The following is a 56,528-nucleotide window of genomic DNA, read 5'->3' on the forward strand; positions in this document are numbered from 1 at the left end:
CTCGGCTGGTTCAACGACCCGATCCTCAGCAGCATGCTGCGCTGGGGCGACCAACGCCTGGCCGAGACCATCTTCCACGAGCTGGCGCACCAGAAGTTCTACCTGCCGGGCGACACCGCCTTCAACGAATCCTTCGCCTCCTTCGTCGAGGCCGAGGGTGGCCGCCGCTGGCGTGCCGCGCGTGGTCTGGCGGACGAGTCGCCGCAACTGGAAGCGCAGCGCAAGCGCTTCACCCAGCTGGTGCTCGATACCCGCAAGCGCCTGCACACGCTCTACGCCAGCCCGCGCAGCGACGCCGAGAAGCGCGCCGGCAAGGCGGCGGAATTCGAGCGCCTGCGCCACGAGTACCGCGAGCTGTGTGATCACGAATGGGGCGGCAAGGCGCCATTCGACAACTGGGTCAACGGCCCGCTGAACAACGCCAAGCTGCTGCCCTTTGGGCTCTACGACCAGTGGGTGCCCGCCTTCGCCGCGCTGTTCGCCCAGGTGGGCGGCAACTGGCCGGCGTTCTATGCGCGGGTGGAAAAGCTCGGGGCGATGCCGCCGGCGCAGCGCACGGCAGCGCTGGAGAGGCTGCTGGCGGGGCAGCGGGTGGCGTTCTGACGCCGCCGCCGCTTTTCGTAGGAGCGAGCTCGCTCGCGAACGGACTGCCCGGCAGCTCCAGTGTTGGGCGGTTCGCGAGCAAGCTCGCTCCTACAGGCCGCCGCCGGCGTCGATTTCGGTCATCGTTCCCACGGAGTCACTCCGCCCGATCGGGACTGTGCAGCGGCAAATCCAGCTGCACCCGTCGACGCAGCCAGGGGCTGGGCCGGTAGCGCGCTTCGCCGTAGCAGGCCTGCAGACCCTGGAGGATGGTGAGGATGCGCGCCGCGCCGTAGTGTTCGCCGAAGGCCAGCGGGCCGAAGGGATAACCCAGCGCCAGTTGCACCGCGCGGTCCAGCGTCACCGGCGTGGCGATGCCGCGCTGGGCAATCTCGCAGCCCAGGTTGACGATGCTGGCGACCACCCGCTGGCTGATGAAACCGGGTGAATCATTGATCACTTCCACCGGCACGCCGTCGCTGCCCAGCGCCTGCCGGGCCTGGATCTCCAGTTTCGGATCGAGGGCGGGCTGGCGCATCAGTACGCGGCGGCGGTCCAGGTCGGTGAAGGTTTCCAGCGCCAGGCTGCGCTCGGGCGGCAGGCCCAGGGCGTCGATGCAGGTGGCGGCGTCCGTCCCCAGCGGGGTGACCAGGCAGATGGCCCGGGACGAAGGCGCTTCACTGGTTTCCAGTACCACGCCGCCGAGGGTGAGGATCGCGGCGATGCGGTGGCGCAGCTCCGGGTCTTGGCTGTCGAGCCAGTACGGACGGTTCAGCAGCACCGGCTCGGGTTGTACCTCCACCTCGTGCAGCGGCTGGCCATCGCGGTAGCGGTAGAAGCCCTCGCCGGTCTTGCGCCCGAGCAGTCCGCCGGCCACGCGCTGGGCCGCCAGCGGTGACGGCGTGTAGCGCGGGTCCTGGTAGAACTGCTGGTACAGCGACTCCATCACCGCATGGGAGATATCCAGGCCGGTCAGGTCGAACAGCTCGAACGGACCCATGCGGAAACCCGCGCCGTCGCGCAGGATGCGGTCGACCTGCGCCGGGGTGGCGATGCCTTCGCCGAGGATGCGCAGCGCCTCGGTGCTGAAGGCGCGGCCGGCGTGGTTGACGATGAAGCCGGGGCTGTCCGGCGACACCGCCGGGAAGTGCCCGGCCTGCTCGGCCAGGCGGCTCAGGCGGCGCACCACGGACTCCTGGGTGCGCTGGCCGCGAACCACTTCGACGATGCGCATCAAAGGCACCGGGTTGAAGAAGTGGAAGCCGGCGACCCGTTCCGGATGCTGGCAGCGGGCGGCGATGCGGGTGACCGACAGCGACGAGGTGTTGCTCGCCAGCACGGCGTCGGGCGCCACGCGTTTTTCCAGTTCGGCGAGCAGCGCCTGCTTGGCGCCAAGGTCCTCGATGATGGCTTCGATCAGCAGGTCGCAGTCGGCCAGCTCGTCCAGGCTGTGGGTCGGCAACAGGCGCTGCAGGGTCCCGGCCAGCGCCTCGGGGCTGAGCTTGCCCTTGGCTACCGAGCGTTCCAGCAGCTCGCGGTTGAAGGCCAGCGCCTGCTCCACGGTCTGCGGATTGCTGTCGTACAGGCGCACCGGCAGGCCGGCCGTGGCGAACAGTTGGGCGATGCCACGGCCCATGGCGCCAGCGCCGATCACGCCGATGCGGTTGAAGGACTCGGTCATGCTGCGAATCTCGTCGTGCGAACCTGCTTCAACCATAGACGCTTCGGTCATGCGTTGGTCCCTTTGGCCAGTTCGAGATCGCGCAATTGGCGGCGTAGCAGTTTGCCGACGCTGGTCTTGGGCAGCTCGTCGAGCACCTCGACGAAGCTCGGCACCTTGTAGCCGGTGAGGTGCTCGCGGCAGTGGGCGATGATCGCTGCCGTATCCAGCGCGGGGTCGCGCAGGCTGACGAACAGCTTCACCGCCTCGCCCTTGCGCTCGTCCGGCACGCCGATGGCCACGCACTCGCGCACGCCGGGGTGGCGCATCACCGCGTCTTCCACTTCGTTGGGAAACACGTTGAAGCCCGAGACCAGGATCATGTCCTTCTTGCGGTCGACGATCTTCAGCATGCCGTTGGCGTCCACTTCGGCGATGTCGCCGGTTTTCAGCCAGCCATCCTCGGTCAGCACCTGGGCGCTCTCCTCCGGGCGCCGCCAGTAGCCCTGCATTACCTGCGGGCCGCGTAGCCACAGCTCGCCGGGCTGGTCGGGGCCGGTGTCGGCTCCCTCCTCGTCCACGGTGCGCAGCTCGGTGTCCACCAGCGCCTGGCCGACGTAGCCCTCGCGATACGGGCTCAGCAAGGTGCCGGTGGAGACCACCGGCGAGGCCTCGGTCAGTCCGAAGCCTTCACGCACCGGCGCGCCGGTCAGCGCTTCCCAGCGCCGGCCCACTTCGCGGTTCAGCGGCGCGCCGCCGGAGGTCACCCATTTCAGGTGGCTGAAGTCGATGCCGGCGAAATCCGGGTGGTTCATCAGGCCGACGAACAGGGTGTTGATCCCGCTCATCAGGGTGAAGGGATAGCGGCGCATGGCGGTGAGGATTTCATCCAGGTTGCGGCCATCGCGGATGAACACCGTGTGCAGGCCCATGCCCACCGAGGACAGGCAATTCGTGGCGAAGGCCATGATGTGGTAGAGCGGCAGCGGCGCGATGCGCACGTCGCTGGCCGGGTCCAGCAGACCCGGTCGCATGAACAGTTCGAGGGTCTGGATGACGTTGGCGATCAGGCTGCGATGACTGAGCATCGCGCCCTTGGAGACACCCGTGGTGCCGCCGGTGTATTGCAGCAGCGCGAGGCGGTCGAGGCCCGGCTCGGCGTCTACCGGCGGCGCCCCGGCGCCCAGGCGCAGGGCCTGCTGGAAGCGCACGCAGTCGGCGTCTTCGCAATCGAATTGCGGGCGCTCGATGTCGTCGATCGAGGTCAGTAGAACCTGCCGCACCTCACTGTGCGCCTGCACGCCGCGCAACAGTGGTAGCAGGCGATCGAGCAGCAGGATGGCGCTGGCGCCGGAGTCGGCCAGTTGGTGGCGCAACTCGCCGGCGGTGTACTGCGGATTGGTGTTCACCAGCACCACGCCGGCCTTCAGCGCGCCGAAGGTGGCGATGGGGTACTGCAGGGAGTTGGGCAGCATCAGCGCCAGACGCTCGCCTGGTTGCAGGCCGGCGTGGTGGCGCAGGTAACGGGCGAAGGCGTCGGCCTGGCGCTCCAGCTCGGCGAAGCTCAGGTGGCTGTCGCCGCAGGAGAACGCGGAGCGTTCGGGGAAATCGCGACAGGCATCGCGCAACAGGTCGTGGAGATTCTGGTAACCGTGGCGGGCAATCTCGTTGGCCACGTATCCGGTTGCAATGGCAGGCATCGACTTCTCCGTTTCTTCGCTTCGATTGGCTCTGAGCTTTGAATTGTTGTTCTGCACAGCGAAACATCGTGTCGAAATCGATGGTATGCGATAGGCTTCCCCGGTGCAACGAGCACATTCGGACCGCTGCGGGGCGAGGGGCCGATCTGCTATCGTTCGCCCGCGCCGCCAGCGGCGCCCGTCATCCAGATTCCCCCGCCGAGGCCCCATGAGCGACGACGTCGAAGTCAGCAGCAACCCCAAGGACCGCAAGTTCGTCGAGGCCCTCGCCCGCGGGCTGGACGTGCTGCGCGCCTTCACCCACGGCTCGGTGGTGCTCGGCAACCAGGAAATCGCGCGGATCACCGGGCTGCCCAAGCCCACCGTGTCGCGCATGACCTACACCCTGACCAAGCTCGGCTACCTCTGCTACTCGCAGCAGCACGAGAAGTACCAGCTGGATTCCGGCGTGCTGGCGCTGGGGTATGCCTACGTTTCCAACCTGCGCGTGCGCCAGCTGGCCAAGCCGTACATGGATGCCTTTGCGCGACGCACCAACACCACGGTCGGCCTGACCTGCCGCGACTGGCTGTCGATGATCTACGTGGAGAACTGCCGCCCGCCGGAGGCGACTTCCCTGCGCATGGACGCTGGCGTGCGTCTGCCGCTGGCGACCACTGCCGCGGGTCGCGCCTACCTGGCGGCGACGCCGGAGCAGGAGCGCGAGCATCTGCTGTCGGCCTTGCAGGAGCGCCATGAAGGCGACTGGTCTGCAATGCGTGCTTCGCTGGAGGCGTCCTTCGAGGAATACCGCGAGCATGGGTTCTGCCTGTCCCTGGGCGACTGGGACCGGAATGTGCGCGCCGCTGGCGTGCCGCTGCGCCTGGCCGACGGTGGGCTGATGGCGCTGACTTGCGGGGCGCCGTCGTTCCAGTTGAGCGAAGAGACCCTGCGTGGGTCGCTGGCCCATGAGCTGGAGATGCTGGCGCGGGATATCGAGAGCCTCGGGGCCTGATTTTCTCCACGATGCTTTTCGTGTAGGAGTCTCTGCGCCGCTTCGACGTGTGCAGAGAGATTGTATTTCGCCCCCTCGGGCGACCTCCTTTGGCAAACGACCCAAAGGAGGCAAAGGTCTTGCCCCTTCATCCGGTTTTTCGCTTATGCGAAAAATTCCCTCGTCGAAGCAAAGTTTCAGGGGCACGCCACGACGGGCCATCCCTGGCCCATCATGGCTCTCGCGACATCCATGTCGCTCAACCCCTGAAACTCCACTTCAACGAGGCCTCCTGAAAGGGGCGGTCCGGAGTGCGCGCATGTTTCTCTGGAAGCCTTCCAGAGCACGGGCCAGAACCCGAACCGAGGCGCAGGGCATGCTTTCCTGTAGGAGCGAGCTTGCTCGCGAACCACCCCAGTGCCCAAGTCGCCAGCAGATATGTTCGCGAGCAAGCTCGCTCCTACAAGGGCAGGTGGATGCGTTACGCCACCTCCATCAACCCCGCATACACCTTCAAATGATGATCATCGTCACCCAGCTGATGGCTGAGCATCACCAGCCGCTTGGCATGGTGCGCGAGCACATATTCCCAGGTCATGCCGATGCCGCCGTGCAGCTGGATCGCCTGCTCGGCCACGTAGCGCGCCGCGCGGGTGACGATGAATTTGGCGGCTGCCAGGGTGCGGCTGCGCTCGGCGCTGTCGGGTTGGTCGGCGACGCAGGCGGCGAGGATGGCCATGCTGGTGGCCTGTTCCAGCTCGCTGCGCATGTCCACCATGCGGTGCTGCAGCACCTGGAACTTGCCGATCGGAATGCCGAACTGCTTGCGCGTCTTCAGGTAGTCCAGGGTCAGTGCGCAGGCTTCCTGCAGGCTGCCGAGGGCTTCGGCGCACTGCGCGGCGATGGCGCGGCCCTGTTGGTAACGCAGCGCCGGCAGCGCTTCGCCGGGTGTGCCGACGGCTTCACCAACGGCACCGTCGAGGAACAGCTCGCAGGCGCGCTGGCCGTCCACCGTCGGGTAGTCGCGGCGACTGACGCCGGTCTGCTGCGGGTCGACCAGGAACAGGCCGATGCCTGCTTCGTCCCGCGCATTGCCGGCGACTCGCGCCGAAACGAGGATCGCCGTGGCGCTCTGCCCGCCGATCACCACTGCCTTGCGGCCGCTCAGTTTCCAGCCGTCGCCGGCCTGCTCCGCGCGGGTCTGCACGTCGTGCAGCTGGTAGTGGCTCTGCGGCTCTTCCAGGGCCACCGCCAGCTGCGCCTCGGCGCTGGCGATGCGCGGCAGCCAGTGGTCCTTCTGCACGTCGCTGCCCAACTGGGCGATCAGGCCCCCAGCGTGCACCACCGATTGCAGGTAGGGCTCCAGGCACAGACCGCGGCCCAGTTCGGTGAGCACCAGCAGGCTTTCCACGCCGCCGCCGAAGCCACCGTGGCTTTCCGGCAGCGACACCGAGGTCAGCCCCAGCTCGCCGAGCTGGCGCCAGAACTCGGCGCTATAGCCCAGCTCGCTCTTGCTGAACCCCTCACGCTTGTCGAACGGGTAGGCGTCGCGGACCAGGCGGGCCGCGGTGTCCTGCAGCATCTGCTGCTCTTCGCTCAATTTGAAGTCCATGGTCAGCCCCTCACAGCTCGAGAATCATCTTGGAGACGATGTTCTTCTGGATTTCGTTGGAGCCGCCGAAGATCGACAGCTTGCGCAGGTTGAAGTACTGGCTGGCCGGTGCCGCCGAGTAGTCCGCGTGCAACGGCTCGGCGCCCAGCTCGAATTCGTCCTCGATGAAGGGCAGCGCATAGGGGCCGAGGACCTTGCGCAGCAGGTGGCTGACGGCCTGGCGTATCTCGGTGCCCTTCACCTTAAGGATCGAGCTCTCCGCGCCCGGCACGCCGCCTTCGCGGGCGGCGGCGAGGATGCGCAGCGTGCTCATCTCGATGGCCATCAGCTGCATTTCCACTTCCGCTACCTGGGCGCGGAACAGCGGGTCTTCGAGCATCGGCTTGCCCTCGCATAGCTCTCGGCCGGCCACGCGTTTCAGGTGCGCGAGCACCGCCTTGGACGCGCCGATGCCGGCGAGGCCCGTGCGCTCATAGGTCAGCAGGTACTTGGCGCAGGTCCAGCCTTCGTTCTCGCGGCCCACCAGGTTTTCCACCGGTACGCGCACGTTGTCGAAGAACACCTCGTTGACTTCGTGCTCGCCGTCCAGGGTGATGATCGGGCGCACGGTGATGCCCGGCGTCTGCATGTCGATCAGCAGGAAGCTGATGCCGCGCTGCTGCTGCGCCTCGGGGTCGGTGCGCACCAGGCAGAAGATCCAGTCGGCGTGCTGGCCGAGGGTGGTCCAGGTCTTCTGGCCGTTCACCACGTAGTGGTCGCCGTCGCGCACGGCGCGGGTCTTCAGGCTGGCGAGGTCGGAGCCGGCGCCCGGCTCGGAGTAGCCCTGGCACCACCAGTCGGTGCCGTCGAGGATGCGCGGCAGGTAGTGCGCCTGCTGCGCGGGCGTGCCGAACCTGATGATCACCGGGGCGACCATGTTGACGCCGAAGGGGATGGTGCGCGGCGCGCCGAAGGCGGCGCATTCCTCTTCGAAGATGTGCTTCTGCACGGCGTTCCAGCCGGTGCCGCCGAACTCCTCCGGCCAGTGCGTGGCGTACCAGCCCTGCTCGGCGAGCACGCGCTGCCAGCGCTGGTGGTCGCCCTTGTTCAGGTGTTTGCCCAGGCGCACCTTGGTGGCGATGTCCTGAGGCAATTTGCTTTCGAGGAAGGCGCGGACTTCGTCGCGGAACGCCAGCTCGTCGGGGGTGAAATGGATGTCCATGGCGGGTCCTCTACAGATCGGCGAAGCGGCGGCCTTCGGCCACCAGACGTTCGAGCAGTGGCGCGGGTTGCCACCAGGCGCCGAGGCGCTGGTGGAACTCGCGGATTCGTTCGAGTACACGGGCAAGGCCGACGCTGTCGGCGTAGAACAGCGGGCCGCCGCGCCAGGCGGGGAAGCCGTAGCCGTTGAGGAAGATCACGTCGACATCGCTGGCGCGCTGGGCGATGCCTTCGTCGAGGATGTTGGCGGCCTCGTTGATCAGCGAGTAGATGCAGCGCTCGACGATCTCCTCATCCTCTACCGGCGCGCGGGTGATGCCGCGATCGGCGGCAGCCTGCTCCAGCATGGCCGGCAGCGCCGGGTTGTCCTGCGGGGCGCGCCCGCCTTCGCCGTAGAGATAGAAGCCGGCACCGGTCTTCTGCCCGAGCATGCCGGCGGCGATCAGGTGGTCGAGCACGGTGGGCAGCGTCTGGCCGGGCTTGAGGTTCGGTCGCTGCCGTGCGCGGATCGCGTGGCTGATGTCCAGGCCGGACAGATCGCGCACCGCCAGCGGCCCCATGGCCATGCCGAAGGCGCGCAGCGCGCGGTCCACCTGCGCCGGTGTGGCGCCCTCCTCCAGCAGGAATTCGGCCTGACGGCCGTACTGGAAGATCATGCGGTTGCCGACGAAGCCATCGCACACACCGACCACCACCGAGACCTTCTTCAGGCGCTTGCCCAGTTGCATGACGGTGGCCAGCACGGCATCGCTGGTGGCCTTGCCGCGCACGACTTCGAGCAGGCGCATGACGTTGGCCGGGCTGAAGAAGTGCAGGCCGACCACGTCCTGCGGACGCTGGGTGAAGGCGGCGATTTCATCGAGGTCCAGCGAGGATGTGTTGCTGGCGAGAATCGCGCCGGGTTTGCAGGCGACGTCCAACTGGTCGAAGACCTGGCGCTTCACGTCCAGGCTTTCGAACACCGCTTCGACCACCACGTCCGCATCGCCCAGCGCAGCGTAATCGAGCACGCCGCTGATCAGGCCCATGCGCCGCTCCATCTCCTCGGCGCCCAGGCTGCCACGCGCCACGCTGGCGGCGTAGGTGCTGCGGGCGCGGTCGAGGCCGCGTTGCAGGGCTTCGTCGTTCACCTCCAGCAGCTTGACCGGAATGCCGGCGTTGGCGAAGCACAGGACGATGCCGACGCCCATGGTGCCGCCACCAATCACGGCGGCGTTGTGCACCTCGCGCGGCTGGATGCCGGCCGCCAGGCCTTCGACCTTGGCTGCCTCGCGCTCGGCGAAGAAGGCGTGGATCAGCGCGGCGCGTTGCGGCGACTCCATGCATTGCTGGAACAGCGCACGCTCGCGCACCAGGCCTTCGCGCAGCGGCAATTGGCTGGCGGCTTCCACGGCGTCGATGCAGCGCTGCGGCGCAAACTGGCCGGGCAGGCGCTTCTGCACCTCGCCGCGCTTGTGGGCGATCAGCGCGGCCACGCCGGCTTGCTGCACGCGTTCATTGCGCTCGCCGGTGCGGCGCGGGCCCTTGCCGTCTGCCAGCAGGCGCTGGGCGAAGGCGAGGCCGGCTTCGATGAGGTCGCCGTCGAACAGTTCATCGAGGATGGCGTTTTCCAAGGCTTGCGGCGCGCGGATCGGCGCGCCGCTGACGATCATGTCCAAAGCCTTCTCAATGCCGGTCAGGCGCGGCAGACGCTGGGTGCCGCCCGCGCCAGGAAGCAGACCGAGCTTCACTTCCGGCAGGCCGACCTGGGCGTCGCGGCGGGCGATGCGGTAATGGCAGGACAGCGCGACTTCCAGCCCGCCACCCAGCGCGGTGCCATGGATCACGGCAACGCTGGGTTTGGTCGAACCTTCGATGATCTCGACCACTTCCGGCAGGGAAGGCGCTTGCGGCGGCTTGCCGAATTCGCGGATATCGGCGCCGGCCATGAAGGTGCGCCCGGCGCAGACCAGCACCACCGCGCGCACCTGCGGATCGGCCTCGGCCTGCTGGAAGGCGGCGAGCAGGCCCGCGCGGACGGCATGTCCGAGGGCGTTCACCGGTGGGTTGTCGACCGTGACCAGGGCAATCTCGCCCCGGCGTTCGAGCTGTACCGCTTCTGACATGCTGTGCTCCGTTTAGAGTTGTTTTAACGGAATTATGTTTCGCTGTGCAGAATACGATGCAGTTTTTTATCGATTGATTGCAAGGCTTTTCGTAGGAGCGAGCTTGCTCGCGAACGAACCCGCTGCAAGGCGATTCGCGAGCAAGCTCGCTCCTACAGGGATCTCCGTCAGGGCCTCTGCGTGCTTCCAGCGACCAGCAGGTCGCCGTGCAACTCGCAGTAGCACTCGTCGTTCCAGCCATAGTGAGGATCGCGGCAGATCGAATGTCGGACAGGGCCGGCATTGCCGGGTTTGCGCGTTTTCAAGTTGTCGCGCAAGGCCGCGTAGATCGAGCCAGGCTGCGGCCAGTCGGTGCGCACGGGGCCTTCGCCGAGCTGGTTGCCGGCGCGCAGTTCGGCCCTCAGGATGGCATCGAGTTCCGGGCAGAGCTGGGCGGTGGGTTGGCGTCTCATGGGAGTCCTTCCTGGAGAGAATCTATTGTGGCGCCGGACATTATCCGCCCTTTCCCGCACTGCATCGCCGAGTGGAAAGGTCCCTCCATTCGCCTGGTGAATAGGGTTCGGCCGGCACTCCGGACTTGGCATAGTGAAGCTCACCCTCTGCAGGAGCGCGCGCCATGAACGAGTTCGAACACCAGCTGCTGGCGGTCAACGGCATCCTGCTCAGCCTGTACAGCGCCGGCCCGGCGGATGGCAAACCGGTGTGGCTGCTGCACGGCTTTCCCGAGTCCTGGCATTCCTGGCAGCACCCGATGCGCGCCCTCGCCTCCTCCGGTTATCGCGTGTTCGTCCCGGAGATGCGCGGCTATGGCCAGACCAGCGCGCCGGATGCGGTGGACGCTTACGATCTACTGACCCTCTGCGCAGACATCCAGGGCGCGATGGATGCGCTGGGGCATTCGCGGGTGGCGATGGTCGGGCATGACTGGGGCGCGCCGGTGGCCTGGCACCTGGCGCTGTTGGAGCCGCAGCGGGTGGAGGTTCTGGCGACCCTGTCAGTACCCTTCGCCGGCCGCGCCAAGCGTCCGCCGGTGGAGATCATGCGGGAGGTGTTCGCCGGTAGGTTCTTCTACATCCTCTACTTCCAGGAGCCGGGCCGCGCCGAGGCTGAGCTGGATGCGAACATCGCCCTGAGCCTGCGCCACTTCCTCGGCGACAACGTGCACCTGGCGCCGGACCAGTCCCCCGATGGCCGCCTGTTCGATGGCCTGCCACCGCCACCGGCGCATCCCGCCTGGTGCAGCGCCGAGGATTTCCAGTACTACGTGCGCACCTTCGAGGGACGCGGCTTCCACGGCGCGTTGAACTGGTACCGCAACTTCGAGCGCAGCTGGCAACTCACCGCGCCGCTGGCGGGGCGCAAGGTCGAGCAGCCGACGCTATTCCTGATCGGCGACCGCGACCCGGTCCGCCGCTTCGAGGCGTATACCCTGCAGCGCATGCCCGAGCATGTGCCGAAGCTGGAACAGCATGTGCTGGAAAACTGCGGCCACTGGATCCAGAACCAGCAGCCGGCGCGGGTCAATGCGCTGCTGGGCGACTTCCTCGCCCGGCATTACCCAGCCTGAATCAGGCGCTGCGGCGCATGCCGATGTGCGGGATATCGTCTTCCAGGTAGACCTCGGTGACCGGAGCAAAGCCGTAGCGGCCGTAGTAGCCCTGCAGGTGCGCCTGCGCCGAGAGATAGATCGGCAGCCCCGGCCAGCGCTGGGCGATAGCCTGCAGCGCCTGCTCCATCAGTTCGTGCCCCAGGCCCTGGCCACGGCCCTGCGGGGCGATCACCACGCGGCCGATGACCACGTCGCCCTCGTGACGCTCGGGGTCCAGCAGGCGCAGGTAGCCGAGCAGTTGACCACCCTCCTCCACCATCAGGTGGCAGGTGTCGCCGATGAGGTCGAGGCCATCGACTTCCTGGTAGGGGCATTTCTGCTCGACCACGAAGACTTCGGTGCGCAGGCTGAGGATGGCGTACAGCTCTTCCTTGCTCAGGTCGCTGTGGTGCTTGCAGGTCCAGTTCCGGGCCATGCTGGGTACTCCTGTCGATGGGGGCGTCATGGTAGCGCGTCGCTCAGACCGGCGCCTGGAAGCGCAGGCGCGACGAGCCGCCGAGGTGACGGCGCAGCGCCTCGATGGCGACCTTGACCTTGGCCGGCTGCGCGTCGCGTCGCGGCGTGACCGCGTAGATGCCGAACGGCGGCAGCGTCCAGTCCGGCAGCAGGCGTTGCAGCCTGCCCTCCTCCAGCGCCTCGCACACTTCCGGTTCGGGCTGCGCGGAAACGCCCAGGCCGTCGAGGGTGAACTGGCGCAGGGCGATCATGCTGTTGGCAGCCACGCGCGGCTCCAGGCGCAGCTTGCAGAGCTCCCCGCCCGGGCCGCTGAAGTTCAGGTAGCTCTGGTGCGCCACGGTATTGAGGGCCAGCCAGTCGACGCCCTGCAGTTGCTGCGGATGGTCGATCGGCGGCAGGCGTCGCAGGTAGGACGGCGCGGCGCAGATGACGTTGTTCCACTCGGCCAGGTGACGCGCCACCAGGCTGGAGTCGGACAGGCTGCCGACGCGGATGGCGAGGTCGATGCGCTGCTCGATCAGGTCGATCTGCTCATCGTGGAAGAACAGCTGCAGGCGCAGTTGGCGGTGGTTTTCCAGCAGCGGACGCAGGGCCTCGGTGATCAGCTGGCCGGAGAAGCCCACCGGGGCGGCCAGGCGCAGTTCGCCGACCGGCGCCTCGCGCCATTCGCCCAGGCGTTGTTCGGCTTCCTCGGCGATTGCCAGCATCTGCGCGCAACTGCGGTAGAAGGCCTCACCCGCCTCGGTCAGGGTCAGCTTGCGGGTGGTGCGGTGCAGCAGCGTCACTTGGGCGTGGGCTTCGAGCTTGCGGATCTGCTGGCTGACCGCCGAGGGCGTCATGCCCAGGCTTTCGGCGGCGGCGGCCATGGAGCCGCGGGCCACCACGGTGGCGAAGACCGCCATGCCCTTGAGGTTGTCCATTGTGAAGCTCCGCTTAAGAGTGAAAGGCAAATTAGCCGGTTTTTCCCTGGATTTCCTTCGCCTAGCATGACAACTCCCGAAAAAGGAGAAGAGAACGATGCCGCTAAGCCGTGCCACTGTCGCCACCCCTGACGCCGCGCGCTACCTCAAGCGCCTGTGCAACCACTTCGCCCACAAGTTGCCGGTCGAGCTGACCGATGATCGCGGCGTGCTGCGTTTCGATTTCGGCACCTGCCGCCTGCACGCCACGCCTGACGCCTTGCTGATGGACGCCGAGGCTGCCGATGCGCAGGCGCTGGAGCGCCTGCAGAACGTGGTGGTCAGCCACCTCGATCGTTTCGCCTGGAAAGAAGGGCAATTACCGGTCGATTGGCAGGCTGCCTGACCCGCTTTCGAAAAAAGTCCGCAAAAACGAAAAAACCCGGCCTTGGCCGGGTTTTTTGTTGCCTGGAAAAAGTCAGTCGTCGCTCAGCGTGAATGACTAGCTCAGTCTTATTTGTTTGTATTTTGTTCATATCGTTTAGAAGTGAACATTAAATGACCAATTATGCATCTTACGGTTATTTGTATGATTTTCGATCAAATCGAAAAGTCAATACTTTGAAATATTTTGTAACCGTGTGGCCACTTTTACCCCAAGTTATCCACACGGTCGATGCGCAAAATCTGTACAGAACGCCCCTTTACCCGGTAGGCGGCCTGGTAGGGCCAGCGCTCGACCGGCAATTCCCGGACGCCGGGCACTTCGCTGGGCACGCCGCTGCTGCTCAGGTCGAGGTTCGCCAGCGGACGAACCTGCTCGACGATGTCCTGGATGGCCCGCAGCGCCTTCTCCGGGCCGATCAGCACGACGTAGTGGTCATAGATGGCGTCCAGGTCGCCCGCCGCCTTGTGCGTCCACTTCAGGCTCATGCCAGCCCCCACTTGGCTTCGATGACGGCGTGTTCCAGCAGGTGGCCGGCATCGGCGTCTGCCACGCCTTCATCGATGGCCGCGACGTGCCAGCTCTGGCGCTCCAGGTACTGCGCCAGGGCCTGGCGCAGGTGATACGGCCGGTCCCGGTGGGTGGCGCGGGCCAGCTGGTCCAGGGCCTGGACGAGGGCGTCATCGGCGCGGAAGGAGACAACGGTGGTCACTTTTCGTACAGTTCCGTTTACGCTGTATACAGTGTTTACAACGATAACATACGTATACGAATCAAGCACTTGGCGGGGTAGAAGTTTTTTCCCGACGGGAGCCGGAGGAGGGGGCAAAGCCCCGTCTGGCAAGGGCTGACGGGGCACTTTCGCGGCAGCGAAAGTTGGCTTCAGGCTTTGGGGATTTGCCGGGAGGAGGTGGCGGATCAGGCTTTTCCGGGCAACGGCCTGCGTCCCACACAACTACAACAGGAGCCTCCCGCCATGTTGCTCGATTACCTGATCATGCTGGTCTACGCCCTGGGCATGCTCGCCCTGGGCTGGTACGGAATGCGCAAGGCGCGCAACCAGACCGACTTCCTCGTGGCGGGGCGCCGCCTCGGCCCCGGTCTCTACCTGGGCACCATGGCGGCCGTGGTGCTGGGCGGCGCGTCCACCATCGGTACGGTGAAGCTCGGCTACCTCTACGGGCTGTCCGGCCTGTGGCTGGTGTTCATGCTGGGCCTGGGGATCATCCTCCTCAGCCTGGTGTTCTCGCGGCAGATTGCCAGGCTGAAGGTCTACACCGTCACGCAGATCCTGGAGCAGCGCTACCAGGCGTCCTCGCGACTGATCGGTGGCATCGTCATGGTGGCTTACGACCTGATGGTGGCGGTCACCGCGACCATCGCCATCGGCTCGGTGACCGAGGTGGTCTTCGAGATCCCGCGCATCCCGGCGATCCTCTGCGGTGGTGGCATCGTCATCGTCTATTCGGTGATCGGTGGCATGTGGTCGCTGACCCTCACCGACATCATCCAGTTCGTGATCAAGACCCTCGGCATCTTCGCCGTGCTGCTGCCGCTGTCGATCCACGAGGCGGGCGGCCTGTCACGCATGCAGGAAGTGCTGCCGGCGGGCTTCTTCGACCTCGGGCACATTGGCCTGGACACCATCCTCACCTACTTCCTGCTGTACTTCTTCGGCGCGCTGATCGGCCAGGACATCTGGCAGCGCGTGTTCACCGCGCGCAGCGAGAAGGTGGTGCGCTACGCCGGCCTCGGCGCTGGCATCTACTGCATGCTCTACGGCCTGGCCTGCGCGTTGATCGGGGCCGCCGCCCACGTGCTGATTCCCAACCTCGCGGTACCGGAGAACGCCTACGCCGAGATTACCCGCCAGGTGCTCGAACCCGGCCTGCGTGGATTGGTGGTCGCGGCGGCGCTGTCGGCCATCATGTCCACCGCATCGGGCTGCCTGCTGGCCGCCGCCACGGTGTTGCAGGAGGACGTCTACGCGCGCTTCCTGCGTCCCGGCGCGCCCAACGGCCTGCGCGAGAGCCGCCTGTTCACCCTCCTGATGGGCGTGGTGATGCTGGCCCTGGCGTGCCTGGTCAACGACGTCATCGGCGCCCTGAGCATTGCCTACAACCTGCTGGTCGGCGGGCTGCTGGTGCCGATCCTCGGTGCGCTGCTGTGGCGCCGCGCCTCGGCGCGCGGAGCGATCGCCAGCATCGTGGTCGGCAGCCTGGTGGTGGTCCTGTTCATGGCCATCGACGGCGTGCTCGCCAACACCCCCATCGCCTATGGCCTGCTCGCCAGCCTGGTCACCTTCGTGGTGGTCAGCCTCGCCGGCGAGCCGGCCGCCAGCCTGCAGGCACAGGCCGACTGACCCCTTCACCCATCAGGAGACCCGACATGTCCCATGACTTCCCGCAACCCCTGGACGCCGCCGAGATTCCCCGCTTCGCCGGCATCCCCAGCTTCATGCGCCTGCCGATCTTCGAGGACCCGGCACAGTTGGACATCGCGCTGCTCGGCGTGCCCTGGGATGGCGGCACCACCAACCGCGCCGGCGCCCGTCATGGTCCGCGCGAGGTGCGCAACCAGTCGAGCCTGATGCGCAAGGTGCACCACGTCAGCCACATTGCGCCCTACGACCTGGTGCGCGTCGGCGACATCGGCGATGCGCCGGTGAATCCCATCGACCTGCTGGATTCGCTCAAGCGCATCGAGGGCTTCTACCGGCGTATCCATGCCGCGGGGGCCATCCCGCTGTCGGTGGGCGGCGACCATCTGGTGACCCTGCCGATCTTCCGCGCGCTGGCCGCCGAGCGGCCCATCGGCATGGTGCATTTCGACGCCCACTCCGACACCAACGACCGCTATTTCGGCGATAACCCGTACACCCACGGCACGCCGTTCCGCCGCGCCATCGAGGAAGGGCTGCTGGACCCGAAACGTACCGTGCAGATCGGCATTCGCGGCTCGATCTATGACGCAAACGACGAAGCCTTCGCTCAGGAATGCGGCATCCGTGTGATCCACATGGAAGAGTTCGCCGACCTGGGTGTCGAGGCCACCCTCGCCGAAGTGCGCCGGGTGGTGGGGCAGGGGCCGACCTACGTCACCTTCGACGTCGACGTGCTCGATCCGGCCTTCGCGCCGGGCACCGGTACGCCGGAGATCGGTGGCATGACGACGCTGCAGGCGCAGCACATGATCCGCGGCCTGCAGGGGCTGAACCTGATCGGCGCCGATGTGGTGGAAGTCTCGCCGCCGTTCGACCAGGGCGGGGCGACCGCGCTGGTGGGCGCCACCATGATGTTCGAGCTGCTCTGCGTACTGGCCGACTCGATCGCTGCGCGCCGTTGACCGCCATGGGGGTTCACGTGGCGGCGCCCTCGGCGCTATAACGAAAGGCCTGCGCCCGCCGCCGCGAGAACTCCCATGCTGGGCAATCTTTCCGATGTCGACCTGCGCCTGCTGCGCATCTTCTGCACCATCGTCGAGGCGGGTGGCTTCACTGCCGCCCAGGTGCGCCTGAATACCAGCCTGTCGCGCTTGAGTGTGCTGGTGCGTGATCTCGAACTGCGCCTGGGCTATTCGCTGTGCCGGCGCGGCAGCAGTGGCTTCCAGCTGACCGAGGAAGGAGAGCAGCTCTATGAGGCGGCGCTCGGATTGTTCGTCGACATCGAGCGCTTTCGCGAGCAGGTGACGGGACTGGGTGGACGCGACCGCGAGGTTTTGCACCTGGGCTGCGTCGACGGCGTGCTCGGCCAGCAGTGCTGGCCGTTACCGCTGGCGATCCGGCTGTTCCGCGAGGGCAATCCGCGGGTGCGCCTGAACCTGCACACCCAACGTCCGGACGAGCTGGAAAACGCTGTGCTGGAAGAGCGCCTGCAGCTGGCCATCGGCGCCTTTCACCATCGCCTGTCCGGGCTCCGTTACCAACTGCTGTTCCGCGAGGAGCAGAACCTGTATTGCGCCCGCGAGCATCCGTTCTTCGAGCGTGCGGAAGACGAACCGTCGCTGGAGCAGATCTGCGCCGCCGAGTACGTCGGGCGCGGCTACATGGCCGAGAGCCGGCGTCCGCACGGCCTGGTGTTCAGCCACACCACCAATGCCTACAGCATGGAAGCCATCGCCAACCTGGTGTTCAGCGGTACCTTCATCGGCTACCTGCCGACCCACTACGCCAGCGAATGGGTGGCCGAGGGGCGCCTGCGGGCGATCCGTCCGGCGCAGCTGGCCTACGTCTCCGACTTCCACTGCGTGACTCGCCAAGGCGCGGAGCCGGGCGAGGCGCTGGGGGCGTTCCTCGATGCGCTGGCGCGCGCCCAGGCCGAACTGGGAAGCGGAGTGTGCGCCCCATGAGCCCTTTGCAGGCCCTGCACGAGGATGGCTTCGTCCTGCTGCGCGGCCTGCTGGATGCTGCGCAGATAGCCGAGGTGCGTAGGCTGATCGATGGCCTGCGGCCGCTCCACTGGGACTATGAGGGCCTGGTGGACCACTACAAGTGTGTGTTCAACCGCTCGCCGCTGTGGCTGCCGTATCTCGACCCGCCGGGCCTGATCGAGGTGGTGGAAGCGGCGCTGGGCGGGGATTGCCATGTGATCGGCCAGACGGCCTGGCGCTGCCATCCCGGCTTCATCGGCGCGGAGATGCATCAGGACTACCTGCCCGTCGCGCTGCCGGAACAGCTGCTGGCGTCGGGATTCGACCTGCCGATGTTCATCGCTACCGCGCAGATCTACCTCGACGACATCGACGGGGCGCTGTGCCCGACCTGGGTGATTCCCGGCAGCCATCGAGCCGGCCGCGCGCCGGCGCCCGATGAGCGCGAATGGCAGGGTAGGGCGGCCAGGCCGGTGCTCTGCCAGGCTGGCGACTGCCTGCTGTTTCGCAGTGACCTGTGGCATGCCGGCAGCCGCAACCTGAGCCAGCGCACGCGTTACCTGCTGCAAGTGCACTATGGCCGGCGGATGGTTGCGCAGAAGTTCTCGCCCTATCTGGACTGGGCTTTCAACCCGGAGGTGCTGGCGGCCTGTACGCCACGACAGCGGCGGCTGCTGGGCGACCACGAGGCCGCCGAATACGACTGAACCAGGAGGACTCCATGGCTGCTGTGCATGCCGGTGGCTGCCATTGCGGGCAGGTCCGCTACGAATGCGACGCCGAGTTGAACGACGTCGCCCATTGCCACTGCTCGATCTGCCGGCGCACCACCGGCGGCATCGTCACCACCTGGGTCACGGTGCCGCTGGGGAGTTTCCGCTGGACCGCCGGCACACCGGCCGAATACCGCTCTTCGCCGCCTTGCGTGCGCTACTTCTGTGTCAACTGCGGGGCGCAGCTGGCGCTGTTCACTGACCTCGCACCGGACACCCTGGACCTCACTACCGCGACGTTGGATGACGTGGCCGAGGTGCTGCCGAACCGGCATATCTGGGTGAAGAGCCGGCTGCCATGGATTCATCTGGATGAGCAACTGCCTGAAGAGCGTGAAGAGAAGCTCTGAGGCCAGTGGCAGGGGATTTCGCACATTGCCGCGATTCGGCCGAAGTCGCCTGGGTTCGTGTAGGGCGTATAACGTTCGACGTTATACGCCGGTTATCCTCGATTTCCGGGCGCTCCGAGCGTAGCCCTGGCACGGGGGCAGTTGCGGTGCATCGGCGTACAACCGCGAACGGTTGTACGCCCTACCGTGGAGATCCGCGCATAGGAGCGGATTTATCCGCGATACGGCTTGAGAAGCCTCAGGGCAACTCCAACCCGCCGGCCGCCTTGTGCAGCGCGCGCAGGTGCGCGCCGATCTGCTTGGTGTTGGCCTCCAGTGCCGCCAGTTCGGCGCGGCGCTCGGGCGTCAGCAGGGCGCGCACTTCGCGGTCGAGGTTGTCGCTGAGCTGACGCAGGCGCTTCTGCCGTTGCTGCGTCTGCTGCTCGAGGGTGACGGTTTCCTTCGCCTGGGGCAGTCCGTAGCCGCCGTCGAGCAGCTCTGCCGGGCGGCTGAGGAAGCCGCTGTCGTCGAGGATCTGCTGCAGCGTCTTGCCGGCGGTGGCCAGCCGGGTGTCAGCGCTCAGGTCGTCGCGGTTGCTCAGGTAGAGCTGCTTGAGTTCGTCCTGGGCCAGTAGCAGTTGGCGGCGCAGCGAGGCCTGTTCGAGCAGGAGCAGGGCGGCGCTAGCGCGCAGGTCGGCCTTGTCGAACCAGGGGCGGCGCTCGGTGGCGGGCAGCGCGAGCCAGTCTTCGACCTTGTCCTGGCGGATGTCCAGGCGCTTCTTCAGCACGTCGAACATAGCCTGGTAGCGGTCGCGGAAGGAGTCGAAGCGATAGCCCAGGCGCAGGGCTTCCTTGGGGTTGTCCAGCACGCTCGGGTCAGCGATCCCCTGGTTCTCCAGCAGGCCGAGCACGCCATAGGGGGTGATGCTGTCCATGTTCTGCAGGCTTTGCCGCTGGATGCCGCTGCGCAGCAGCTTCAGGGTCTCCACGGCGCAGTTGTTGGACAGGAAGTAGTAGTTGCCGTCGTAGCTCCAGTGGCTCTGCGCGGAGCGCTCCACCAGGCTGTTGATCTCTTCGCGGTTCAGGCGCAGCGGGATCGAGGCCAGGCTGCGCAGCTCGACCTTGGTGTATTCCTCGATCACCTGCGACAGCGGCAGCACGAAGAGTCGCGACGGATAGGCGCCGGTCAGGCCGTCCCAGCTGGAGAGCTGCAGGTCGCCGACGAAGGCGCGGTAGGAGAGCACCAGGTGCCGGTCGAGGTCCAGGCGGCAGTCCGGCCCGCGCGGGCGGCCAGGCGCGCAGACGACCAGGCGCAGCATGGTGTGCCCCCAGCGGCTGGCGATGTCGGCGTTGGCCTCGGCGATGAAGTAGTCCACCTCGTAGACGCGCTCCGGGTCGAGGTAGCCCAGCGGCTGCTGGCCGAAGTCGCGGCCGGCGTTGAGGTAGGCATAGCTGCTGGCGCAGGCGTCGTGCGGGCGCTCGCCGAAGCGTGCGGCGTAGTAGCGGTACAGCGCGGGGCGGCGGCAGGCGTAGCTCGGGTCGAGGAGGAAATACTCCATGTTCACCGCGACGTATTCGCGCGGGTTGCTCAGCTCATAGCTGTCCGGGCTGCGCAGGACGAAACGATTGTGCTGCTCGCGTTCGCCATGTTTGCCGGCGTACTGCGGCCAGCCGGCGAGGTCGAGCAGGCGCGGGTCGTCCGACAGCGTGAAGCGGCGAGCGGTCTGGCCGCGGCATTCGTCGGGCGCGCCGACACGCCCCAGGCTCTTGTCGCGCAGGGTACAGCGGCGGATGACGCGGGCTTCATCGGCGTCCCACAGGCGGGCGCGGTCGTAGACGTGGGTCAGTTCGTGGAGCAGGGCGGCCAGCAGTTCGCGGCGCAGGGTGCCGTGGGTGCGCCCGGTCTGCTGGGTAGCGGCGCTGCCGTCGGTGAGCGCGGCGAGGTAGCGGGTGCTGAGGGCGATGGCGTCGGGGCGCAGGGCGCGGCCCATGCCGTTGCTGGGCAGGTCTTCGCGCCATTGCACCTCGACCTTGCGGTCGAGGCGCTCGACGAAGGTGGCCGGCAGGGTCTGCAGGGCCTCGTCCAGCAGTTGCTGGCTGGCCTGGCGCTGGGCGCCGGTCAATCCGTCAGTGTCGAGCTCCAGGCGGAGCGAGGCTTGGCTGCTGGCGGCGACGATCAGTGCAAGGGCCGCCAGCCAGCGGCCAACCCGGAGCCTCACAGAGCGAGGATGGCTTCGGCCAGGGCCTGGTCGGAGGCCTCACGCGCCTGCGGCACGTCTTCGCGCAGCACCTTGAACGCGGCTTCCAGCTGGGCGCCGCGAATGGCGCCGTCGCTGCCGACGAAGCTGGCGGCGTCGTCACGGGCTTCCTGTACGACCTTCATGTCGCGCACGGAGGTGGTGGTGTCCGAGGTGAAGTCGATGCTGCGGGCGAAGGCGTTGGTGGTGATGTTGAACACGCGAATCACCGACTGCGCCTGGGCGCCGGAAGCGCAGGCAGCGAGCAGCAGGCCGAGGATCAGGGGGCTCTTGGGGATCGAGCAGAGGCGCATGGATGTCTCCGAAAGGGCAGCGGGAGCTGCTCACGACTTATTGGGCAAGAATCGCTTCGGCCAGTTCCCGATCATTCGCCGCGAGTGCCGGGTGCTGCTCGCGCAGCCAGTGCAACGCTGCTTCGAGACGGGCGCCGCGCAGCTCGCCACCGGTGGCGATGAACCCTGCCGCATCGTCACGAGCGCTGCGCAGCAGCTTGTTCTCGAACGGCGTGCTGGTCAGTTTGCTGGTGACATAGCTGGTCCCTACCGGGAACTGGGTCGTCTGGTCGAATGCCTGGGCAGGCAGGGTGCAGAACAACAGCGGTAGCAGGAGCAGTAGAGGGCGCATGGGCGGAGATGATCGGAAAAGCACGACCGCCAAGGCTAACGGAATGCGTGGCCGAGGGCCAGCGCGACGCGCCGGGCGGAGCGCCCGGCGCGGGGAGGCATCAGATGGTCAGGATGGCCTGTGCCAGCTGCTGGTCGTTGGCCGCCAGGGTCGGCATCTTGGTGCGGATGTGGCGCAGGGCGGCTTCCAGATGGGCACCGCGGATGTCACCTTGGCTCGCCACGAAGGTCGCGGCGTCGTCCTTGGCTTCGAGAACGATCTTGTCGTCCTTGAAGGAGTTGCTGATGTTGGAGGTGGCATCGGAGGTGGCGCCGGTGGCACGTACCGACAGGTCGGTGGTGTAGACGAAGCTGGTGGCGAAGGCGCCGGTGGCGCAGCCCAGCAGGGTGGCTGCGGCGATCAGTTGAAGGCTTTTCTTCATGGAGTGGCTCCGGATAAGGCAAAAAAGGTGGCCGGGAGGCCACTCTACTGGAGCACAGACTAGCCAAGACTGATTCGCATCACCAGAGGTCAGTGCCAGAATGGTTTCGAGATTTCGGCGACACGCTCGCTGGGGCTGATGCCGATGTCGGCCAGTTGGCGGCTGTCCAGCTCGGCCAACTGGCGGCGGGTGCGGGTGTTGTGCAGCCATTGCCGAAGAAGGCGCCAGGCATCGGTCGGTGCGGCCAGGTGCGGGGCGGGCAGGGTGCGTTCCATGGCGATGTCCTCCAGCTGTGTGGGAAGCGAGCGGCCTTGGAGGTCATGATTTCGTACCGGGGGTCTGACTCTCCAGTCACAGCGGAGGACGATTGTTCTGGGTCAGTTCCAGGAAGTTCGCAACTGTATTGCTCTGTTATCGCGCCATCTGTACTCGCGGCGGAAAGGCTCTTGCCAGCGAGCCGAAGAACTGGTGCTATGCACCCCTTCCTTAGAAATTCGCAGTGGCGGCAACGGCTGCATCGATAATAAGAACCGCGCAGGAGCGGGGCCTGCGGTTGCATCATGATGGATACGCTCATTCTCATTGGCTCGAAGATCAGCCAGGACACCATCCACAGCTCGCTGGGCAAGCCGGAGTACAGTTACTACTTCCTGCTCAAGGAGTTCCTCCCGGCCCTGCGCCAGATCGGGACTGTCGTCGAAGTCCGTTGTCTGGATGAAGTCGAAAGCCTTTATGAGCACCATCGTGCTTCCCGTCCTGTGGTGTTCATCAGCGTCAGCCCGCCACAACAGACGCCGCTGGGGCTGAGCTGCCCCACCATCCCGCTGTTCGCCTGGGAGTTCGACAGCCTGCCCAATGTGGCCTGGGAGGGCGACCCGCGCAACGATTGGGGACATGTCTTCGAGCAGGTGCAAGGCGCCATTGCTACCAGCCGCGAGGCCGCTGCCCTGGTGTCCTCCGCCCATCACGGCCTGCCGGTTCTGGCCGTGCCGGCGCCGATCTGGGAGCGTTTCGGCGTGCCTGCCGACTCCGCCTGTCGACCAGGGCGTGGTGAGCGGAGAGTTCCGTTCAACGGCGTGGTGATCGACAGTCCGCTGCTGGGCTTGAGTGCCGACGGCCTGGTGCGGCGCCCTGAGGTCGCAGCATCGGTACCGCCCACATCAGAGTCGCAGCCGGCAAAGCCTTCGCGTTGGCAACAACGGGTGCAGGTGACCCGCGCGCTCTTCGAAGGTTGGAAGCGGGAAGTGCTTGGCGCCAAGTCGGAGCCAGTCTCCGTGGCGGCCGAGTCGGAAGCCCGAGAGATCAGCCTGTGCGGTGTGGTGTACACCACCGTGCTCAACCCCGCCGACGGTCGCAAGAACTGGATCGATCTGATCACCGCCTTCTGCTGGGCGTTCCGTGATACGCCCGATGCGGTGCTGCTGGTGAAGATGACCCATCACGACCTGGAGTATTACCGGGTGGTGCTGATGACCTTGCTTTCCCGCCTGGCACCCTTCGCCTGCCGCGTCGTGGTGTTGCACGGATTTCTCGAGGACGCGCAGTACCAGGCCATGGTCGCGGCCACCGACTACTACGTGAACGCGTCGTCCTGTGAGGGGTTGTGCCTGCCGCTGATGGAGTTCCTCTGTGCCGGTAAGCCGGCATTGGCCCCGAACCACACGGCGATGTCTGACTATCTGGATGAGCGCATGGGTTTCATCCTCGATGGAGCGCTAGAGCCCACCTGCTGGCCCCATGACCCTACCGGAATGCTGGTGACGCACCGGCACCGGCTCAACTGGGAGTCGCTGATGCAGGCCTTCCGCGACAGTTACGCGCTGGCGAACGAAGATCCGCAGGCATATGAGCGCATGTCTCGGGCGGCCCGCCTGCGGATGCAGAGTTTCTGCTCGATGGAGACGGTGGCCGATGCGCTGCAGGTCTTCCTTGCAGAGGTGTTGGGCATTTCTCGCCGAGCGCCGGAGCCAGTTCGGATGGCGGGAGGGCTGGCCGAATGAAGTTCCTCGTGTATTCGGAGGTCAATGCCAGCCGTATCGAAGCCAGTCTTGGGCTGCCGGATTACAGCTATTACTTCGTGCTCAAGGAGTTCCTGCCGCTGCTACGCGAGTTGGGCGAGGTGCAGGTCGTAGAGCGCTTGGAGCAGGTGGATCCGCTCTATTGTGAGGCGCAAGCGAGCGGCCAGGCGTGCGTATTCCTCAGTTTCATGCCGCCACACAAGACGCCCTCCGGGCTGGAGTGCCCGGTCATTCCGGTGTTCGCCTGGGAGTTCGACTCCATCCCCAATCAGTATTGGCTGGATGATGAGCAGCAGAATTGGGCTGAGGTACTGCGGCGCTGCGGCCGGGCGATCACCCATTCCGGGCTGACCGTCGAGGCCACACGCCGGGCAGTCGGCGATGATTTCCCGGTGGTGTCGATTCCGGCGCCGGTTTGGAACAAGTTCAGCGCTCTGCGCGTCCCGGCCGATGTCAGCGCGACGCTGCGAGTCCGCTCCGGCGTGGTGGTGGACAGTCACGACCTGGCCCTGGCGACTTATATCCCTGACGGCGATGCCGTAGCGCGTGCTGTCGCCGATGCTCGTGCCCGCGAGTTGCCGCCAGCCACCGGAGGTGCTCCGAGCGAAGCAGTGCCAGCTGTTCGCCAATCCTTCCTGCGCATCACCCTGCGTTATCTGGTTGAGTGGTATCGCCTGGTCTGGCAGATGCCGCAGCCGGCACCCGTGGCGGCGTCGATCGCTCCAATGGAGCCGCTGAATCCAGTGGAGCCGGGTCGCCTGCCTGGCGTCCAAGGCGATGGTGCGGATATGCCGCCACTGCCCGTAGGTGAGCACAGTCTGACTCTTTCCGGTGTGATCTTTACTGCCGTGTTCAACCCTTACGACGGACGCAAGAACTGGGTGGACATGCTCACCGCGTTCTGCACGGCCTTCCGCGACACGCCCGAGGCGACCTTGCTGTTCAAGCTGGGGCACCACGAATACGAGTCGGCAATGAACGACATGCTGATGTGCATGGCGCGTATGCCGGCGTTCAAGTGTCGTGTCGTGCTGTTGCACGGATACCTGGATCGCGCCGAGTTTGATGCGTTGATCCGCCATACCGCATTCATCGTCAATGCCTCCCATGGCGAGGGCCAGTGCCTGCCGCTGATGGAGTTCCTCAGTTGCGGCAAGCCGGCGGTCGCTCCGTGCCATTCGGCGATGGTCGACTACATCGATGATCAGGTCGCCTTCGTGGTGGATACGTGGCTGGACGCCACAGCCTGGCCGCATGATCCGCGGCTCGCCTATCGGACCTTGCGTCACCAGATCGACTGGGCATCGCTGGTGGAGGCTTATCGCGAGGCCTTCCAATGTTTCACCCGGCAGCCGGAGCTCTACCAGCGCATGTCGAACGCGGCTGCTGAACGGATGCGTGGACATTGCTCGCTGGAGGTCGGCCGCGATCGTCTCGAAGCGTTTCTGGCCGCGGTCGTCGCCTGAGCGGCGTCGCAGCACACACCTAGTCATAGCTGGAGCTGACATGCTGGAGTTCATCAAGAGCCTGGGCCGCAAGCCGGCGCCGGCCATCGAACCCGAACGCACGACCGATACGATAGCCGCACCGGCCGAGGATCTGTCGACACTGACCGATACCTATCTGAGCGGCTGGTTCCAGCAGGAGACCGACGAGCTGTTCGAGGGCTTTCCGATCAGAGCGCAGGATTCGGTTCTCGACATCGGATGCGGTGATGGTCCCTTCGTGCAGTTCTGCGCCCAGCGCGGTGCGGAGGTCATCTTCGCCGACATCGATGCCGACAAGGTCGCCGGCGTCGAGCGTGCGCTGCAGGGCTCCAAGGCCCGCGCCATGCTGCCGCTGGTGACCGATGCCAATCCGATTCCGCTGCCCGACGCGCGCGTCGACAAGATTGTGGCGATGGAGGTCCTGGAGCATGTGGAGGACCCCGCGCAATTTATGAGTGAGCTTGTCCGGGTAGGTAAGCCCGGCGCGCTTTACCTGATCACGGTGCCCGATCCGCTGGGGGAGAGCGTGCAGAAGGAACTGGCTCCGGCCGCCTATTTCGAGCACCCGAATCACATCCGTGTTTTCGAGCGAGCAGCTTTCGAACAGCTGATCCGCGACTCGGGCCTGATCATCGAGCGCCAAGCGCACTACGGCTTCTACTGGTCGGTGTGGTGGTTCTTCTTCTGGGCCTGCAAGCAGGACCTATCGCCGCCGTGGCACCCGTTGCTCGATAGCTGGACGCGCACCTGGAACATGCTGCTGGCGTCCGAAGACGGGCCGCGCATCAAGAAAGCCCTGGATAGGGCCATGCCCAAGAGCCAGGCGATCATTGCGCGCAAGCCGGGCTGACTGGGAGTAGATGGATTGAAGGGATTTGTGTGGTTTTTTCGGGTGTGATGTGAGGGGCGCAAAGTGACGGCGATGAATCAGGGAAAGAACCTTGAGATCGAGTATCTGCGAGCGGTCGCGATCGGTCTGACGCTGTTTAGTCATCTGCCGATGCTGATGCCGTTTGCCGAGGGCGCGTTCTCCAAGCTATTCAGTGTCTACATGCCGTGGACGGGCGTTGACCTGTTCTTCTGTATCTCTGGCTACATTGTTTGCAAGAGCTACCTGGACTTCTTCGACGACCATCGGCGACAGGGGCATTTCGTAGTGGCGGCGCAGTCCTTCTGGTTGCGGCGTATCTACCGTCTGCTGCCTACGGCCTGGCTGTGGATATTGATCCCGCTGGTGCTGTCGCTGGTATTCAACCAGAGCGGTGTGTTCGGCTCCTGGTTCGACAACTTGCGCAGCTTTACAGCGGTTGCGACCTTCAGCGGTAACCTGGCCAACCAGTACGGCGTTTTGCTAGGCCCCAATTCGGTGTACTGGAGCTTGGCACTGGAGGAGCAGTTCTATTTTGTACTGCCGTTCTTCCTGCTCTGCGTGACGGCTTTCCGCTGGCGGGTCGGGGTGCTGCTGATGCTGATTGCCGTCCAGTTCGCATTGGATCGCAACCCGTTCGGCACGTCGACAACTTCCATGCTCAGCTCCTTCCGCTTGGACGCGATGATGTGGGGAGTGCTGCTCTGCCTGGCTGGCCGCACCCGGTTGCTTCGTGACTTTGAACCCGTCTTCCTGGGGCAGAGCCTCTGGTCCCGCCTGCTCCTGGCTCTGTTCCTGTTCTACCTGCTGGGTGCCATTCCGGGCCAGATGATTGGCGTGCCCATCGCAGTCGGTCTGATTGCGATCATCGCACTGTTGCTGGTCTGGATCGCCAGCTACCAGAAGGGCTACCTGTTCTGCCCGGCGGCGCTGTCGCGGCCGATGCTCTGGCTCGGGTCACGCTCATACGGACTCTACGTGATCCATGTCTGTGCCTATCATGCGAGCCGAGAGCTGTGGCATCGCTACGCGGTGGCGCAGGGCGTTGAGCTGGACAAGTCGTTCGCCCTCGAACTGGGCGTGACGGCGGTACTACTGGCGCTGGTGGCTGCCGAACTCAATTATCGATTCGTCGAGCAGCCCTTGCGTCGCAAGGGGGCGGCAATAGCACGCCGGCGGTTGGAGACCCTAAGGGCTCATCCGGCACCGGTGGTTGGGTCGGTTGCCAGCGATGGCGCAGCCGATACGCTACTGCAATCCAGGGTGCCCTGATGCGCAGGGAAGCCCTCTTGGCCACCGTTGAGGCGACGACTTTCGAATGAATGATCCCATGCATGCCCAGAGCGCAGACCTACGTCCTGTCCAAGCGACGAGAGGGCTCTGGGGGAAAGGAGCCATCGGTTTTACCTGGCTGATGATCCTGCTGTTCACCTGGATGATGGCGCGCTTTGCCTTGAGGAACAGTTTCTTCATTGCCGATGATTTCGACCATTTTCAGCTGGCCACTTCGCTGCCGTTCATGGAGTACCTGCTGACCCCCATCGATGTCCATTTCGTACCCCTTCACCGGCTTGCCAGTGCGCTGCTGCTGGCGCTCGCTCCGTTGGATTTCCGGTTGGGGCTCTGGGCCATGGTTGCCATCCAGCTAGCCTCTTCGGTGATGCTGGCGCTATTGCTCAAGCGGCTCAGGCCGGGACCGTGGAATCCGGTGCTGGTGGTGTTTTTCGCCTGCAATAGCACCCTGTTGCCGCTCCTGATCTGGTGGAGCGCCGGTATCCACCGCCTGCCGTATATCCTGCTGACCATCACCTGCCTGTATTGCTACCTGGGGTATCGTGACTCGCGCCGACTCCGTGACCTGGTAGGTTGCTGCATCTGCTTCGTGACTGCGTTGGGCTTCTACAGCAAGGCGGTACTCATTCCGTTCTACATCCTGGCGCTGGAGTTCTGCCTGAGTTGGCGAGATGGGTACAGGGCCATAGGGCGCTACAAGCTGGGGATCGTATTGCTCCTGCTGGCAGTGGCGTACGTTGGCTGGTACGTGATGTTCGCACCTGTTCTGCGGGGGAGCGGAGAGGCCTCGATAGCGGTTGCCATCCAGATTACGCTGACGTTCTTCCGAGTGCTCGGAGGGTTACTGCTGCTCCATGCGGCCGCGGGCTGGGGGGTATCCGGTGCACTGGTCGCTCTGTTCTGGGTGTCGCTCATCGTATTCACCTGCCTTCGGCGCCGGGAGAACTTGGTGTTCTGGACGGCATTGATCAGCGTGCTGGCCCTGAACTTCCTGATCATCGCGGCATCGAGCCGGGCGCAGATGTTTGGTGTCTTTCTTGCCTTCGTTCCGCGTTACTTCCTTGAGGTCATCTACCTGATTACCATTTTCCTTTGTCTGATTCTGAATCCCGCAGCGCCGGCTGCTGTGAATAATCGTCGAGGAGGAATGGGCGCTGGGGTGTTACTGGTGCTTTTCGGGGTGTTCTACCCGGTCATGGCGTACCAATCGGCCAAGGCCTCCTTTGCTCGTGTCGAGGCGCCTCTGCATAAGCAGACTCAACGCTTCATGAGCACACTTCTGTCAGACTTGGACAAGATGCCCGCTGCGCAGACCATCAAGATCGCTGAAGGAAGTTTTCCGCTGTACGTCTATGGCCAGCTGATGCAGGTCCATAAACCATTCGCCGATGTTTTGCCGTTGCGCTACCCCAATCTGCAATTCGTCACGCGAGAACAGGCACAGTTCGAGATTGATTCGCAGGGCAGGGTGCTGCCGGTGACTCACTGATCGGGTCGAAGTGAGTGCCCCGCAGCATTTATTTGCTGGCACTGCCCGACGGTCAATGGATTGGGGTGACGGTAGTCTCGGTGATCGCCCGGTGCCCATCCGGAGCCTGGAAAACAGGCTCCGACTATTCCAGGCTCAGCGTCCGTAGCGCCATACCAAGAACCCTTGGGTCGGCGGAAGGCGGGCGCCGGGCGTCGGGTAGCTCGAAGGTCAGGGTATTGAGGCCAGCGATCAGCTGTTCCGGCGCAACCTTGAGTACGATGACTTGATTTGCTCCGTGCTGGACGCTCCTGCCGAGTACGCTGCCGTTCAGGCGAACTGTCAGTCGTTGTTCTCCCAGGAAGTCGGCCTTCAGGCGCAGAAAGGCAGGGTGGGTATTCGACGCGGCATATTGGAAGAGAATCCTGGCCTGCGGCCCGTCGGTCCAGCGGAACTCAGGTTCCGCCGTCGAGAAACCGATGAAGCCGATCTTGTCGGACTGGAAATCCAGATCGAAGTCCTGGGGCAGGGGCGCTGCACCGCGCATCTGGAATTCGGTGAGGCGTGCGGTGTGCCGTGCCGGGGTATGCAGGAACTGAGGGTAGTCCCAATTGAAGAGGTACTCGGGGTACGCGTCGATATTCGGCTCCATGTTCCAGCGCGCCGTGTAGGGGTTGTACAACCCTTGCCAGGTATTCACGAAGAGAGCGAAGGCGCCCAGCGCCAGTAACGGTACGTACAGCCAGCGGCGCCATTCTCGCGCCAGGCCGAGGCTAGCGAACAAGCCCACGAATAAGCCCGGCAGCACGTCCACCATGAGGCGCGAGCTATAGGACCAGCCGGCCCACCAGTGGGGAAATCGCGAGATGATGATCCAGTGGGCGATGGGCCACGCTAGGGCGACCAGCAACAGCGGACGGTGCTGTCGGGAGCGGATTGCCTGCGCCGGCAGGAGCAGCAGTGGCAGGAGCAGGAAGGGCGAAAAGACCAGGAGGCCTCGCGCTGGGCTCAGCAGATTTCCGTACAACGCGCTACCTAGGCTGTCGCTCTCTAGTCTCGATGGTAGGTAGTAGTCCGGTAACCATTGGGAGAACTCATGGAGGCTCCAGGCGCAGAACAGCAGTAGCGACAACGCAAGGGCGGTCCCAGCCTTCAGCGCCGCGCGTGGTTGCCGGTGCAGGAGATACAGCAGGAGGAAAGGGGCGAGCAGGGCAAGGGTGGGGCGGCAGAAGTAGGCGAGGAAGAGGCTGATGCCAATGGCGACGCTGGCCAGTGTGTCGTTCGCAGGCATTTTCCTGAGCGCCAGGTAGATGGCGAGGCTTGCGAAGAGTACCGCGAAGTCATGCGACCAGAGCGCGGTGGCCAGGACGCTGGCGTAGGAGCTGCCGAGCCAGCACAGGAGTGCCAGTAGATAGCTGCTGCGTCGGCTCAGAAACAGGCGTGCGGTGCGGTACAGCAACACGAGCAGACCCAGCGAGCACAGGCTCACCAGGGCCATTTGCAGGGTTTCCTCGTCGTTGAGCATGTCCAGCCCGAGCGTGTTGGCGAGCCCAACGAAGGGGGCGCTGAGGACGGCACTGCCCATCGGGAAGTAGTAATAGAAATGGTCGTTCTTCTGCTGGATCACATATCCGTAGCGCTGCAGCACCTTACTGCCGTAGCGGTCAAGGCGCACCTCGCCATGCTGGGCCAGGGTCTGACTCAACAGCAGTGTGCCGCGAGGATCGCTTGTCGTGTTGCGGGTCTGCCCGGTCAGTACGATGCACACGATCAGTACCCCAGCCAGGGCCCAGAAAACGCGTCGGAAGACGTCGGCGGAGGTGCTGTCGCTCATGCGGATAGGCAGCCTTGGCAGCGGTGAAGGATCAATTCAGGCGTTTCAGTGTCATCGAGAGCAGGCGTACGTCTGCTGTGCCGGGCCACGCCACCCGGAACTCGAAGGGCTCCGGGCGAGAGCGGTCGATGCGAAACTCGACCTTCTGAGTCGTGACACGGCCCGAACTGCCGTGCAGCGCTGTGGCGAGTACCGTGGGCTGCGAGGCGTTCGGTCGATAGACGTCCCAGGTGGCGACTTCCTGATCGGCGGGGGCGTTCGCCTGATACTCGATGCTCAGGCTGTAGAGACCACGGGAAAGATTGGCGTAGGGGCCGAACGACAAGAATCCTGGCGCGTCGCGCTGGGCGACAGCCTGCCGGCCAGTTTCGTCCAGTTGGCCGGTAAGCGACGGCAGCGCTGCGGCAGTAAAGCGCATGGGCTGTTCATTCGGCTGGCTCAGCGAGCCAATGACCGCGATCAGCAACAAGGCCACCGGCAGAACCCGTACTGGCGTGAGCCGGCGCGTACCGGCCTTGTCCTGGAACAGATAGGTGCCATAGCCGACCAGCGCGGGCAGCAGGCCGGCGAACAGGTAGTTGGGTGCGAACGAGACGGCCCAATCGAGGTTGTAAAGCGCTGGCAGCCAGTTCTGGACGCGCCCATAGAGCACGGTATAGGCGCTGAGCCAGAGCTCGGAGGAGCGGTTGTAGAGGCTCGCTCCGAACCAGGCGTACTTCATGAAGAAATAGCCTTGCAGCAGCGCCAGGCAGATCAGCAGGAATGCCAGCTGCCGGCGTCCGACTAGAGTACGCAGGGGCTCCAGGGCTGCCAGTGTAGGTAAGAACAGACACAGGGCCGCCGACCAGCCGAAGCGCCCCGAGAACGAACCGCCACCGTACCAGTTAGGGTGCAGGGCATTGGGCACCAGCATGGCGAGGAATACCATCGCCCAGGTGCAGGTCAGCAAGGGGTGGCGGCGTAGCAAAGGCACGAGGTAGAGCACACCGAGCAATAGCATCGGGTTCTGCAGCAACATGCCCTGATTCTGGTCCAGCAGCAGGCCCAGCAGCACCATCATTGCGGTGGGGCTGAGTTCCAGCGCGCCCGCCTGGTACGGCCCGCTGACCTTGCCGAACGCCTGCAGGTTGTAGCTGGCCAGCAGGGTGATGGAAAGGCCGAACAGCAACGGCCAGAGCAGCGTGAGTGCGATGTTGCGGTGCTGGCGAGCTGAGATCCATGTGGCGGCGGCGACCAGCAGCAGGGCGGCCGCGCTGAACTTGATCTGCAGCCAGGGCAGGAAGGCGATCGCCAGGGCATAGCCGAGTGTCGACAGGGGGCGGCGGGGCTGAAGTGGGGTTGCGAGCCAATACAGACCGCTCAGGCAGATCAGGCCGGCGAGCAAGTCCGGATAGATCTGGTTGGAGGCCGGCACGAGCGGCATGGCGACAGTCAGCGTCAATACCGCCATGATCGAAGTGCCGCCGTCCAGACCGAAGTGCCTGGCCAATTTCCAGGCCAGAACCACCGCCCAACTGCTTAGCAGGAGGAGGAAGAGTTTGCTGCCCAACACGCCCCCCAGCCAGTAGGGCAGTGCAAGGAGCAAGGGTAATCCGATGTTATGAACGCTGAAGAGTCCGTTCGGTCCTTGGATGCCGTGGGTGTTGCTGGCGTCTGGCGTCGAACCCGCAGGTGCGAGGCCCGAGGGGTAAATGGTGCGCTCGGTGAACTCTTCCCGGTAAGCCTGAGTCACTTCCAGACTGCCGTACTTGATCAGGCTTTCAGTGATGACCAGGTAGTGAGGTTCGTCGCCGGTCACCCGATTGATACCCCGGTGTTGCCAGATGGCCAGGCAGGCCAGGCAGAACGCCAGGTAAATGACCAGGCAAAGCGGCAGGCGTGCCTTCAGCAGCCCTTGCCGTTGGCCGGCCTGTGTTGTCTGGGACATCACGTTTTCGCGCATGGGGTGGCCGTTATTATCGTTGGAAGCATGGCGGCAGTCAGGCATTTCATGATTTATGAAAGCGAGTGATCTGGCAGAGATCAGCGGCAAAATATTGTGGTTTGTCGATTATATTGCCGGTAGCCTGCGAGGGTCCTTTCGCCGGGAGAGCGGCATGCTACAGCAGCGTTTTCCCGGCGAACACTGCAAATCGCTGCTGGTCCATCGAAAATTTCCGCAGCCACATGCATCCTTTGTTTCAGGTTGACCGAGTGACTGGCCAGTCAGCCATTAATGGCTTCTTTCCTTCAAAACAATCAGAGAGACTGCCCCTTGGACAAGCGACTACTCGTGACAGGGCTTTCCGGTTTTGTTGGCGCACATTTGCGTGCGTCTCTGCCGGCTGGATGGCGGCTGCTTGAGTTGCCGCGTGTGGATCTTCGCGATCCCGAAGGCTTCGACGCATACCTGCGGGATGGTCCACCGGACGCAGTGATCCACTTGGCCGGCCAGACCTTCGTGCCGCAGGCATTCCGCGACCCGGCAGGAACGCTGCAAGTGAACGTACTGGGAACCCTGAACCTGCTGGAGTCGCTCAAACGGTGCGGTTTTTCCGGAGCCTTTCTCTATGTCAGCTCTGGAGATGTTTACGGCCAGGTGAGCGAGGAGCAATTGCCCATTACCGAGGAGCAGTTACCCAGGCCACGGAACCCCTATGGCGTCAGCAAGGTCGCGGCGGAGCTGTTGTGCCAGCAGTGGAGCTTCACCGAGTCGTGGCGCATGATGGTGGCACGCCCGTTCAACCATGTGGGGACGGGGCAGAAGGCGGATTTCGTCCTGCCCGCGGTGGCCAGGCAACTGGCGCGTATCCGGTGCGGCATGCAGGTCCCGCGTATCGAGGTTGGTGACATCGATGTCACCCGCGATTTCCTCGATGTCCGGGACGTGCTGGCGGCCTATTTTGCGCTGCTGGAGCATGGACGCAACGGCGAGGTATACAACGTCTGCTCGGGACAGGAGTCCCGGGTGCGCGACCTGATTGGCCGGATGGCTCGGCTGGCCGAGGTCGAACTGGAGATTTGCCAGGATCCGCAGCGTCTGCGGCGCGCGGAACAACGTCGGGTCCGTGGCAGCCATGCGAAGCTTGGGCAAGAGACAGGATGGGCGCCAGTGATCAGTATGGAGCAGACGCTCCGGGATATTCTGGCGGACTGGGATGTCAGGGTGTTGCAGGAGTAAGTCCTTCGCTGTGGGGGAAGGGCCTGGGCCAGGTGACTGCCAATCACCAGTGATATCGGTCGCGGAAGCGCCACGAGCGTGCAATGGCCGACAGTAGTAATGCTCCACTCGGAGACCATGAAGGGCATACCCCGCCTGGCAGGGAATCCGGAATAACTAAAATCAACTCGCAGACCATGATTCTGTGAGACATCACGGATGCTAGAAGAATGACAAAAAGTGCACTGATCACCGGTCTGACCGGCCAGGATGGCGCCTACCTTGCAAAGCTGCTGCTGGAGAAGGGGTACAAGGTCCACGGATTGGTCGCCCGTCGCAGTAGCGACACACGCTGGCGCCTGCGTGAGCTGGGCATCGAGTCCGAAGTGGCCTACCTCGAGGGTGATCTGGCCGATGCCTGTTCCGTCCAGCGCGCCGTCATCAAGGCCAAGCCGGACGAATTCTACAACCTGGGGGCGCAGAGCTTTGTCGGCAGCTCTTGGGACCAGCCCGTCACCACCGGTATCGTCGATGGCCTGGGGGTGACGCACCTGCTGGAAGCCATTCGCCAATTCAGCCCGGAAACGCGCTTCTACCAAGCCTCCACCAGTGAAATGTTCGGCCTGATCCAGGCCGAGCGGCAAGACGAAAACACGCCGTTCTATCCACGTAGTCCCTATGGGGTGGCTAAGCTCTATGGTCACTGGATCACGGTGAACTATCGCGAGAGCTTCAAGCTGCATGCCTCCAGCGGCATCCTCTTCAACCACGAATCTCCGCTGCGCGGCATCGAGTTCGTGACGCGCAAGGTCACCGATGCCGTGGCACGCATCAAGCTTGGCAAGCAGAACGAACTGCGCCTGGGCAACATCGATGCGAAACGCGACTGGGGCTTTGCCGGCGACTACGTGGAAGCCATGTGGCGGATGCTGCAGCAGGACCAGCCGGATGATTACGTGGTGGCCACCGGCGTAACCACCACCGTGCGTGAGATGTGCCGCATTGCGTTCGAATACGTCGGCCTGAAATACCAGGACCACGTTGTGATCGATCCTGCCTTCTTCCGCCCGGCGGAAGTGGATGTGCTGCTGGGTAACCCGGGCAAGGCCGAGCGCGTATTGGGCTGGAGCCCGCAGACCAGCCTGGAGACGCTGATTCACATGATGGTTGACGCCGACCTGCGTCGCGTCGGCAAGGAGTAAGCCATGCTCATTCCCGTCATTCTCTCCGGTGGAGCTGGTACACGGCTGTGGCCGGTGTCCCGCGAAGGTCAGCCGAAACCCTTCATGGCAATGCCCGATGGGCAGTCCCTGCTCAACAAGACCTATCGGCGCGCGGCTGGCCTACTGGGTGGCGACGGGAGCATCGTCACGGTGACCAACCGCGACTACTACTTCCAGAGCAAGGACCATTTTCATGCCGCCAAGCTGCGTCAGCGCGGCCACTTCATCCTCGAGCCGACTGGGCGCAATACGGCACCCGCCATCGCGGTCGCGGCCTTGGCGCTGCGTGCGATGTACGGCGATGACGTGACCATGGTGGTGATGCCGGCGGATCATCTGATCCGCGATGTCGAGGCGTTCGCCAACGCCGTGGAACACGCGGTCGAACTGGCTGCACAGGGGCGACTGGTGACCTTCGGTGTAGTCCCCACCACGCCGGAGACCGGTTTCGGCTACATCGAGACCGGAGACGCGCTGGACGCCAAGGGCGGCAGCACGGTGAAACGCTTCGTCGAAAAGCCCGATCTGGATACCGCCAGGCAGTTCCTCCAGGCCGGCACCTTCCTCTGGAATTCGGGAATGTTCTGCTTCACCGTCGGCACCTTCATCAGCGAGCTGGAAAAGCATGCGCCCCAGATGTTGGCGCAAGCCATCGACTGCCAATTGGCGAGCCAGCCGGAGGAGATGGGCAATGTGGTCCAGCAGGAGCTGCCGCACGAGCATTTCTGCAACCTGGAAGACATCTCCATCGACTATGCGCTGATGGAGCGCTCCGATCGTGTCGCCGTCGTACCCGCGAGCTTCGACTGGAGCGACATCGGTTCGTGGACGGCCATGAGTGATCTGGTGGACGCCGATGCCGACAACAATCGCGCGGCCGGCAACGCGATCTTCGTCGACAGCCGCGACAACTACGTGCAGAGCGAGGGGCGCCTGATCGCCACCGTGGGCGTCGAGGGGCTGATCGTGGTGGAGACTGCCGATGCCATCCTGGTGGCGCGCGCGGACCGGGCGCAGGACGTTCGCAAGGTCGTCAAGCAGCTCAAGGACAGCGAGAACGAGGCGTATCGCCTGCACCGCACCGTGAGCCGACCCTGGGGTACCTACACCGTCCTGGAAGAGGGACCCCGGTTCAAGATCAAACGCATCGTAGTCAAGTCCGGCGCGGCGCTGTCGCTGCAGATGCACCACCATCGCAGCGAGCACTGGGTCGTGGTACAGGGCATGGCCAAGGTCACCAACGGCGAATCCGTGCGGCTGGTGAACAGCAACGAATCGACCTACATCCCCGCGGGGCACCGCCATCGCCTGGAGAACCCGGGGGTGATCGATCTGGTGATGATCGAGGTGCAGAGCGGTGAGTACCTGGGCGAGGACGATATCGTGCGCTTCGAGGATATCTACGGCAGGATCGTCTGATGTCGCTGAGTAGTCTGAAAGGCACCTGGCAGTACCGCGGTTTCATCGTGGGCAGCGTGCGTCGGGAGTTCGAATCGCGTTATCGCGGTTCGCTGCTGGGGGCGGCCTGGACCATCCTCAACCCGCTGGCGATGATCCTGGTGTACACGGTGATCTTCTCCGAAGTGATGCGTGCGCGCCTGCCGGGCGTGGACGACAAGATGGCCTACAGCGTGTTCCTGTGCGCGGGCCTGCTGACCTGGGGCTTGTTCTCCGAAGTGGTCAGCCGTTGCCTGAACATGTTCCTGGAAAACGCCAACCTGCTAAAGAAGTTGAGCTTCCCGCGCCTCTGCCTGCCGGTGGTGAGCGTGTGCAATGCCCTGCTCAATTTCGCCATCATCTTCGCGTTGTTCATTGGCTTCCTGCTCATCACTGGCCGCCTGCCAGGTGTAGCGCTGCTGGCGTTCCCGCTGCTGTTGGCGCTGCAGCTGGTTTTTGCTGTCGGCCTGGGCATGCTGGTTGGTGTACTGAATGTGTTCTTCCGCGATGTCGGGCAACTATTCGGGATACTTCTGCAATTCTGGTTCTGGCTCACCCCCATCGTCTATCCGCTGAGCATCCTGCCGGAGTCCATTGGCCGGCTGGTGCAGCTCAACCCGTTGACCGGTCTGATGCAGGCCTATCAGAACCTGTTTCTCCACGGCCAGTGGCCGCAGCTGTCGCAACTGCTGCCGGTAACGGTGTGCGGTGTGCTGCTGTGCGTCCTGGCAATGGCGCTGTATCGCGCGCGGGCGGGTGAGATGGTGGATGAACTCTGATGGGGCATATCCGGATTCAACAACTGGGCAAGGCCTATCGTCAGTACCCTAAGCGCTGGTCGCGCCTGCTCGAATGGATTACCCCCGGCGGCAAGCTTCGTCATCGCCAGCATTGGGTACTGCAGAATATTTCCCTGGAGATTGAGCCGGGCGAGGCAGTGGGTATCGTCGGGTCCAACGGCGCCGGCAAGAGCACCCTGCTCAAGATCATTACCGGCACCACCCAGCCCACCAGCGGTTCCTGCGAAGTGGGTGGCACTGTGTCCGCTCTGCTCGAGCTGGGTATGGGCTTCCACCCGGACTTCACCGGCCGCCAGAACGTATACATGGCCGCGCAGCTCCTGGGTCTGCAGCGCCCCGAGATCGATGCGCTGCTACCGGAAATCGAAGCCTTCGCCGAAATCGGCGACGCCATTGACCAGCCGGTACGTACCTACTCCAGCGGCATGCAGATGCGCCTGGCCTTCAGCGTCGCTACCGCTCGCCGGCCGGACGTGCTGATCATCGATGAGGCGCTGTCGGTGGGCGACTCGTACTTCCAGCACAAGAGCTTCGAGCGTATCCGCAGCTTCCGTCGTGCTGGCACCACGCTGTTGATTGTCTCCCACGACCGTTTCTCGATCCAATCCATCTGCGATCGCGCGGTGTTGCTTGAGTTTGGCCAGGTGGCGATGCAGGGCGATCCGGAAATGGTTATGGACTACTACCACGCGCGAATGGGAGAAGGCCTCAACCAGATCGTGCGTCAGGAGATGCTTGCCAACGGCAAGGCACGGACTATCTCCGGCACTGGTGAGGCGGAGATCGAGTCGGTACGGCTACTGGATTCTGGCGGCCGAGAAATCGAGCTGGTGGAGGTCGGTCATGAAGTGGTGCTGGAAGTCGGTGTCCGGGTCTGCCAGGACCTCGACCGGCTGGTGCTCGGCTTCATGCTCAAGGACCGTCTGGGACAGGCCATGTATGGCATCAACTCGCATCGCCTCAAGCAGGTGCAGAAGGGGCTGAAGGCGGGGGAACGGCTGATTTTCCGCTATGCCTTCTCCATGCGCCTGGGGCCGGGCAACTACTCGGTGTCGCTGAGCTTGTCCCGGCTGGACTCTCACCTGGACGGCAACTACGAATGGCGGGACTGCGCGATGATCTTCCATGTGGTCAACAGCACCCGCGAGAATTTCATCGGGTACTCGTGGTTGGATGCGCGGGCGAGTATCGAGCGCCAGTGCAGTGAATCACTGACCGAAAGCAGCGGAGAACCTCGCTGATGCGCTTGCTCGTCGAATGCACCTATGTCTTCGAACATCCCCATGTGAATTCCGGCATCCAGCGTGTGGTGCGCAACGTCATCGGCCATCTGGAGAGCGTGCACAGTGACGTGGACTGCATTCCCGTGGTGTTTTTCCGCGGACGCATGCATCGGGTGCTGCATCTGGCGCCACTCTCGACCGAGGAGTTGCCCTGGCACAGCCGGATGAAAATCGCCCTGGAGCAACTGCGCAATCAATACTGGATGTGGCATGCGCGTCTGGAGCGGCGCTGGCCGATGAGCCGCTGGCATAACGCCCGACGCGCATTCTATGTGCTAGCAAAGCTGGCGAGCCTGTCGATCACGTTACCGCTGCGTTTTGCCATGTTTTCTTCGCGCAATCATGTAGTGCCCGAGCGCATGGAGCCGCTGGAGGTCCAGCCGGGCGACCAGTTGCTGCTGCTTGATTCGTCCTGGCACGCGGATTTCTTCCCGGTGGCCGAGCGTCTTAAGGCGCAGGGCGTCGGGCTGGTGTCGGTGATCTATGACCTGATTCCCTGCACTCACCCGCAATTCTGCGATGCTGGCCTGGTGAAGGTCTTTGACCGCTGGTTCGACTGGATCGCCGAAAAGGCAGACGGCTTCATCTGCATCTCCACCACCATTCGCGACGAGGTACGCGCCGAGATCGTCCGCCGGCGTGGTGAGGAAGTCGCCCAAGGACTTTGGTTCGAGCATTTCTACCTGGGCTCTGAGCTCGATCTGGTGCGTGATACCTCAGCTCTGGATCGCAAGCTGACGAACATGTTCGACGAGGGCGATCCGGTTTACCTGATGGTCAGCACCATCGAGCCGCGGAAGAACCATGCCTATCTGCTGGATGCTTTCGAGCGCCTCTGGGCCGAGGGCTCGCGGGCCCGGCTGTGCATCATTGGCCGCATTGGCTGGAAATGCGATGCGCTGATCGAGCGCATACAGAACCATCCGCAGCTCAATCAACGCCTGTTCATGTTCAACAAGCTTAACGACCGGGGCCTGGAGTACGCCTATGCGCATGCCCGCGCATTGGTCTTCCCCTCGTTCGTCGAAGGCTTCGGACTGCCGTTGGTCGAGGCGATGCAGCGTCGATTGCCGGTTATGGCCAGTGATATCCCGGTATTCCGGGAGGTCGGCGGCGATTTCGTCGCCTACTTCGAGCTGGAGCGCCCCGAATCCCTGGCATCCCTGGTACAGGAATTTGAAACCAGCGACCGCTTCCCGGCGACCCGCAGCGTGCGCGACTGGCGCTGGCTCAGCTGGCGCGATGCCAGTCAGCAACTGGTGGATCGCGTGCTGCATGCCTTGAAACTGCGCCGCCAACCGCAGCGTGAAGTGGAAGTGATCTGAAGTGCGCGTAGCGCTCAATGCCCGCATTCTCCAGGCGCCGCGGACTGGAATAGGCCAGTACGTGGTGGCTTTGACCGAGGCGCTGCGCAAGCAGGCCGGACTGGATCTGGAACTGTTCCTGGGCACTGCCTGGGGTGCCGACCTGCCCTCGGAGCCTCTGCCGGGCTATTCGCGCAAGACCTCGCTGGCCAAGCGGGTGCCAGGCGCCTATCGGATTCGCCGTTGGCTGGAGCAGAGCTCTTTCGACCGGGGTCTCAAGCACCGTCAGGTGGATCTGTACCACGAGCCGACCTTGTGGCCGCTGGAGTTCGACGGGCCCATGGTCATGACACTGCATGACCTGACCCATGTGCATTACCCGCAGACCCAGCCAGCCGATCGCCTGGCGGAAATCGAACGGCACGTCGGTCGGGCCGTTGAGCGTGCGCAATCTGTACTCACCGATTCCGAGCATGTCGCCGGCGAGGTTCGCCGGCATTTCGGTTTGTCCGAAGACCGGGTGATCGTTGCGCCGCTGGGATGTGCCGCACGCTTCCATCCTCGCCCGTATCAGGCGCTGGAGCGAACGCTGAGTGGTTTGGGGCTGGTTGCAGGTCAGTACCTGATCTGTGTCGGCACGCTGGAGCCCAGAAAGAATCTCGAACTCGCGCTGCAGGCCCATGCTCTGTTGTCGGCAAGCGTGCGCAAGGGGCTTCCATTGGTGATAGTCGGAATGCCGGGATGGCGCACCGAGCAGCTTGGTGACACGCTGAAGACCGCCCTGGCGGAAGGCTGTGTGAGAATGCTGGGCTACCAGAGCGATGCGGTGTTGGCGGAACTGATCGCCGGGGCTCGGGTGCTGCTGTTTCCCTCACTGTACGAAGGCTTTGGCCTGCCCGTGCTGGAAGCGATGGCCAGCGGCGTGCCGGTAGTGCTGACACGCACCTCCTCATTGCCGGAAGTGGCCGGGGAGGCGGGGGTATACGTCGATGCGCAGGACCCGCAAGGGATGAGTGTCGCCATACAGCGACTGATGGAAGATGAAACTCTACGGCAGCGCTGCCGGACGCTCGGCCTTGAACGGGCGAAAGCGTTCAGTTGGCAACGCTGTGCCCGAATTACCAGCGATGTTTACCGTAAGGTACTGGGGGGCTGAATGCGCGTACTGCACTTCTTCAAGACCTACCTGCCGGATTCGGTCGGCGGCATCGAACAGGTGATCAACCAGCTCTGCCGCACGGGACACAGTCATGGCATCGAGAACCAGGTGCTGACCCTGAGCGCCAGTCCCGATCCGGCCGAGGTGATGGTCGACGGTCATCGGGTGTTCCGGGCGCGCCTCGATCTGCAACTGGCCTCCACCGGCTTCTCCTACAGCGTCGTACCGCAGTTCCGCAGGTTGGCGGCCGAAGCGGACATCATCAACTTCCACTTCCCTTGGCCGTTCATGGACGTGGTGCACCTGCTGTCGGGCGTGCGCAAACCGACCGTGGTCACCTATCACTCCGATATCGTCCGCCAGAAGCATCTGTTCAAACTGTACCAGCCGCTCATGCATCGCTTCCTGAACAGTGCTGACCGGATCGTCGCCGCGTCGCCCAACTATCTGAAATCGAGCGATGTGCTGCGCCGTTACCCGCACAAGGCGCAAGTCATCCCCTACGGCCTGGACAAGCAGGCCTATCCCACCCCCGCTGCGGAGTGCGTCGAGCGCTGGCGGCGGGCGGTAGGGGAACAGTTCTTCCTGTTCGTCGGTGTGATGCGCTACTACAAGGGGCTGCACATCCTCCTTGAGGCGGTGAAGGGCACCGGCTATCCCGTGGTGATCGTCGGGGCCGGCCCGCTGGAGCAGCAGCTCAAGGCGCAGGCCGCGGCGCTGGGCGTCGAGTCGCACGTCCGCTTCGTCGGCCGTGTCAGCGAGGAAGACAAGGTCGCCCTGTTGCAGCTGTCACGCGCGATCGTATTCCCCTCGCACCTGCGCTCGGAGGCCTTCGGTATCTCCCTGCTCGAAGGGGCGATGTATGGCAAGCCGATGATTTCCAGCGAGATCGGCACTGGCACGAGCTTCATCAATGCTCATGGTCTGACCGGACTGGTGGTGCCACCGAGCGATCCGCAGGCGTTCCGACAGGCAATGCGCTGGTGCTGGGAGAATCCGCAGGCGGCGGCTGAGATGGGGCGGCAGGCGGAAGTTCGCTATCGCGAGCTGTTCACCGCGGATGCTATGGGGCGGGTCTGGGCAGATCTGTATCGCAATCTGCTGGACGAAAAAGCGGAGAGGGAGATTCTGCTGCCCGAAGGCCGTTCTGGCTGAACGGCCGGGGCAACATACTTACCAGTACAGTTACGGCGAGCCTGGAGAGAGTGGCTCAGTTGTACTGTTGAATCAGCGCCAGAACGGCTTGTTCAGTTCGGCGTAACGCTGGGCTTCGCTGATGCCGGCGTCGGCCAGCAGGCGGGAGTCCAGGCGGGCCAGCTGACGGCGGCTTTCCATGCGGCGCTGCCACAGGCGAACGGTGCCGACGAGGCCACGGTGGGCGCTGGAGGTGCTACGGGTAGTGCTCAGAGCTGCGGAACCGAGGGTACGTTCCATGGTGGTCATCCTTCTCGCTTGTGGCGAGTAGTCAGTTGCTGAATTGATTGAGCATATGATCTGACTTTTTAGTCAGGGATGACAGGTACAGTTGCGCTGTATTGCAGCTGGTCAGGCGATTGTTATTTTGAACTGTAATGGTGTTTTTCGGGGCGAACTGTACCGTTGCGCTCCATTCTGGTGCGCAATTGATAGGCGTCTGAGGTATTTCGAGGGTGCCGGCCGGGGTGGCGGCGGGGAGAGCTGAACAGTTGGAGCGGGATAAAAATCTGTTCAGGAGTGTTTTTACGTGGTTTTTTTTCGGCTGTAAACCCTTGCGGGCCATTCATTGCTGAATGGCCCGCAAAAGGCTCCGGATCAGCTCGCCGCCAGCATGTGACCGTGCTCTTCCAGATTGATATGCCACTCCAGGGCCTCGCGCAGGATGTGCGGGGTATGGCCGCCGCGCTCGCAGGCGGCTTCGAAGTAACTGTTCAGGGCGTCGCGGTAGGACGGGTGCACACAGTTGTCGATGATCACCCGGGCGCGCTCGCGCGGCGCCAGGCCACGCAGGTCGGCCAGGCCCACTTCGGTGACCAGGATGTCCACGTCGTGCTCGGTGTGGTCGACGTGGCTGACCATCGGCACCACGCTGGAGATGTTGCCGCCCTTGGCGATGGACTTGGTGACGAAGATTGCCAGGTGCGCGTTGCGGGCGAAGTCGCCCGAGCCGCCGATGCCGTTCATCATCTTGGTGCCGCCCACGTGGGTGGAGTTCACGTTGCCGTAGATGTCGAATTCCAGCGCGGTGTTGATGCCGATGATGCCGAGGCGGCGGACCACTTCAGGGTGGTTGGAGATCTCCTGCGGACGCAGCACCAGCTTGTCCTTGTAGCGCTCCAGGTTACCGAACACGTCGGCGTTGCGGCGCGTGGACAGGGTGATGGAGCTGCCCGAGGCGAAGCGCAGCTTGCCAGCGTCGATCAGGTCGAAGGTCGAGTCCTGCAGTACTTCGGAGTACATGGTCAGGTTCTCGAAGGGCGACTCGATCAGGCCGCACATCACGGCGTTGGCGATGCTGCCGATGCCGGCCTGCAGCGGGCCGAGGCTGTTGCTCATGCGGCCGGCCGCCACTTCACGTTTGAAGAAGTCGATCAGGTGGTTGGCGATGCCCTGGGTCTCGTCGTCCGGCGGCAGCACGGTGGACGGGGAGTCCGCCTGGTCGTTGACGACGATGGCGACGATCTTTTCTGGCGGGATCGGGATGGCGGTGCTGCCGATGCGGTCGTCCACGCGAGTGAGCGGGATCGGCGTGCGGGTCGGGCGGTAGGTCGGGATGTAGATGTCGTGCAGGCCTTCCAGGTTGGTGTTGTGCGCGACGTTGATCTCGACGATCACCTGCTTGGCGAAGATCGCGAAGCTGGCCGAGTTGCCCACGGAGGTGGTCGGCACGATGTGGCCTTCCTCGGTGATGGCGACGGCTTCGATGACCGCGATGTCCGGCAGCTTGAGCTGGTGGTTGCGCAGCTGTTCGACGGTTTCGGACAGGTGCTGGTCGATGAACATCACCTCGCCGGCATTGATCGCCTTGCGCAGGGTGCTGTCGACCTGGAAGGGCATGCGGCGGGCCAGCACACCGGCTTCGGTGAGCTGCTTGTCGAGGTCGTTGCCCAGGCTGGCGCCGGTCATCAGGCTGATGCGCAGCGGCTCCTGCTTGGCGCGCTCGGCGAGGGCCTTGGGTACGGCCTTGGCTTCGCCGGCGCGGGTGAAACCGCTCATGCCGACGGTCATGCCGTCCTTGATAAGGGCCGCGGCCTGGTCGGCAGTCATCACCTTGTCCAGCAGGGAGGACATACGCACGCGATCACGGAACATGGGAAAACCTCGGGCAGTAGGAAGTGCGAGGCCGCCAGTCTAGGGACTCGGCGATTTTTGGCTCTTATACCAAGGTCGAAAAATCGCCCGGCCGGTCGCCTTCTTACTACCAAAGTCCACCAGATTTCCCATTGCCCGAAAGCAAGACACCGGCGCGAGGCCGGTGTCTTGTGGATCGACGGTCGTCTTAGTCGACGGCCTTGACCATGTCTTCGATGACTTTCTTGGCGTCGCCGAAGACCATCATGGTCTTGTCCAGGTAGAACAGTTCGTTGTCCAGGCCGGCGTAGCCGCTGGCCATCGAGCGCTTGTTGACGATCACGGTCTTGGCTTTGTAGGCCTCGAGGATCGGCATGCCGGCGATCGGCGACTTCGGATCGTTCTTCGCGGCCGGGTTCACCACGTCGTTGGCGCCCAGGACCAGCACCACGTCGGTCTGGCCGAACTCGGAGTTGATGTCTTCCATCTCGAACACCTGCTCGTAAGGCACTTCGGCCTCGGCCAGCAGGACGTTCATGTGGCCTGGCATACGGCCGGCAACCGGGTGGATGGCGAACTTCACGTTGACGCCGCGGTGGGTCAGTTTCTCGGCCAGTTCCATCAGCGCGTGCTGGGCACGGGCCACCGCCAGGCCGTAGCCGGGAACGATGATCACGGTGTCGGCGTTGGTCAGCAGGAACGAGGCATCGTCGGACGACCCGGATTTCACCGGGCGGGCTTCCTTGGCACCGGCCGGGCCGCCAGCGTCCGCTTCGGCGCCGAAGCCACCGAGGATGACGTTGAAGAACGAGCGGTTCATCGCCTTGCACATGATGTAGGAGAGGATCGCGCCCGAGGAACCTACCAGGGAGCCGGCGATGATCAGCATCGAGTTGTTCAGCGAGAAGCCGATACCTGCTGCGGCCCAGCCGGAGTAGGAGTTCAGCATCGACACGACTACCGGCATGTCTGCGCCGCCGATCGGGATGATGATCAGCACGCCGAGGATGAAGGCCAGGGCCAGCATCACCACGAAGGCGGTCAGGTTACCCGTGAACATGAACAGCAGGCCCAGGCCCAGGGTGGTCAGGCCCAGCACCAGGTTGAGCATGTGCTGGCCGGTGAACTGCACCGGGGCGCCCTGGAACAGGCGGAACTTGTACTTGCCCGACAGCTTGCCGAAGGCGATCACCGAACCGGAGAAGGTGATGGCGCCAATGGCCGCGCCGAGGAACAGCTCCAGGCGGTTACCGGACGGGATGGTGTCGCCCAGGTTCTGCACGATGCCCAGGGACTGCGGCTCGACCACGGCGGCGATGGCAATGAACACGGCGGCCAGACCGATCATGCTGTGCATGAAGGCGACCAGTTCCGGCATCTTGGTCATCTCGACGCGCTTGGCCATGATCGAACCGGCGGTGCCGCCGATCAGCAGGCCGACGATCACGTAGACGATGCCGGTGGTGGCGATCTCGCTGCTGATCTTGAACACCAGGGCCACGGTGGTGAGCACCGCGATGCCCATGCCGACCATGCCGAACAGGTTGCCGCGGCGCGACGAGGTCGGGTGCGACAGGCCCTTGAGCGCCTGGATGAAGCAGACCGAGGCGATGAGGTAGAGGAGGGTGACGAGGTTCATGCTCATGTCAGTGCTTCTCCGCCTTCGGCGCTTTCTTCTTGAACATTTCCAGCATGCGGCGGGTGACCAGGAAGCCACCGAACACATTCACTGCAGCCAGGGCCACGGCCAGGGTGCCCATGGCCTTGCCCAGCGGGGTGACGGTCAGGGCGGCAGCCAGCATGGCGCCGACGATCACGATTGCCGAAATGGCGTTGGTCACCGCCATCAGCGGGGTGTGCAGGGCAGGGGTGACGTTCCAGACCACGTGGTAGCCGACGTAGATCGCCAGCACGAAGATGATCAGGTTGTAGATGCCGTGGGAGATCAGCATGTCTTCCATAGTTTCTCACCGGTCTTCAGGGCCGGACGCGGGGTCCGGCACGTTCTTATATAAGAAGGGCTCAGCCGTTCTTGCGCACGATCTGGCCGTCACGGCACATCAGGCACGCGGCGACGATGTCGTCTTCCAGGTTCACCGTGAAGCCTTCGGCGGTCAGGGTGAGCTTGAGGAAGTCGAGCAGGTTGCGTGCGTAGAGTGCGGAGGCGTCCGCCGGCACCAGTGCGGCCAGGTTGCTCAGGCCGACGATGGTCACGCCGTGCTTGACCACGACCTGGTCGGCCTCGGTCAGCGGGCAGTTGCCGCCTTGGGATGCCGCGAGGTCGATGACCACCGAGCCCGGCTTCATCTCGGCGACGGTCGCCTCGTGCAGCAGGGTCGGCGCCTTGCGGCCCGGGATCAGTGCGGTGGTGATGACGATGTCCGACTGCTTGGCGCGCTCATGCACGGCCTTGGCCTGGCGCTCCATCCACGAAGCCGGCATCGGACGGGCATAGCCGCCAACGCCTTCGGCGCACTCGCGCTCTTCGTCGGTCTCGTAGGGCACGTCGACGAACTTGGCGCCCAGGGATTCGATCTGCTCCTTCACCGCCGGGCGTACGTCCGACGCCTCGATCACCGCGCCCAGGCGCTTGGCCGTGGCGATGGCCTGCAGGCCGGCAACGCCGGCGCCGAGGATCAGCACGCGGGCGGCCTTAACGGTGCCGGCGGCGGTCATCAGCATGGGCATGAAGCGCGGGTAGTGGTTGGCAGCGAGCATCACGGCCTTGTAGCCGGCGATGTTGGCCTGGGAGGAGAGCACGTCCAGGCTCTGCGCGCGGGAAGTACGCGGCGCGGCCTCGAGGGCGAAGGCGGTGACGCCGCGTTCGGCCATGCGGGCGATGTTCTCGTTGTTGAAGGGGTTGAGCATGCCGATCAGCACGGTACCCGGCTTCATCTGCGCCAGCTCGCTTTCGCTGGGCGCGACAACCTTCAGCACAAGCTCTGCACCGAAGGCATCGGCGGCAGTGCCGATCTTCGCACCAACGGCTTCGTAAGCGGCATCCGGCTGGCTGGCGCTGACGCCCGCACCGCTCTGAATGACGACCTGATGGCCTTGCCCGATCAGTTTCTTGACCGTCTCCGGCGTTGCTGCGACCCGCGTCTCACCGGCTTGGGTCTCGAGGGGTACACCGATCTGCACTCGCAAATCTCCTGCGTGATCCTGGGATTGTCCGGGCTACTACGTTGGCGACCCGGGTTATCGAACTGGCAACGGTCTTTTCTTGTTTTAGTGGCCGGGCGGGTAACCCGGTGGCCGCGGCATTGTGCAATCTAGCCTGGAGGGCTTCAAGAAGTTCTGGAGTGGTACGCAGCGATAACTACAAGTCACGTTTCGACCCGTAGTTTTCCGGTCGCCGCCGAGGCCGCGTGTGCCTTGGCGTTTAGCCTAATTGCCTATTGTGACCGGACGGAAACGTCATCCTCGCCGTGAATGACCACCCATCAGAGGCTCCCCATACCCACCGAAAGGCCCGGTAATCCTGCAACAGGCTCAGGCATAGGTGTTAATTAATGTTTCTAATATGGAGTATGAGTCATTACTGATGCCTGATTTCCTGTAGCAGATTTTTTACATTGACTACGGGGTCAGGAAATCCTGCGCGAGGCTTCAAATCCGCGCATTGCGCCGGATCAGAGCCTAAGGAAGAGGTTTGGCAGAAAGTTCGCGGTTGTCCTGCCGGGGCGGGAATGACACAGAAAAAACAACGGCCACCGTTATCGGGTGGCCGTTGGGGGTGAGACACGGTGTCGCGGGGGATCAGTTGTTCGCGCTGATCACGCTGGGCAGCTGGGCCGCGAGCTTGTCGTTGTGCAGCGGGGCGCGGATGAAGCCGTGCTGGGTGCCGTCCGGGCCGATGATGACCAGGTTGCCGCTGTGGTCGACGGTGTAGTTGGGCTTGCTGGTGTCTGCCGGGATGTAAGGGATGCTCATGGCGTTGGCCAGCTTCTGCACGTTCTCTTCGGAGCCGGTGATGCCCTGGAAGCCGGCGTTGAAGAAGCCGAGGTATTCCTTGATGCGCGGCGCGGTATCGCGGTGCGGGTCGACGCTGACGAACACCACCTGCAGGTTCTTCGCCACTTCCGGCGGCAGCTTGGTCTGCAGTTCGCGCAGCTGCGCCAGGGTGGTGGGGCAGACGTCCGGGCAGAAGGTGTAGCCGAAGAACAGCAGGGACCACTTGTCCTTCAGGTTGGCGGTCTGGAACGGCTGGCCGTCCTGGTCGGTGAAGGTCAGGTCGGGCACGCTGCGGGTTTGCGGCAGGATCACGATGCCAGCGTCGAGCAGCACCGTCGGGTCGAGCTGGTGGCGCTGGGTGAGCACCTTGTGGATGGTGAGGCCGAGGATCAGGGCGACGATGGCGACGAGGATGAAGACGGTCTTGTTGACTCGGGACATGAGGTTCTCGTGGGTCGGGACGTCTGGGCTTTGAGCTGCTGTTCATACCCTTGGCATGGGCGCGGCGATGTTCGCGAGCAAGCTCGCTCCTACAGGGGAGTCCAGAATTGTAGGAGCGAGCTTGCTCGCGAACCGGCCTCAATAGTTCAGGTGCAGCGGCAGGTAGTGGTCCACCAGCAGCGCGATGAACAGCAGGAACAGGTAGGCGATAGAGTACTTGAAGGTCTTGATCGCCGCATGGGGCCGACTGCCGCAATAGAGCGCCCAGGCCCAGTCGAGGAAGCGCGCGCCCAGGGCCAGCGCGGCGAGCAGGTAGACCAGCCCGGCCATGTGGATGACGAAGGGCATCAGCGTCACCGCGAACAGCACCAGGGTGTAGAGCAGGATGTGCAGCTTGGTGTAGTGCTCGCCGTGGGTCACCGGCAGCATCGGAATGTCGGCCTTGGCGTACTCGTCCTTGCGGTGCAGGCACAGCGCCCAGAAGTGCGGCGGCGTCCAGGCGAAGATGATCAGCACCAGCAGCAGCGGTTCGGCGGACACCTGCCCGGTCACCGCGACCCAGCCCAGCAGCGGCGGGGCGGCGCCGGCGAGGCCGCCGATGACGATGTTCTGCGGCGTGGCGCGTTTGAGAAAGCCCGTGTAGAGCGCCGCGTAGCCCAACAGAGAGGCCAGGGTCAGCCAGGCGGTGAGGGCGTTGGTGAACACCAGCAGCACTGCCATCCCGGCCACTGACAGCAGCATGGCGAAGCCCAGCGCGAGGGGCGGCGATACACGGCCCTCGGCCAGCGGGCGCTTGTGGGTGCGCGCCATGATCGAGTCGATGCGCCGGTCCACCACGTGGTTCACCGCCGCCGCGCCGCCGGCGCACAGGCCGATGCCGAGGTTGCCGAATACCAGCACCTGCCAGGACACGCCAGCCTTGGTAGCGAGCAGCATGCCGATCAGCGAGGTGATCAGCATGAGCAACACCACCTTGGGCTTGGTCAGTTCGAGCAGGTCGCGCCAGCTGGCGTGGCTGGATGTGCTGATGACGCTGGCCATGGTCATTTCTCCGTCTGGTGGATCGGGGCCGGCGCACCGTGGCGCCGGCCGGCCGTCGTGCTCAACCGTGCAATTTCAACCTTGAGAGGGGTAGGCCACCGGGCGCTCCAGGGCCTCCAGGGTGATCGGGCTGCTGGCGGGCAACTCGACGCGTTTCGCTGCGGGGGCGCGCACCCGATAGTTCACCAGCACCAGCATCAGCAGCAGGAAGGCGCCGCCGCCGTTGTGGGTCACCGCCACCGGCAGCGGCAGGTGCAGCAGCACGTTGCTGATCCCTAAGCCGATCTGGATCGACAGCCCCAGCAGCATCAGCGCGGTGATGCCGATCAGCCCGTGGCGCTGGAGATTCCAGGCCAGCAGCAGGAGAACTGCTGTCACGCAGAGCGCGCCCATGCGGTGGGTCATGTGGATCGCCGTGCGCGCGTCGCTGTCGAGCTGGCCGCCCAGGTAGTTCGGGCCGATGTGCTGGGTGAGGTGGAAGCCGTTGGCGAAGTCCATGTCCGGCCACCACTGGCCGTGGCACATCGGCAGGTCGACACAGGCCACCGCCGCGTAGTTGCTGCTGACCCAGCCGCCGAGGGCGATTTGCCCGATCACCAGCAGCAGGGCGAAGGCGGCGAGGGCGCGCAGGCGCGAGGGCAGTTGCAGCGGCGCGAAGGCGCCGGACAGGCGCAGGCTCAGCAGGAACAGCAGCGACAGCGTGGTGAAGCCTCCGAGCAAATGCGCGGTGACCACTTGCGGCCAGAGCTTGAGGGTGACCGTCCACATACCGAACGCGGCCTGGGCGATCACCACGCCGAGCAGCAGCAGCGGCAGGCGCAGCGGCTGTCCGTCACGGCCGCGGCGCACCAGTGCGTGGATGGCCAGGCCGAGGATCAGCAGGCCCAGGCTGCCGGCGAAGTAGCGATGGATCATCTCGTTCCAGCCCTTCTGCGCCTCCACCGGAGCGTCCGGGAAACGCATTTCGGCGTGGGCCAGCTGTGCCTCGCTGGTCGGCACGTGGACGAAGCCATAGCAGCCGGGCCAGTCCGGGCAGCCGAGGCCGGCGTGGGTCAGGCGGGTATAGGCGCCCAGCAGGATCACCAGGAAGGCCAGTGCCGTCGCCAATACGGCGACGTAGAAGGCGGGTTTGCGTGTTGCCTGGATCATGCGTCGCTCCCGATCTTGTTGTTGTCGTGGGGCTGGCGATTCCCGATCAAAAGAGCATCAACCGATGTTGGACAGCTTCAGCAGCAGCTGCAGGTCCTTGAGGATCGACTTGCCGTCGGTCCCGGCGTCATAGCGCAGCACCAGGTTGCCGTGGGGGTCGACGATCCACAGTTGCGGCTTGGCGCCGGTGTGCTGGGTCGGCGTTAGGCCCAGGCGTTGCAGGCGCGGGTAATCCTTGTCGAGCAGGCTGGTGAACTCGGTCGGCAGCGGCTTGGCAAAGGCGAACACATGCTCGGCGCGGCTGGCCTCGCGGCCCAGGCCGATGTTGATCTGGCGAGCCAGGTAGACCAGTTGCTGGCAGTCGCTGGCGCAGGTCTCGGGTGCGGTGACCAGCAGTTGCCAGTGTTCGCTCGCCTTGTCGGCCTGCACGCCGAGGTCGGCCGGGGTCTGCCCGGTGGCGATCAGGTCGCCGTGGTAGCTGCGGCCTTCCGGCACCCAGAACTGCAGCTTGTACATGGCGGTGGCGAGGATCATCGGGCCGAGGGTCACGCAGAGGATCAGGATCAGCTGCAGACGGCCGCGGCGGCGGCTGGGCTGCTCATTCAGGGTCATGCTGGCGGTCATGGTCGAAGGTCTCCCGTGCGCGACGGATGCCGAGGTAGAGGTAGAGGACTGTCAGTGCGAAGGCCAGGGCGAACCACTGCACGGCGTAGCCGACGTGGCGCTCCGGTGGCATGGCGACGATCGGCCAGTCGGTGTCGAGGGCGGCGTCGCCCGGTTCCAGGCGGATTTCCAGAGGCAGCCCTTGGCGGCCGAGTTGGTCCCACAGGGCAGGGGCGTCCACCTGGGTGACCAGGCGCGGCCAGCCGGCGACCGGCGCGAATGGCGTGGTGGGTGGCGGCAGGTAGGTCCAGGCGTCCAGCAGCAGGTCGTGGTCGGGCGTATCGATCCGTGGCGGCACGCGGCGATCCGGCCAGGCAGTCCAGCCGCGATTGACCAGCAGCCACTGGTGAGCGGTGCGGTCATAGAAGGGTTGCAGCACCTCGACGCCGGCATGGCCGTCGCGGGTGCGGTTGTCCAGCAGGACGGTGTGTTCGGCGTCGAGCTGGCCCTGCAGGCGCACTCGCACATAACTGCGCGGCGGCAGGCGTTCGAGTTCGGCGGCGGAGATCGGGTCCTGCTGGCGCTGGGTTTCGGCGGCGGTGAGCAGGATGCGCTTTTCGGCTGCGCGCGAGAGCTGCCAGCAGCCCAGGCCGAGCAGCACCGGCAGCAGCGCGAGCACCACCAGCGTCGGCGCAAGGCCGGGCCGGAAGGCCTGCGCCACGCGGCTCGAACGGTGCGGAGTAGCGTGCTGGCTATACTGCAAGACATCCCCCTTAACCCCAGTCCCCCCGCGGACAGGAGGCCGGTAATGCTCAAAGCTGCGATCGTCCTGTTGTTGCTGGCGACCGTCGTCAGTCTGTTCAGTGGTCTGTTCTTTCTGGTCAAGGACGAGGGGCACGGTTCGCGGGTAGTCAACGCGTTGACCGTGCGTGTCACCCTTACCGCCCTGACTGTCGCTCTCATCGCCTGGGGCTTCTTCAGCGGCGAACTTGGTAGCTCCGCCCCCTGGCATTTCTGATTCCGCATTGCTTTTCGAGCTTGCTCGCGAACGCTTTTTTCTGATGCCCCAGTGTTGGGCGGTTCGCGAGCAAGCTCGCTCCTACAGGTCCTGCAATTTCTCCCGCCTCACAGCACGTAAACGAAGGTGAACAGCCCGACCCACACCACGTCGACGAAGTGCCAGTACCAGCTGGCCGCTTCGAAACCGAAGTGGTGTTCGGCGTCGAAGTGCCCGCGCAGGATGCGGATCAGCATGATGGTCAGCATGATCGCGCCGATGGTCACGTGGGCGCCGTGGAAGCCGGTGAGCATGAAGAAGGTCGCGCCGTAGATGCCCGAGCCCAGGGTCAGGCCCAGTTCGCTGTAGGCCTCGTGATACTCGTAGGCCTGCAGCACCAGGAAGCAGGCGCCCAGCGCGATGGTCAGCGCCAGCCACAGCTTCAGCGGGGCGCGATGGTTCTTCTTCAGCGCGTGGTGGGCGAAGGTCACGGTGAAGCTGGAGCTGACCAGCAGCAGGGTGTTGATCAGCGGCAGCTTCCACGGATCGATCACTTCCTTGGGCGGCGGGAACAGCTTGTTGTCCGGGTTGCTCAGCTGCGGCCAGCCCTGTTCGAACTGCGGCCAGAGCATGTGCGAGATGCCGTGGTGGCCTTCGCCGCCCAGCCATGGGTTGACGAAGTGGCGCACGTAGAACAGCGCGCCGAAGAAGGCGGCGAAGAACATCACCTCGGAGAAGATGAACCAGCTCATGCCCCAGCGGAACGAGCGGTCCATCTGCGGGCTGTACAACCCGCCACGGCTTTCCTTGATGACGTTGCCGAACCAGCCGAACAGCATGTAGGCCAGGATCAGTCCGCCGGCGAAGAAGATCCACGGGCCGTGGGACTGCGCCTTGCCGGCGCTCATGTCGTTCATCCAGGTGCCGACGCCGAACATCGTCACCAGCATGCCGATGGTGGCGATGATCGGCCACTTGCTCTGCGCGGGGACGTAATAGGGATCGTGGGTTGTCATTGTTGTTGTTCTCCTTTTCCGTTCAGCGCGTGTTACTGGCCACGGGCGGCTTGCGGGAAGTGATGTCGAACAGCGTGTAAGCAAGGGTCAGGTGACGCACATCCTTGGGCAGGTCGCGGTCGACGATGAAGCGCACCGGCATCTCGATGCGCTCACCCGGCTGCAGCACCTGCTGGGTGAAGCAGAAGCATTCGGTCTTGTGGAAATAGGTGGCCGCCACCGACGGCGCGATACTCGGGATCGCTTGGGCGGTCATCGGTTTGTCGGTGGGGTTGCGGGCGACGAACAGCATCTGGTTCACCGCGCCCGGATGCACCACCAACTGCTCGGCCTCGGGGTGGAACTCCCAGACCATGTCGATGTTGTTGTTGGCGACGAACTGGATCTTCACCTCGCGCGACTGATCCACCACCTGGCCGTCGTCCCGGTAGGCGCTGCCGGAGGTCTTGCCGTTGATGCCCAGCGCCTTGCACATCACGTCGTACAGCGGCACCAGGGCGAAGCCGAAGGCGAACATGGCGACCACGGCAATGACCAGCCGGGTCACCAGCTTGCGCGTTTCGATGTTGCCGTCGCTCATGAGTCGATTCCTCCCTTGCAGGAGCGAGCTTGCTCGCGAACCGCCTGACGCCTTGGCTTCCGGAGAAGCCCGTTCGCGAGCAAGCTCGCTCCTACAGGTAAGCCCTTACTTCACTTCCGGAGGCGTGCTGAAGGTGTGGTACGGCGCGGGCGAAGGAATCGTCCACTCCAGGCCTTCGGCGCCATCCCACGGCTTGGCCGGGGCCGGCTTGCCGCCCTTGATGCACTTGATGACGATGAACAGGAACAGCAACTGCGTGGTGCCGAACATGAAGGCGCCGACGGACGAGACCATGTTGAAGTCGGCGAACTGCAGGTTGTAGTCCGGAATCCGTCGCGGCATGCCCGCCAGGCCCACGAAGTGCATCGGGAAGAACGCCAGGTTCATGCCGATGAAGCTCATCCAGAAGTGCAGCTTGGCGAGACTCTCGTCGTACATGTGCCCGGTCCACTTGGGAATCCAGTAGTACACCGAGGCGAAGATGCCGAAGATCGCCCCGGGCACCAGCACGTAGTGGAAGTGCGCCACCACGAAGTAGGTGTCCTGGTACTGGAAGTCCGCCGGGGCGATGGCCAGCATCAGGCCGGAGAAGCCGCCGATGGTGAACAGGATGACGAAGGCCACGGCGAACAGCATCGGCGCCTCGAAGGTCAGCGAGCCCTGCCACATGGTCGACGCCCAGTTGAACACCTTCACCCCGGTGGGCACGGCGATCAGCATGGTCGCGTACATGAAGAACAGCTCGCCCACCAGCGGGATGCCCACCACGAACATGTGGTGAGCCCAGACGATGAAGGAGAGGAAGGCGATCGACGCGGTGGCGTAGACCATCGAGGTGTAGCCGAACAGCGGCTTGCGGCTGAAGGCCGGGATGATCGAGCTGACGGCGCCGAAGGCAGGCAGGATCATGATGTACACCTCGGGGTGGCCGAAGAACCAGAACACATGCTGGAACAGCACCGGGTCGCCGCCGCCGGCCGCGCTGAAGAAGCTGGTGCCGAAGTGGATGTCCATCAGCATCATGGTCACGCAACCGGCCAGCACCGGCATCACCGCGATCAGCAGGAAGGCGGTGATCAGCCAGGTCCAGACGAACAGCGGCATCTTCATCAGCGTCATGCCCGGTGCGCGCAGGTTGAGGATGGTGGCGATCACGTTGATCGCGCCCATGATCGAACTCATGCCCATCAGGTGGATGGCGAAGATGAAGAAGGTCACGCTGTGCGGCGCGAAGGTGGTGGACAGCGGCGCGTAGAAGGTCCAGCCGAAGTTCGGGCCGCCGCCGGGCATGAACAGGGTGCTCACCAGCAGCGCGAACGCCGCCGGCAGCAGCCAGAAGCTGAAGTTGTTCATGCGTGGCAGGGCCATGTCCGGCGCGCCGATCATCAGCGGCACCATCCAGTTGGCCAGGCCGACGAAGGCCGGCATCACCGCACCGAAGACCATCACCAGGCCGTGCATGGTGGTCATCTGGTTGAAGAACGCCGGTTCCACGATCTGCAGGCCCGGCTGGAACAGTTCGGCGCGGATCACCATGGCGAAGGAGCCGCCGAGCAGGAAGGCGCAGAAGGCGAACCACAGATAAAGCGTGCCAATGTCCTTGTGGTTGGTGGTCAGGACCCAGCGCATCAGGCCCTTGGCGGGGCCGTGGTGGTGGTCGCCGGCGTGAGAATGGTCGGGGTGATCGATCACAGCACTCATCGCGGCCTCCTTATTTTTGCTTCTGCTTGTAGGCGACCACTTCTTGCGGGGTCACCATGTCGCCGTCGTTGTTGCCCCAGGCGTTGCGCTCGTAGGTGATCACCGCAGCGATGTCGACCTCCGAGAGCTGCTTGCCGAAGGCCGCCATTGCCGTGCCCTGGACGCCGTTGAACACGGTCTCCAGATGGTGCTCCTTGGGCCCGGTGACGATCTTCGAGCCTTTGAGTGCCGGGAACATCGGCGGCATGCCCTGGCCCTCGGGCTGGTGACAGGCCGCGCAGATGGTGTGGTAGACCTTGTCGCCGCGGGCGACCAGCTCGTCCTTCGTCCACTCCTTGCTGGTCAGCTCCTTGAGCTTGGCGGCCTCTTCCTTGCGCTCGGCCAGCCACTTGTCGAAGTCGGGCTTGGATTTCACGTCCACCACGATGGGCATGAAGCCGTGGTCCTTGCCGC

54 protein-coding genes (2 of these 54 cut by a window edge) are annotated in these 56,528 nt (G+C 64.4%); 23 read left to right on the plus strand and 31 right to left on the minus strand.

The features are described 5' to 3' along the window. On the plus strand, positions 1-603 hold the 3' portion of the coding sequence (locus tag SD196_RS00280; protein WP_416310942.1) for an aminopeptidase. Its footprint begins 486 nt before the window's first position; 603 of the gene's 1,089 nt are visible here — the last part of the coding sequence; its start codon lies off the left edge, out of view; its stop codon occupies positions 601-603. A gap of 136 nt (positions 604-739) precedes the next feature. Here the strand turns inward: SD196_RS00280 and SD196_RS00285 are convergent, their stop codons facing one another. After that, on the minus strand, positions 740-2,263 hold the full coding sequence (locus SD196_RS00285; RefSeq protein WP_275612047.1) for a 3-hydroxyacyl-CoA dehydrogenase: 1,524 nt from the start codon (positions 2,261-2,263) through the stop codon (positions 740-742). A 47-nt stretch (positions 2,264-2,310) separates the two neighbouring features. After that, complete coding sequence (locus SD196_RS00290) at positions 2,311-3,942, minus strand: AMP-binding protein (protein WP_275609503.1); 1,632 nt, start codon at positions 3,940-3,942, stop codon at positions 2,311-2,313. A gap of 208 nt (positions 3,943-4,150) precedes the next feature. On the opposite strand from SD196_RS00290, the gene SD196_RS00295 reads away from it, so the two are divergent. After that, positions 4,151-4,936: an IclR family transcriptional regulator gene (locus SD196_RS00295; protein WP_343576058.1), complete on the plus strand. Its 786-nt coding sequence runs from the start codon at positions 4,151-4,153 to the stop codon at positions 4,934-4,936. A 460-nt stretch (positions 4,937-5,396) separates the two neighbouring features. Here SD196_RS00295 and SD196_RS00300 read toward each other — a convergent pair whose 3' ends face one another. The 4 genes from SD196_RS00300 to SD196_RS00315 all read right to left on the minus strand — a co-directional run bounded on the left by SD196_RS00300 (position 5,397) and on the right by SD196_RS00315 (position 10,284). After that, positions 5,397-6,527: an acyl-CoA dehydrogenase gene (locus SD196_RS00300; protein ID WP_343576061.1), complete on the minus strand. Its 1,131-nt coding sequence runs from the start codon at positions 6,525-6,527 to the stop codon at positions 5,397-5,399. A 10-nt stretch (positions 6,528-6,537) separates the two neighbouring features. Beyond that, entirely contained in the window at positions 6,538-7,728 is a 1,191-nt protein-coding gene (locus tag SD196_RS00305; protein ID WP_416310943.1) for an acyl-CoA dehydrogenase family protein, read from the minus strand. A 10-nt stretch (positions 7,729-7,738) separates the two neighbouring features. After that, positions 7,739-9,832, minus strand: coding sequence for a 3-hydroxyacyl-CoA dehydrogenase NAD-binding domain-containing protein (locus SD196_RS00310; RefSeq protein WP_416310944.1), 2,094 nt, complete (start codon positions 9,830-9,832; stop codon positions 7,739-7,741). Positions 9,833-9,999: 167 nt separating this feature from the next. Continuing rightward, positions 10,000-10,284, minus strand: coding sequence for a hypothetical protein (locus SD196_RS00315; RefSeq protein WP_275609508.1), 285 nt, complete (start codon positions 10,282-10,284; stop codon positions 10,000-10,002). Between the two features lie 164 nt (positions 10,285-10,448). Between SD196_RS00315 and SD196_RS00320 the strand changes: the two genes are divergently transcribed. Next, entirely contained in the window at positions 10,449-11,399 is a 951-nt protein-coding gene (locus tag SD196_RS00320) for an alpha/beta fold hydrolase (protein ID WP_416310945.1), read from the plus strand. Between the two features lies 1 nt (position 11,400). On the opposite strand, the gene SD196_RS00325 is transcribed toward SD196_RS00320, so the two are convergent. Then, positions 11,401-11,856 carry a GNAT family N-acetyltransferase gene (locus SD196_RS00325; RefSeq protein WP_275609510.1) on the minus strand — a complete coding sequence of 152 codons (456 nt, stop codon included), beginning with the start codon at positions 11,854-11,856 and terminating at the stop codon, positions 11,401-11,403. Between the two features lie 43 nt (positions 11,857-11,899). Next, the gene (locus SD196_RS00330) at positions 11,900-12,817 is read right to left on the minus strand and encodes a LysR family transcriptional regulator (RefSeq protein WP_275609511.1); all 918 of its coding nucleotides are present in this window, start codon (positions 12,815-12,817) and stop codon (positions 11,900-11,902) included. Between the two features lie 97 nt (positions 12,818-12,914). Here SD196_RS00330 and SD196_RS00335 point away from each other — a divergent pair, with 97 nt between their 5' ends. Beyond that, entirely contained in the window at positions 12,915-13,202 is a 288-nt protein-coding gene (locus SD196_RS00335) for a DUF2218 domain-containing protein (RefSeq protein WP_331315225.1), read from the plus strand. 245 nt (positions 13,203-13,447) lie between these two features. Here SD196_RS00335 and SD196_RS00340 read toward each other — a convergent pair whose 3' ends face one another. Then, on the minus strand, positions 13,448-13,729 hold the full coding sequence (locus tag SD196_RS00340; RefSeq protein WP_331315226.1) for a type II toxin-antitoxin system RelE/ParE family toxin: 282 nt from the start codon (positions 13,727-13,729) through the stop codon (positions 13,448-13,450). Then, positions 13,726-13,953, minus strand: a complete 228-nt coding sequence (locus SD196_RS00345; protein WP_275609514.1) for a CopG family ribbon-helix-helix protein — start codon at positions 13,951-13,953, stop codon at positions 13,726-13,728. Before SD196_RS00345 ends, SD196_RS00340 begins: the two co-directional genes overlap by 4 nt. 264 nt (positions 13,954-14,217) lie before the next feature. Between SD196_RS00345 and SD196_RS00350 the strand changes: the two genes are divergently transcribed. The 5 genes from SD196_RS00350 (at position 14,218) to SD196_RS00370 (ending at position 18,732) form a co-directional block, all read left to right on the plus strand. Then, positions 14,218-15,603, plus strand: coding sequence for a sodium:solute symporter (locus SD196_RS00350; RefSeq protein ID WP_331315228.1), 1,386 nt, complete (start codon positions 14,218-14,220; stop codon positions 15,601-15,603). Positions 15,604-15,629: 26 nt separating this feature from the next. Further along, complete coding sequence (gene speB, locus SD196_RS00355) at positions 15,630-16,586, plus strand: agmatinase (RefSeq protein WP_275609516.1); 957 nt, start codon at positions 15,630-15,632, stop codon at positions 16,584-16,586. 75 nt (positions 16,587-16,661) lie between these two features. Beyond that, the gene (locus SD196_RS00360) at positions 16,662-17,588 is read left to right on the plus strand and encodes a LysR family transcriptional regulator (protein ID WP_343576081.1); all 927 of its coding nucleotides are present in this window, start codon (positions 16,662-16,664) and stop codon (positions 17,586-17,588) included. Beyond that, positions 17,585-18,316, plus strand: coding sequence for a phytanoyl-CoA dioxygenase family protein (locus SD196_RS00365; RefSeq protein ID WP_343576083.1), 732 nt, complete (start codon positions 17,585-17,587; stop codon positions 18,314-18,316). The genes SD196_RS00360 and SD196_RS00365 overlap by 4 nt, the downstream gene beginning before the upstream one ends. A 14-nt stretch (positions 18,317-18,330) precedes the next feature. After that, positions 18,331-18,732 (plus strand): GFA family protein, encoded by a 402-nt coding sequence (locus SD196_RS00370; protein ID WP_343576085.1) that lies wholly within the window; start codon positions 18,331-18,333, stop codon positions 18,730-18,732. 238 nt (positions 18,733-18,970) lie between these two features. Here the strand turns inward: SD196_RS00370 and SD196_RS00375 are convergent, their stop codons facing one another. The 5 genes from SD196_RS00375 to SD196_RS00395 form a co-directional block, all read right to left on the minus strand. Continuing rightward, positions 18,971-20,929, minus strand: coding sequence for a DUF4105 domain-containing protein (locus SD196_RS00375; RefSeq protein WP_343576087.1), 1,959 nt, complete (start codon positions 20,927-20,929; stop codon positions 18,971-18,973). Beyond that, the gene (locus SD196_RS00380) at positions 20,926-21,261 is read right to left on the minus strand and encodes a DUF2388 domain-containing protein (protein WP_343576090.1); all 336 of its coding nucleotides are present in this window, start codon (positions 21,259-21,261) and stop codon (positions 20,926-20,928) included. Before SD196_RS00380 ends, SD196_RS00375 begins: the two co-directional genes overlap by 4 nt. A gap of 37 nt (positions 21,262-21,298) precedes the next feature. Then, the gene (locus SD196_RS00385) at positions 21,299-21,592 is read right to left on the minus strand and encodes a DUF2388 domain-containing protein (RefSeq protein WP_331315239.1); all 294 of its coding nucleotides are present in this window, start codon (positions 21,590-21,592) and stop codon (positions 21,299-21,301) included. A 100-nt stretch (positions 21,593-21,692) separates the two neighbouring features. Next, positions 21,693-22,013: a DUF2388 domain-containing protein gene (locus SD196_RS00390; protein WP_275609523.1), complete on the minus strand. Its 321-nt coding sequence runs from the start codon at positions 22,011-22,013 to the stop codon at positions 21,693-21,695. A gap of 89 nt (positions 22,014-22,102) precedes the next feature. Further along, positions 22,103-22,288, minus strand: coding sequence for a DUF1127 domain-containing protein (locus tag SD196_RS00395; RefSeq protein ID WP_331315241.1), 186 nt, complete (start codon positions 22,286-22,288; stop codon positions 22,103-22,105). A 285-nt stretch (positions 22,289-22,573) separates the two neighbouring features. Between SD196_RS00395 and SD196_RS00400 the strand changes: the two genes are divergently transcribed. The 5 genes from SD196_RS00400 to SD196_RS00420 all read left to right on the plus strand — a co-directional run bounded on the left by SD196_RS00400 (position 22,574) and on the right by SD196_RS00420 (position 29,168). After that, on the plus strand, positions 22,574-24,013 hold the full coding sequence (locus SD196_RS00400) for a glycosyltransferase (protein WP_343576094.1): 1,440 nt from the start codon (positions 22,574-22,576) through the stop codon (positions 24,011-24,013). Next, the gene (locus SD196_RS00405) at positions 24,010-25,497 is read left to right on the plus strand and encodes a glycosyltransferase (protein WP_343576097.1); all 1,488 of its coding nucleotides are present in this window, start codon (positions 24,010-24,012) and stop codon (positions 25,495-25,497) included. The genes SD196_RS00400 and SD196_RS00405 overlap by 4 nt, the downstream gene beginning before the upstream one ends. A 40-nt stretch (positions 25,498-25,537) precedes the next feature. Next, positions 25,538-26,368: a class I SAM-dependent methyltransferase gene (locus SD196_RS00410; protein ID WP_343576099.1), complete on the plus strand. Its 831-nt coding sequence runs from the start codon at positions 25,538-25,540 to the stop codon at positions 26,366-26,368. A 72-nt stretch (positions 26,369-26,440) separates the two neighbouring features. Beyond that, positions 26,441-27,658 (plus strand): acyltransferase family protein, encoded by a 1,218-nt coding sequence (locus SD196_RS00415; protein WP_416310946.1) that lies wholly within the window; start codon positions 26,441-26,443, stop codon positions 27,656-27,658. Between the two features lie 58 nt (positions 27,659-27,716). After that, entirely contained in the window at positions 27,717-29,168 is a 1,452-nt protein-coding gene (locus tag SD196_RS00420; protein ID WP_343576105.1) for a hypothetical protein, read from the plus strand. A gap of 124 nt (positions 29,169-29,292) precedes the next feature. On the opposite strand, the gene SD196_RS00425 is transcribed toward SD196_RS00420, so the two are convergent. Both SD196_RS00425 and SD196_RS00430 read right to left on the minus strand, forming a co-directional pair. Next, positions 29,293-30,981, minus strand: coding sequence for a glycosyltransferase family 39 protein (locus SD196_RS00425; RefSeq protein ID WP_416310947.1), 1,689 nt, complete (start codon positions 30,979-30,981; stop codon positions 29,293-29,295). 31 nt (positions 30,982-31,012) lie between these two features. Beyond that, positions 31,013-32,923 carry a hypothetical protein gene (locus tag SD196_RS00430; RefSeq protein ID WP_343576111.1) on the minus strand — a complete coding sequence of 637 codons (1,911 nt, stop codon included), beginning with the start codon at positions 32,921-32,923 and terminating at the stop codon, positions 31,013-31,015. Positions 32,924-33,235: 312 nt separating this feature from the next. On the opposite strand from SD196_RS00430, the gene SD196_RS00435 reads away from it, so the two are divergent. The 8 genes from SD196_RS00435 (at position 33,236) to SD196_RS00470 (ending at position 42,481) form a co-directional block, all read left to right on the plus strand. Beyond that, entirely contained in the window at positions 33,236-34,141 is a 906-nt protein-coding gene (locus SD196_RS00435; protein ID WP_275609535.1) for a GDP-mannose 4,6-dehydratase, read from the plus strand. Between the two features lie 209 nt (positions 34,142-34,350). Further along, positions 34,351-35,322, plus strand: a complete 972-nt coding sequence (gene gmd, locus SD196_RS00440; protein ID WP_416310948.1) for a GDP-mannose 4,6-dehydratase — start codon at positions 34,351-34,353, stop codon at positions 35,320-35,322. 3 nt (positions 35,323-35,325) lie between these two features. After that, entirely contained in the window at positions 35,326-36,762 is a 1,437-nt protein-coding gene (locus tag SD196_RS00445; protein ID WP_343576116.1) for a mannose-1-phosphate guanylyltransferase/mannose-6-phosphate isomerase, read from the plus strand. After that, complete coding sequence (locus tag SD196_RS00450) at positions 36,762-37,559, plus strand: ABC transporter permease (RefSeq protein ID WP_343576118.1); 798 nt, start codon at positions 36,762-36,764, stop codon at positions 37,557-37,559. Before SD196_RS00445 ends, SD196_RS00450 begins: the two co-directional genes overlap by 1 nt. Next, a complete protein-coding gene (locus SD196_RS00455) occupies positions 37,559-38,821 on the plus strand; it encodes an ABC transporter ATP-binding protein (RefSeq protein WP_343576120.1) in 1,263 nt (420 codons plus the stop codon). Before SD196_RS00450 ends, SD196_RS00455 begins: the two co-directional genes overlap by 1 nt. Further along, on the plus strand, positions 38,818-40,188 hold the full coding sequence (locus SD196_RS00460) for a glycosyltransferase family 4 protein (RefSeq protein WP_416311784.1): 1,371 nt from the start codon (positions 38,818-38,820) through the stop codon (positions 40,186-40,188). Before SD196_RS00455 ends, SD196_RS00460 begins: the two co-directional genes overlap by 4 nt. A gap of 1 nt (position 40,189) precedes the next feature. After that, positions 40,190-41,323, plus strand: a complete 1,134-nt coding sequence (locus SD196_RS00465) for a glycosyltransferase family 4 protein (protein WP_331315266.1) — start codon at positions 40,190-40,192, stop codon at positions 41,321-41,323. Next, positions 41,324-42,481, plus strand: a complete 1,158-nt coding sequence (locus tag SD196_RS00470) for a glycosyltransferase family 4 protein (protein ID WP_331315268.1) — start codon at positions 41,324-41,326, stop codon at positions 42,479-42,481. A gap of 72 nt (positions 42,482-42,553) precedes the next feature. On the opposite strand, the gene SD196_RS00475 is transcribed toward SD196_RS00470, so the two are convergent. The 10 genes from SD196_RS00475 to SD196_RS00520 all read right to left on the minus strand — a co-directional run bounded on the left by SD196_RS00475 (position 42,554) and on the right by SD196_RS00520 (position 52,544). Beyond that, positions 42,554-42,760: a DUF1127 domain-containing protein gene (locus tag SD196_RS00475; protein WP_015474893.1), complete on the minus strand. Its 207-nt coding sequence runs from the start codon at positions 42,758-42,760 to the stop codon at positions 42,554-42,556. A 357-nt stretch (positions 42,761-43,117) separates the two neighbouring features. After that, complete coding sequence (locus SD196_RS00480) at positions 43,118-44,614, minus strand: acetyl-CoA hydrolase/transferase family protein (RefSeq protein WP_343576129.1); 1,497 nt, start codon at positions 44,612-44,614, stop codon at positions 43,118-43,120. A 187-nt stretch (positions 44,615-44,801) separates the two neighbouring features. After that, positions 44,802-46,238, minus strand: a complete 1,437-nt coding sequence (locus SD196_RS00485; protein WP_275609543.1) for an NAD(P)(+) transhydrogenase (Re/Si-specific) subunit beta — start codon at positions 46,236-46,238, stop codon at positions 44,802-44,804. A gap of 1 nt (position 46,239) precedes the next feature. Further along, complete coding sequence (locus tag SD196_RS00490; protein WP_015474896.1) at positions 46,240-46,554, minus strand: NAD(P) transhydrogenase subunit alpha; 315 nt, start codon at positions 46,552-46,554, stop codon at positions 46,240-46,242. 61 nt (positions 46,555-46,615) lie between these two features. Next, a complete protein-coding gene (locus SD196_RS00495) occupies positions 46,616-47,734 on the minus strand; it encodes a Re/Si-specific NAD(P)(+) transhydrogenase subunit alpha (RefSeq protein ID WP_370600420.1) in 1,119 nt (372 codons plus the stop codon). A 618-nt stretch (positions 47,735-48,352) separates the two neighbouring features. Continuing rightward, complete coding sequence (locus SD196_RS00500) at positions 48,353-48,988, minus strand: SCO family protein (protein WP_416310949.1); 636 nt, start codon at positions 48,986-48,988, stop codon at positions 48,353-48,355. A gap of 138 nt (positions 48,989-49,126) precedes the next feature. Continuing rightward, entirely contained in the window at positions 49,127-50,029 is a 903-nt protein-coding gene (cyoE, locus tag SD196_RS00505) for a heme o synthase (RefSeq protein ID WP_275609546.1), read from the minus strand. A gap of 75 nt (positions 50,030-50,104) precedes the next feature. Further along, complete coding sequence (locus tag SD196_RS00510) at positions 50,105-51,178, minus strand: COX15/CtaA family protein (RefSeq protein WP_275609547.1); 1,074 nt, start codon at positions 51,176-51,178, stop codon at positions 50,105-50,107. Positions 51,179-51,235: 57 nt separating this feature from the next. Beyond that, positions 51,236-51,802: a hypothetical protein gene (locus SD196_RS00515; protein ID WP_275609548.1), complete on the minus strand. Its 567-nt coding sequence runs from the start codon at positions 51,800-51,802 to the stop codon at positions 51,236-51,238. Continuing rightward, a complete protein-coding gene (locus SD196_RS00520) occupies positions 51,777-52,544 on the minus strand; it encodes an SURF1 family protein (protein ID WP_275609549.1) in 768 nt (255 codons plus the stop codon). Before SD196_RS00520 ends, SD196_RS00515 begins: the two co-directional genes overlap by 26 nt. Before the next feature lie 45 nt (positions 52,545-52,589). Here SD196_RS00520 and SD196_RS00525 point away from each other — a divergent pair, with 45 nt between their 5' ends. Next, complete coding sequence (locus SD196_RS00525; RefSeq protein ID WP_275609550.1) at positions 52,590-52,799, plus strand: twin transmembrane helix small protein; 210 nt, start codon at positions 52,590-52,592, stop codon at positions 52,797-52,799. 107 nt (positions 52,800-52,906) lie between these two features. Here the strand turns inward: SD196_RS00525 and SD196_RS00530 are convergent, their stop codons facing one another. From SD196_RS00530 to coxB, 4 genes are all read right to left on the minus strand, one after another. After that, positions 52,907-53,794, minus strand: coding sequence for a cytochrome c oxidase subunit 3 (locus SD196_RS00530; protein ID WP_275609551.1), 888 nt, complete (start codon positions 53,792-53,794; stop codon positions 52,907-52,909). A 22-nt stretch (positions 53,795-53,816) separates the two neighbouring features. Further along, positions 53,817-54,374 carry a cytochrome c oxidase assembly protein gene (locus SD196_RS00535; protein WP_275609552.1) on the minus strand — a complete coding sequence of 186 codons (558 nt, stop codon included), beginning with the start codon at positions 54,372-54,374 and terminating at the stop codon, positions 53,817-53,819. Positions 54,375-54,479: 105 nt separating this feature from the next. Then, positions 54,480-56,075, minus strand: a complete 1,596-nt coding sequence (ctaD, locus tag SD196_RS00540; RefSeq protein ID WP_275609553.1) for a cytochrome c oxidase subunit I — start codon at positions 56,073-56,075, stop codon at positions 54,480-54,482. Between the two features lie 10 nt (positions 56,076-56,085). Continuing rightward, positions 56,086-56,528: the 3' portion of a cytochrome c oxidase subunit II gene (coxB, locus tag SD196_RS00545; protein ID WP_275609554.1), read on the minus strand. It continues 682 nt past the right edge of the window; the window shows 443 of its 1,125 coding nt (coding positions 683-1,125); its start codon lies beyond the right edge, outside the window; its stop codon occupies positions 56,086-56,088.

The sequence above is a fragment of the Pseudomonas macauensis genome (assembly GCF_047902425.1).
GTDB lineage: Bacteria > Pseudomonadota > Gammaproteobacteria > Pseudomonadales > Pseudomonadaceae > Pseudomonas.

Coding starts and splice junctions, on each gene's coding strand:
- SD196_RS00285 (WP_275612047.1), bottom strand. CDS start 2,263: ATGACCGAGTCCTTCAACCGCATCGGCGTGATCGGCGCTGGCGCCATG.
- SD196_RS00290 (WP_275609503.1), bottom strand. CDS start 3,942: ATGCCTGCCATTGCAACCGGATACGTGGCCAACGAGATTGCCCGCCAC.
- SD196_RS00295 (WP_343576058.1), top strand. CDS start 4,151: ATGAGCGACGACGTCGAAGTCAGCAGCAACCCCAAGGACCGCAAGTTC.
- SD196_RS00300 (WP_343576061.1), bottom strand. CDS start 6,527: ATGGACTTCAAATTGAGCGAAGAGCAGCAGATGCTGCAGGACACCGCG.
- SD196_RS00305 (WP_416310943.1), bottom strand. CDS start 7,728: ATGGACATCCATTTCACCCCCGACGAGCTGGCGTTCCGCGACGAAGTC.
- SD196_RS00310 (WP_416310944.1), bottom strand. CDS start 9,832: ATGTCAGAAGCGGTACAGCTCGAACGCCGGGGCGAGATTGCCCTGGTC.
- SD196_RS00315 (WP_275609508.1), bottom strand. CDS start 10,284: ATGAGACGCCAACCCACCGCCCAGCTCTGCCCGGAACTCGATGCCATC.
- SD196_RS00320 (WP_416310945.1), top strand. CDS start 10,449: ATGAACGAGTTCGAACACCAGCTGCTGGCGGTCAACGGCATCCTGCTC.
- SD196_RS00325 (WP_275609510.1), bottom strand. CDS start 11,856: ATGGCCCGGAACTGGACCTGCAAGCACCACAGCGACCTGAGCAAGGAA.
- SD196_RS00330 (WP_275609511.1), bottom strand. CDS start 12,817: ATGGACAACCTCAAGGGCATGGCGGTCTTCGCCACCGTGGTGGCCCGC.
- SD196_RS00335 (WP_331315225.1), top strand. CDS start 12,915: ATGCCGCTAAGCCGTGCCACTGTCGCCACCCCTGACGCCGCGCGCTAC.
- SD196_RS00340 (WP_331315226.1), bottom strand. CDS start 13,729: ATGAGCCTGAAGTGGACGCACAAGGCGGCGGGCGACCTGGACGCCATC.
- SD196_RS00350 (WP_331315228.1), top strand. CDS start 14,218: ATGTTGCTCGATTACCTGATCATGCTGGTCTACGCCCTGGGCATGCTC.
- speB (WP_275609516.1), top strand. CDS start 15,630: ATGTCCCATGACTTCCCGCAACCCCTGGACGCCGCCGAGATTCCCCGC.
- SD196_RS00360 (WP_343576081.1), top strand. CDS start 16,662: ATGCTGGGCAATCTTTCCGATGTCGACCTGCGCCTGCTGCGCATCTTC.
- SD196_RS00365 (WP_343576083.1), top strand. CDS start 17,585: ATGAGCCCTTTGCAGGCCCTGCACGAGGATGGCTTCGTCCTGCTGCGC.
- SD196_RS00370 (WP_343576085.1), top strand. CDS start 18,331: ATGGCTGCTGTGCATGCCGGTGGCTGCCATTGCGGGCAGGTCCGCTAC.
- SD196_RS00380 (WP_343576090.1), bottom strand. CDS start 21,261: ATGCGCCTCTGCTCGATCCCCAAGAGCCCCCTGATCCTCGGCCTGCTG.
- SD196_RS00385 (WP_331315239.1), bottom strand. CDS start 21,592: ATGCGCCCTCTACTGCTCCTGCTACCGCTGTTGTTCTGCACCCTGCCT.
- SD196_RS00390 (WP_275609523.1), bottom strand. CDS start 22,013: ATGAAGAAAAGCCTTCAACTGATCGCCGCAGCCACCCTGCTGGGCTGC.
- SD196_RS00395 (WP_331315241.1), bottom strand. CDS start 22,288: ATGGAACGCACCCTGCCCGCCCCGCACCTGGCCGCACCGACCGATGCC.
- SD196_RS00400 (WP_343576094.1), top strand. CDS start 22,574: ATGATGGATACGCTCATTCTCATTGGCTCGAAGATCAGCCAGGACACC.
- SD196_RS00405 (WP_343576097.1), top strand. CDS start 24,010: ATGAAGTTCCTCGTGTATTCGGAGGTCAATGCCAGCCGTATCGAAGCC.
- SD196_RS00410 (WP_343576099.1), top strand. CDS start 25,538: ATGCTGGAGTTCATCAAGAGCCTGGGCCGCAAGCCGGCGCCGGCCATC.
- SD196_RS00415 (WP_416310946.1), top strand. CDS start 26,441: ATGAATCAGGGAAAGAACCTTGAGATCGAGTATCTGCGAGCGGTCGCG.
- SD196_RS00420 (WP_343576105.1), top strand. CDS start 27,717: ATGCATGCCCAGAGCGCAGACCTACGTCCTGTCCAAGCGACGAGAGGG.
- SD196_RS00425 (WP_416310947.1), bottom strand. CDS start 30,981: ATGAGCGACAGCACCTCCGCCGACGTCTTCCGACGCGTTTTCTGGGCC.
- SD196_RS00430 (WP_343576111.1), bottom strand. CDS start 32,923: ATGCGCGAAAACGTGATGTCCCAGACAACACAGGCCGGCCAACGGCAA.
- gmd (WP_416310948.1), top strand. CDS start 34,351: ATGACAAAAAGTGCACTGATCACCGGTCTGACCGGCCAGGATGGCGCC.
- SD196_RS00445 (WP_343576116.1), top strand. CDS start 35,326: ATGCTCATTCCCGTCATTCTCTCCGGTGGAGCTGGTACACGGCTGTGG.
- SD196_RS00450 (WP_343576118.1), top strand. CDS start 36,762: ATGTCGCTGAGTAGTCTGAAAGGCACCTGGCAGTACCGCGGTTTCATC.
- SD196_RS00455 (WP_343576120.1), top strand. CDS start 37,559: ATGGGGCATATCCGGATTCAACAACTGGGCAAGGCCTATCGTCAGTAC.
- SD196_RS00470 (WP_331315268.1), top strand. CDS start 41,324: ATGCGCGTACTGCACTTCTTCAAGACCTACCTGCCGGATTCGGTCGGC.
- SD196_RS00475 (WP_015474893.1), bottom strand. CDS start 42,760: ATGGAACGTACCCTCGGTTCCGCAGCTCTGAGCACTACCCGTAGCACC.
- SD196_RS00480 (WP_343576129.1), bottom strand. CDS start 44,614: ATGTTCCGTGATCGCGTGCGTATGTCCTCCCTGCTGGACAAGGTGATG.
- SD196_RS00485 (WP_275609543.1), bottom strand. CDS start 46,238: ATGAGCATGAACCTCGTCACCCTCCTCTACCTCATCGCCTCGGTCTGC.
- SD196_RS00490 (WP_015474896.1), bottom strand. CDS start 46,554: ATGGAAGACATGCTGATCTCCCACGGCATCTACAACCTGATCATCTTC.
- SD196_RS00500 (WP_416310949.1), bottom strand. CDS start 48,988: ATGTCCCGAGTCAACAAGACCGTCTTCATCCTCGTCGCCATCGTCGCC.
- cyoE (WP_275609546.1), bottom strand. CDS start 50,029: ATGGCCAGCGTCATCAGCACATCCAGCCACGCCAGCTGGCGCGACCTG.
- SD196_RS00510 (WP_275609547.1), bottom strand. CDS start 51,178: ATGATCCAGGCAACACGCAAACCCGCCTTCTACGTCGCCGTATTGGCG.
- SD196_RS00515 (WP_275609548.1), bottom strand. CDS start 51,802: ATGACCGCCAGCATGACCCTGAATGAGCAGCCCAGCCGCCGCCGCGGC.
- SD196_RS00525 (WP_275609550.1), top strand. CDS start 52,590: ATGCTCAAAGCTGCGATCGTCCTGTTGTTGCTGGCGACCGTCGTCAGT.
- SD196_RS00530 (WP_275609551.1), bottom strand. CDS start 53,794: ATGACAACCCACGATCCCTATTACGTCCCCGCGCAGAGCAAGTGGCCG.
- SD196_RS00535 (WP_275609552.1), bottom strand. CDS start 54,374: ATGAGCGACGGCAACATCGAAACGCGCAAGCTGGTGACCCGGCTGGTC.
- ctaD (WP_275609553.1), bottom strand. CDS start 56,075: ATGAGTGCTGTGATCGATCACCCCGACCATTCTCACGCCGGCGACCAC.